The sequence below is a fragment of the Sporosarcina sp. P34 genome (genome assembly GCF_002743375.1).
Lineage (GTDB): Bacteria > Bacillota > Bacilli > Bacillales_A > Planococcaceae > Sporosarcina.
The window spans coordinates 57,672-114,076 of sequence record NZ_PDZC01000007.1 but is presented as its reverse complement, the minus strand read 5'-3'; the positions used below and the strand labels follow the sequence as shown (position 1 = coordinate 114,076).

Annotated in this window: 63 protein-coding genes, 1 pseudogene and 2 riboswitches (2 of these 66 cut by a window edge); of the genes and pseudogenes, 42 read left to right on the top strand and 22 right to left on the bottom strand. The window is 43.7% G+C overall.

From position 1 onward, the window contains the following. Positions 1–304, top strand: the end of a protein-coding gene (locus CSV63_RS11540; RefSeq protein WP_099695935.1) for an MFS transporter. Its footprint begins 890 nt before the window's first position; the window shows 304 of its 1,194 coding nt (coding positions 891–1,194); the start codon falls outside the window, past its left edge; it ends in the stop codon at positions 302–304. A gap of 48 nt (positions 305–352) precedes the next feature. Here the strand turns inward: CSV63_RS11540 and CSV63_RS11535 are convergent, their stop codons facing one another. Next, on the bottom strand, positions 353–2,002 hold the full coding sequence (locus CSV63_RS11535; RefSeq protein WP_099695934.1) for an SLC13 family permease: 1,650 nt from the start codon (positions 2,000–2,002) through the stop codon (positions 353–355). Positions 2,003–2,258: 256 nt separating this feature from the next. Between CSV63_RS11535 and CSV63_RS11530 the strand changes: the two genes are divergently transcribed. Together CSV63_RS11530 and CSV63_RS11525 are read left to right on the top strand one after the other, a co-directional pair. Continuing rightward, positions 2,259–3,338: an AI-2E family transporter gene (locus CSV63_RS11530; protein WP_099695933.1), complete on the top strand. Its 1,080-nt coding sequence runs from the start codon at positions 2,259–2,261 to the stop codon at positions 3,336–3,338. A gap of 99 nt (positions 3,339–3,437) precedes the next feature. Further along, positions 3,438–3,716 carry a hypothetical protein gene (locus CSV63_RS11525; RefSeq protein ID WP_099695932.1) on the top strand — a complete coding sequence of 93 codons (279 nt, stop codon included), beginning with the start codon at positions 3,438–3,440 and terminating at the stop codon, positions 3,714–3,716. A gap of 37 nt (positions 3,717–3,753) precedes the next feature. Here CSV63_RS11525 and CSV63_RS11520 read toward each other — a convergent pair whose 3' ends face one another. After that, positions 3,754–4,461: a hypothetical protein gene (locus CSV63_RS11520; protein WP_099695931.1), complete on the bottom strand. Its 708-nt coding sequence runs from the start codon at positions 4,459–4,461 to the stop codon at positions 3,754–3,756. A gap of 107 nt (positions 4,462–4,568) precedes the next feature. On the opposite strand from CSV63_RS11520, the gene CSV63_RS11515 reads away from it, so the two are divergent. From CSV63_RS11515 to CSV63_RS11500, 4 genes are all read left to right on the top strand, one after another. Continuing rightward, the gene (locus tag CSV63_RS11515) at positions 4,569–5,387 is read left to right on the top strand and encodes an ABC transporter permease (RefSeq protein WP_099695930.1); all 819 of its coding nucleotides are present in this window, start codon (positions 4,569–4,571) and stop codon (positions 5,385–5,387) included. Positions 5,388–5,392: 5 nt separating this feature from the next. Further along, positions 5,393–6,172 carry an ABC transporter ATP-binding protein gene (locus CSV63_RS11510; RefSeq protein ID WP_099695929.1) on the top strand — a complete coding sequence of 260 codons (780 nt, stop codon included), beginning with the start codon at positions 5,393–5,395 and terminating at the stop codon, positions 6,170–6,172. A gap of 74 nt (positions 6,173–6,246) precedes the next feature. Continuing rightward, complete coding sequence (locus CSV63_RS11505) at positions 6,247–7,275, top strand: ABC transporter substrate-binding protein (RefSeq protein WP_369823845.1); 1,029 nt, start codon at positions 6,247–6,249, stop codon at positions 7,273–7,275. A 283-nt stretch (positions 7,276–7,558) separates the two neighbouring features. Continuing rightward, entirely contained in the window at positions 7,559–8,452 is an 894-nt protein-coding gene (locus CSV63_RS11500) for a DMT family transporter (RefSeq protein WP_099695928.1), read from the top strand. A gap of 48 nt (positions 8,453–8,500) precedes the next feature. Here the strand turns inward: CSV63_RS11500 and CSV63_RS11495 are convergent, their stop codons facing one another. From CSV63_RS11495 to hutG, 4 genes are all read right to left on the bottom strand, one after another. Then, complete coding sequence (locus CSV63_RS11495) at positions 8,501–9,454, bottom strand: DMT family transporter (RefSeq protein WP_099695927.1); 954 nt, start codon at positions 9,452–9,454, stop codon at positions 8,501–8,503. Positions 9,455–9,458: 4 nt separating this feature from the next. Next, positions 9,459–10,685 carry a peptidase T gene (gene pepT, locus CSV63_RS11490; RefSeq protein ID WP_099695926.1) on the bottom strand — a complete coding sequence of 409 codons (1,227 nt, stop codon included), beginning with the start codon at positions 10,683–10,685 and terminating at the stop codon, positions 9,459–9,461. A gap of 626 nt (positions 10,686–11,311) precedes the next feature. Continuing rightward, positions 11,312–12,502, bottom strand: a complete 1,191-nt coding sequence (gltS, locus tag CSV63_RS11485) for a sodium/glutamate symporter (protein ID WP_099695925.1) — start codon at positions 12,500–12,502, stop codon at positions 11,312–11,314. Further along, entirely contained in the window at positions 12,499–13,458 is a 960-nt protein-coding gene (hutG, locus tag CSV63_RS11480; protein WP_099695924.1) for a formimidoylglutamase, read from the bottom strand. Before hutG ends, gltS begins: the two co-directional genes overlap by 4 nt. Before the next feature lie 113 nt (positions 13,459–13,571). Between hutG and CSV63_RS11475 the strand changes: the two genes are divergently transcribed. Then, complete coding sequence (locus CSV63_RS11475) at positions 13,572–14,492, top strand: LysR family transcriptional regulator (protein WP_099695923.1); 921 nt, start codon at positions 13,572–13,574, stop codon at positions 14,490–14,492. Next, a complete protein-coding gene (locus CSV63_RS11470; protein WP_099695922.1) occupies positions 14,485–15,366 on the top strand; it encodes a DMT family transporter in 882 nt (293 codons plus the stop codon). Before CSV63_RS11475 ends, CSV63_RS11470 begins: the two co-directional genes overlap by 8 nt. On the opposite strand, the gene CSV63_RS11465 is transcribed toward CSV63_RS11470, so the two are convergent. Together CSV63_RS11465 and CSV63_RS11460 are read right to left on the bottom strand one after the other, a co-directional pair. Then, on the bottom strand, positions 15,355–16,005 hold the full coding sequence (locus CSV63_RS11465; protein ID WP_158233963.1) for a LysR substrate-binding domain-containing protein: 651 nt from the start codon (positions 16,003–16,005) through the stop codon (positions 15,355–15,357). The genes CSV63_RS11470 and CSV63_RS11465 overlap by 12 nt on opposite strands. Positions 16,006–16,129: 124 nt before the next feature. Continuing rightward, on the bottom strand, positions 16,130–16,351 hold the full coding sequence (locus tag CSV63_RS11460) for a DUF2187 family protein (protein WP_029053955.1): 222 nt from the start codon (positions 16,349–16,351) through the stop codon (positions 16,130–16,132). 286 nt (positions 16,352–16,637) lie between these two features. On the opposite strand from CSV63_RS11460, the gene CSV63_RS11455 reads away from it, so the two are divergent. From CSV63_RS11455 to CSV63_RS11425, 7 genes are all read left to right on the top strand, one after another. Next, entirely contained in the window at positions 16,638–16,901 is a 264-nt protein-coding gene (locus CSV63_RS11455; protein ID WP_099695920.1) for a metal-sensitive transcriptional regulator, read from the top strand. A gap of 89 nt (positions 16,902–16,990) precedes the next feature. Beyond that, positions 16,991–17,470 carry a DsrE/DsrF/DrsH-like family protein gene (locus tag CSV63_RS11450; protein WP_099695919.1) on the top strand — a complete coding sequence of 160 codons (480 nt, stop codon included), beginning with the start codon at positions 16,991–16,993 and terminating at the stop codon, positions 17,468–17,470. A gap of 45 nt (positions 17,471–17,515) precedes the next feature. Continuing rightward, the gene (locus CSV63_RS11445; protein WP_099695918.1) at positions 17,516–18,094 is read left to right on the top strand and encodes a sulfurtransferase TusA family protein; all 579 of its coding nucleotides are present in this window, start codon (positions 17,516–17,518) and stop codon (positions 18,092–18,094) included. After that, positions 18,091–19,212 (top strand): MBL fold metallo-hydrolase, encoded by a 1,122-nt coding sequence (locus tag CSV63_RS11440; protein ID WP_099695917.1) that lies wholly within the window; start codon positions 18,091–18,093, stop codon positions 19,210–19,212. Before CSV63_RS11445 ends, CSV63_RS11440 begins: the two co-directional genes overlap by 4 nt. A 45-nt stretch (positions 19,213–19,257) precedes the next feature. Then, positions 19,258–19,485: a sulfurtransferase TusA family protein gene (locus tag CSV63_RS11435; RefSeq protein ID WP_099673456.1), complete on the top strand. Its 228-nt coding sequence runs from the start codon at positions 19,258–19,260 to the stop codon at positions 19,483–19,485. Between the two features lie 57 nt (positions 19,486–19,542). Then, positions 19,543–20,319 (top strand): sulfite exporter TauE/SafE family protein, encoded by a 777-nt coding sequence (locus CSV63_RS11430; protein WP_099695916.1) that lies wholly within the window; start codon positions 19,543–19,545, stop codon positions 20,317–20,319. A gap of 502 nt (positions 20,320–20,821) precedes the next feature. Next, positions 20,822–20,925, top strand: a riboswitch (SAM riboswitch). 155 nt (positions 20,926–21,080) lie between these two features. Then, positions 21,081–22,361 (top strand): O-acetylhomoserine aminocarboxypropyltransferase/cysteine synthase family protein, encoded by a 1,281-nt coding sequence (locus tag CSV63_RS11425; protein WP_099695915.1) that lies wholly within the window; start codon positions 21,081–21,083, stop codon positions 22,359–22,361. Between the two features lie 46 nt (positions 22,362–22,407). Here the strand turns inward: CSV63_RS11425 and CSV63_RS11420 are convergent, their stop codons facing one another. Then, positions 22,408–23,895 carry a glycine betaine uptake BCCT transporter gene (locus CSV63_RS11420; RefSeq protein ID WP_099695914.1) on the bottom strand — a complete coding sequence of 496 codons (1,488 nt, stop codon included), beginning with the start codon at positions 23,893–23,895 and terminating at the stop codon, positions 22,408–22,410. 369 nt (positions 23,896–24,264) lie between these two features. On the opposite strand from CSV63_RS11420, the gene CSV63_RS16645 reads away from it, so the two are divergent. Further along, positions 24,265–24,441 (top strand): hypothetical protein, encoded by a 177-nt coding sequence (locus CSV63_RS16645; RefSeq protein ID WP_099627696.1) that lies wholly within the window; start codon positions 24,265–24,267, stop codon positions 24,439–24,441. A 221-nt stretch (positions 24,442–24,662) separates the two neighbouring features. Here CSV63_RS16645 and CSV63_RS11410 read toward each other — a convergent pair whose 3' ends face one another. After that, positions 24,663–24,845, bottom strand: a complete 183-nt coding sequence (locus tag CSV63_RS11410; RefSeq protein ID WP_099695913.1) for a hypothetical protein — start codon at positions 24,843–24,845, stop codon at positions 24,663–24,665. A gap of 296 nt (positions 24,846–25,141) precedes the next feature. Between CSV63_RS11410 and CSV63_RS11405 the strand changes: the two genes are divergently transcribed. From CSV63_RS11405 to CSV63_RS11355, 11 genes are all read left to right on the top strand, one after another. Further along, complete coding sequence (locus tag CSV63_RS11405) at positions 25,142–25,831, top strand: response regulator transcription factor (protein WP_099695912.1); 690 nt, start codon at positions 25,142–25,144, stop codon at positions 25,829–25,831. Then, the gene (locus CSV63_RS11400) at positions 25,809–25,988 is read left to right on the top strand and encodes a hypothetical protein (RefSeq protein ID WP_099695911.1); all 180 of its coding nucleotides are present in this window, start codon (positions 25,809–25,811) and stop codon (positions 25,986–25,988) included. The genes CSV63_RS11405 and CSV63_RS11400 overlap by 23 nt, the downstream gene beginning before the upstream one ends. Continuing rightward, positions 25,988–28,186, top strand: coding sequence for a sensor histidine kinase (locus tag CSV63_RS11395; protein WP_099695910.1), 2,199 nt, complete (start codon positions 25,988–25,990; stop codon positions 28,184–28,186). The genes CSV63_RS11400 and CSV63_RS11395 overlap by 1 nt, the downstream gene beginning before the upstream one ends. 148 nt (positions 28,187–28,334) lie before the next feature. Beyond that, on the top strand, positions 28,335–28,697 hold the full coding sequence (locus CSV63_RS11390) for a hypothetical protein (RefSeq protein ID WP_099695909.1): 363 nt from the start codon (positions 28,335–28,337) through the stop codon (positions 28,695–28,697). A 55-nt stretch (positions 28,698–28,752) separates the two neighbouring features. Further along, positions 28,753–29,214 (top strand): DinB family protein, encoded by a 462-nt coding sequence (locus CSV63_RS11385; RefSeq protein ID WP_099695908.1) that lies wholly within the window; start codon positions 28,753–28,755, stop codon positions 29,212–29,214. 247 nt (positions 29,215–29,461) lie between these two features. After that, positions 29,462–29,806 carry a lmo0954 family membrane protein gene (locus CSV63_RS11380; RefSeq protein WP_099695907.1) on the top strand — a complete coding sequence of 115 codons (345 nt, stop codon included), beginning with the start codon at positions 29,462–29,464 and terminating at the stop codon, positions 29,804–29,806. A 15-nt stretch (positions 29,807–29,821) separates the two neighbouring features. Continuing rightward, positions 29,822–30,454 carry a PspA/IM30 family protein gene (locus CSV63_RS11375; protein WP_099695906.1) on the top strand — a complete coding sequence of 211 codons (633 nt, stop codon included), beginning with the start codon at positions 29,822–29,824 and terminating at the stop codon, positions 30,452–30,454. Positions 30,455–30,504: 50 nt separating this feature from the next. After that, entirely contained in the window at positions 30,505–31,206 is a 702-nt protein-coding gene (liaF, locus tag CSV63_RS11370; RefSeq protein WP_099636125.1) for a cell wall-active antibiotics response protein LiaF, read from the top strand. Further along, positions 31,203–32,246 carry a sensor histidine kinase gene (locus CSV63_RS11365; protein ID WP_099695905.1) on the top strand — a complete coding sequence of 348 codons (1,044 nt, stop codon included), beginning with the start codon at positions 31,203–31,205 and terminating at the stop codon, positions 32,244–32,246. Before liaF ends, CSV63_RS11365 begins: the two co-directional genes overlap by 4 nt. Beyond that, a complete protein-coding gene (locus CSV63_RS11360; protein ID WP_099636127.1) occupies positions 32,221–32,856 on the top strand; it encodes a response regulator in 636 nt (211 codons plus the stop codon). The genes CSV63_RS11365 and CSV63_RS11360 overlap by 26 nt, the downstream gene beginning before the upstream one ends. 273 nt (positions 32,857–33,129) lie before the next feature. Continuing rightward, positions 33,130–33,960 carry an undecaprenyl-diphosphate phosphatase gene (locus tag CSV63_RS11355; RefSeq protein WP_099695995.1) on the top strand — a complete coding sequence of 277 codons (831 nt, stop codon included), beginning with the start codon at positions 33,130–33,132 and terminating at the stop codon, positions 33,958–33,960. Positions 33,961–34,539: 579 nt separating this feature from the next. Here CSV63_RS11355 and CSV63_RS11350 read toward each other — a convergent pair. Continuing rightward, positions 34,540–35,277: an MBL fold metallo-hydrolase gene (locus CSV63_RS11350; protein WP_099695904.1), complete on the bottom strand. Its 738-nt coding sequence runs from the start codon at positions 35,275–35,277 to the stop codon at positions 34,540–34,542. 396 nt (positions 35,278–35,673) lie between these two features. On the opposite strand from CSV63_RS11350, the gene CSV63_RS11345 reads away from it, so the two are divergent. From CSV63_RS11345 to CSV63_RS11310, 8 genes and pseudogenes are all read left to right on the top strand, one after another. Continuing rightward, positions 35,674–36,870, top strand: a complete 1,197-nt coding sequence (locus CSV63_RS11345; RefSeq protein WP_099695903.1) for a class I SAM-dependent rRNA methyltransferase — start codon at positions 35,674–35,676, stop codon at positions 36,868–36,870. Between the two features lie 82 nt (positions 36,871–36,952). Next, the gene (locus tag CSV63_RS11340; protein ID WP_099695902.1) at positions 36,953–37,339 is read left to right on the top strand and encodes a hypothetical protein; all 387 of its coding nucleotides are present in this window, start codon (positions 36,953–36,955) and stop codon (positions 37,337–37,339) included. Positions 37,340–37,355: 16 nt separating this feature from the next. Then, positions 37,356–37,850: a DUF1648 domain-containing protein gene (locus tag CSV63_RS11335; protein ID WP_099695901.1), complete on the top strand. Its 495-nt coding sequence runs from the start codon at positions 37,356–37,358 to the stop codon at positions 37,848–37,850. A gap of 242 nt (positions 37,851–38,092) precedes the next feature. Then, complete coding sequence (gene tnpB / locus CSV63_RS11330; RefSeq protein WP_099695900.1) at positions 38,093–39,250, top strand: IS200/IS605 family element RNA-guided endonuclease TnpB; 1,158 nt, start codon at positions 38,093–38,095, stop codon at positions 39,248–39,250. 160 nt (positions 39,251–39,410) lie between these two features. Further along, positions 39,411–40,157, top strand: a pseudogene (locus tag CSV63_RS16900) (DUF2207 domain-containing protein). Beyond that, entirely contained in the window at positions 40,127–41,053 is a 927-nt protein-coding gene (locus CSV63_RS16895; protein ID WP_099695898.1) for a DUF2207 family protein, read from the top strand. Before CSV63_RS16900 ends, CSV63_RS16895 begins: the two are co-directional and overlap by 31 nt. Before the next feature lie 23 nt (positions 41,054–41,076). Next, complete coding sequence (locus CSV63_RS11315; protein WP_158233961.1) at positions 41,077–41,835, top strand: deoxyribodipyrimidine photo-lyase; 759 nt, start codon at positions 41,077–41,079, stop codon at positions 41,833–41,835. Beyond that, positions 41,789–42,481 carry a cryptochrome/photolyase family protein gene (locus CSV63_RS11310; protein ID WP_099695896.1) on the top strand — a complete coding sequence of 231 codons (693 nt, stop codon included), beginning with the start codon at positions 41,789–41,791 and terminating at the stop codon, positions 42,479–42,481. The genes CSV63_RS11315 and CSV63_RS11310 overlap by 47 nt, the downstream gene beginning before the upstream one ends. On the opposite strand, the gene CSV63_RS11305 is transcribed toward CSV63_RS11310, so the two are convergent. Beyond that, a complete protein-coding gene (locus tag CSV63_RS11305) occupies positions 42,478–43,359 on the bottom strand; it encodes a MerR family transcriptional regulator (RefSeq protein ID WP_158233960.1) in 882 nt (293 codons plus the stop codon). The genes CSV63_RS11310 and CSV63_RS11305 overlap by 4 nt on opposite strands. A 128-nt stretch (positions 43,360–43,487) precedes the next feature. On the opposite strand from CSV63_RS11305, the gene CSV63_RS11300 reads away from it, so the two are divergent. From CSV63_RS11300 to CSV63_RS11285, 4 genes are all read left to right on the top strand, one after another. Next, the gene (locus tag CSV63_RS11300; RefSeq protein ID WP_099695894.1) at positions 43,488–43,934 is read left to right on the top strand and encodes a hypothetical protein; all 447 of its coding nucleotides are present in this window, start codon (positions 43,488–43,490) and stop codon (positions 43,932–43,934) included. Between the two features lie 137 nt (positions 43,935–44,071). Beyond that, on the top strand, positions 44,072–45,364 hold the full coding sequence (locus tag CSV63_RS11295) for a globin-coupled sensor protein (protein ID WP_099695893.1): 1,293 nt from the start codon (positions 44,072–44,074) through the stop codon (positions 45,362–45,364). Between the two features lie 16 nt (positions 45,365–45,380). Then, positions 45,381–46,451 (top strand): ABC transporter permease, encoded by a 1,071-nt coding sequence (locus CSV63_RS11290; RefSeq protein ID WP_099695892.1) that lies wholly within the window; start codon positions 45,381–45,383, stop codon positions 46,449–46,451. A 3-nt stretch (positions 46,452–46,454) separates the two neighbouring features. Next, on the top strand, positions 46,455–47,153 hold the full coding sequence (locus CSV63_RS11285) for an ABC transporter ATP-binding protein (protein ID WP_099695891.1): 699 nt from the start codon (positions 46,455–46,457) through the stop codon (positions 47,151–47,153). A gap of 551 nt (positions 47,154–47,704) precedes the next feature. Here CSV63_RS11285 and CSV63_RS11280 read toward each other — a convergent pair. From CSV63_RS11280 to CSV63_RS11250, 7 genes are all read right to left on the bottom strand, one after another. Next, entirely contained in the window at positions 47,705–48,721 is a 1,017-nt protein-coding gene (locus tag CSV63_RS11280; RefSeq protein ID WP_099695890.1) for a ThiF family adenylyltransferase, read from the bottom strand. Further along, complete coding sequence (locus CSV63_RS11275) at positions 48,718–49,491, bottom strand: thiazole synthase (RefSeq protein ID WP_099695889.1); 774 nt, start codon at positions 49,489–49,491, stop codon at positions 48,718–48,720. Before CSV63_RS11275 ends, CSV63_RS11280 begins: the two co-directional genes overlap by 4 nt. Then, positions 49,488–49,694 carry a sulfur carrier protein ThiS gene (gene thiS / locus CSV63_RS11270; RefSeq protein ID WP_099695888.1) on the bottom strand — a complete coding sequence of 69 codons (207 nt, stop codon included), beginning with the start codon at positions 49,692–49,694 and terminating at the stop codon, positions 49,488–49,490. Before thiS ends, CSV63_RS11275 begins: the two co-directional genes overlap by 4 nt. Continuing rightward, a complete protein-coding gene (locus tag CSV63_RS11265; RefSeq protein ID WP_099695887.1) occupies positions 49,678–50,277 on the bottom strand; it encodes a thiamine phosphate synthase in 600 nt (199 codons plus the stop codon). Before CSV63_RS11265 ends, thiS begins: the two co-directional genes overlap by 17 nt. Positions 50,278–50,346: 69 nt before the next feature. Continuing rightward, a riboswitch (TPP riboswitch) is annotated at positions 50,347–50,455 on the bottom strand. A gap of 57 nt (positions 50,456–50,512) precedes the next feature. Continuing rightward, positions 50,513–51,202 (bottom strand): Crp/Fnr family transcriptional regulator, encoded by a 690-nt coding sequence (locus tag CSV63_RS11260; protein ID WP_099695886.1) that lies wholly within the window; start codon positions 51,200–51,202, stop codon positions 50,513–50,515. Continuing rightward, positions 51,180–53,081 (bottom strand): heavy metal translocating P-type ATPase, encoded by a 1,902-nt coding sequence (locus CSV63_RS11255; RefSeq protein WP_099695885.1) that lies wholly within the window; start codon positions 53,079–53,081, stop codon positions 51,180–51,182. Before CSV63_RS11255 ends, CSV63_RS11260 begins: the two co-directional genes overlap by 23 nt. Positions 53,082–53,096: 15 nt before the next feature. Next, a complete protein-coding gene (locus tag CSV63_RS11250) occupies positions 53,097–53,318 on the bottom strand; it encodes a heavy-metal-associated domain-containing protein (protein WP_099695884.1) in 222 nt (73 codons plus the stop codon). A 165-nt stretch (positions 53,319–53,483) separates the two neighbouring features. Here CSV63_RS11250 and CSV63_RS11245 point away from each other — a divergent pair, with 165 nt between their 5' ends. Together CSV63_RS11245 and CSV63_RS11240 are read left to right on the top strand one after the other, a co-directional pair. Then, on the top strand, positions 53,484–54,164 hold the full coding sequence (locus CSV63_RS11245; protein WP_099695883.1) for a phosphoribosylaminoimidazolesuccinocarboxamide synthase: 681 nt from the start codon (positions 53,484–53,486) through the stop codon (positions 54,162–54,164). A gap of 315 nt (positions 54,165–54,479) precedes the next feature. Next, a complete protein-coding gene (locus tag CSV63_RS11240; RefSeq protein ID WP_233192057.1) occupies positions 54,480–55,082 on the top strand; it encodes a superoxide dismutase family protein in 603 nt (200 codons plus the stop codon). 201 nt (positions 55,083–55,283) lie between these two features. Here the strand turns inward: CSV63_RS11240 and CSV63_RS11235 are convergent, their stop codons facing one another. The 3 genes from CSV63_RS11235 to CSV63_RS11225 all read right to left on the bottom strand — a co-directional run. Further along, the gene (locus CSV63_RS11235) at positions 55,284–55,574 is read right to left on the bottom strand and encodes a DUF2653 family protein (protein WP_099695881.1); all 291 of its coding nucleotides are present in this window, start codon (positions 55,572–55,574) and stop codon (positions 55,284–55,286) included. Further along, positions 55,559–56,008: a hypothetical protein gene (locus CSV63_RS11230; protein WP_099695880.1), complete on the bottom strand. Its 450-nt coding sequence runs from the start codon at positions 56,006–56,008 to the stop codon at positions 55,559–55,561. The genes CSV63_RS11235 and CSV63_RS11230 overlap by 16 nt, the downstream gene beginning before the upstream one ends. A 98-nt stretch (positions 56,009–56,106) precedes the next feature. After that, positions 56,107–56,405, bottom strand: partial view of a CAP domain-containing protein gene (locus CSV63_RS11225; protein WP_099695879.1) — the final stretch only. The gene runs 829 nt beyond the window's last position; only the last 299 of its 1,128 coding nucleotides appear in the window; its start codon lies off the right edge, out of view; it ends in the stop codon at positions 56,107–56,109.

The following is a 56,405-nucleotide window of genomic DNA, read 5'->3' as shown; positions in this document are numbered from 1 at the left end:
TTGTCTTCTAACGGTTCCAACTACACTACCACTGATTATTATTGGTTATTGCGTGATCTGTCTTGGCTTTTTCTCTGCCCATTCCTTAACTGCTGCATCTGTCAGCAAAGAAGCAACGCATCATAAGGGAAGTGCATCAAGCCTGTATCTCGTTTCTTATTATATTGGTATGGCAGCGGGAAGTACGCTAGTCACACCGCTTTGGCAGTTTGCAGGGTGGACGGGTCTCGCTGTGTTTTCAGCGGTTGTGCCGGTTGTCTATGTACTGTTGATAAGAATACGGCGCAGCGTGTTAAAAGCGTAGTACATAATAAACCAGCTGCCTAGAATGAATCCCGGCAGCTGGTTTGTTTTAGCTTTTAAATATTTCTGGAATAGTCTGTAAGTCGATACCCCATAATAATGGAAGCAAGAAGTAAATACAAAGCGTCACGAGCACAACTCCGACTATATTGAGCACGAATCCGGCTTTGGCCATGTCAGGAATCCGTAGATAACCGGATCCGAAAACGACCGCGTTCGGTGGGGTAGCAACCGGTAGCATAAACGCACAAGACGCTGCTACACCCGCTGCAATCATTAATGCATACGGATGGAAATTTAGTGCCAATGCCAACGAAGCCATGATTGGATACATCATAGAAGCTGTTGCTGTATTCGATGTGATTTCTGTTAAGAAAATGACCAATGTTGTGACAATTAAAATAATGACAATGAGGGGAACACCTTTCAACCCAATCAGTTGAGTACCGATCCATTCAGACAGACCGCTACTGACAAAGCCAGCTGCGATAGCTAGTCCGCCACCAAAGAGAAGTAAGATACCCCAAGGTAATTTCACTGCTGTGTTCCAATCTAGCAAGTGATCGCCTTTTTTATTTACAGACGGGATGATAAACAAAATCATCGCAAAAGCAATCGCAATGACACCGTCACTTATGCCGTCAATGAATTTAGATAGGAAGAACGAGCGTGTAATCCATGAGAAAGCAGCAAGAGCGAAGACGATGAAGACCATAATCTCTTCAATTGAAGGTCGTCCAAGCAACTTCTTTTCTTTATCAATGACTTCACGTCCGCCAGGTAATGTTTTGACTGGTGATTTGTAGACGATCTTCACTAAATACCACCATGTCAATAAGATAAATACCCAAGCAAACGGTACACCGAACAACATCCATTTACCAAATGATAACTCGATGCCGTAAATTTTATTGATAGCGCCGGCAAGCAATGTATTCGGAGGCGTACCGATCAATGTCGCAATCCCGCCTAGTGAAGCAGAGTAAGCAATACCAAGCATCAAGGCTTTACCGAATCCAAAGTTTTCTTTTGATGTATCGATAGACGGATCGTCCTTTAATGCGATCGTTACTTGTGTAATAATCGCCAAACCAATAGGCACCATCATCATGGCTGTGGCAGTGTTGGAAATCCACATAGATAGGAATCCGGTAGCTACCATAAAACCAAGAACGATTTTGTCCATGTTTGTTCCGATGGCGGAAATTATGGTTAGAGCAATTCGTCGATGTAAATTCCACTTCTCGAGCGCGAGTGCGATCATAAATCCACCCATAAATAAGAAAATCGTTTCATCTCCATAGGAAGATGCGGTGTCTTTCATTTCCAATCCGCCTGTCATCGGAAACAATATGAGCGGTAGCAAGGAAGCAACCGGAATGGGAATAGCTTCCGTAATCCACCAAACCGCAATCCATACTGTACTAGCTAAAATAGCGACACCGGCCGCGGATAAATCTGCAGGTTTGAAGAACAGTAAAATAAGGGAAAAGAGTAATGGACCAAGCACCAATCCAATGAGCTGTGTAGCTGAATAACTGCGGGAGTCTCTACCTCCCCCTTCATGATTTACGCCAATCTTCTTTCCACCTTGTCCGCCTCTCACCATTTCAGAGGAGTCGGGCGCAGTGAAAAAACGGAAGACATCTTTCACTTGATCATGTAACGACCAAAGACGGTTCCAAGTCTGTTGTAACATTAAGATCCCTTCATTTCTACGTTGTATTTCTTGAAGAGTAGCAATCTTCCAAGACACCACCATTTTACCTATTAAATACAACTTGAACAAGTGGAATTTAGACTTTTTCGTATAATTAGACAAATATTGTTACAATACAGTGTGTAAATCCAGAGTTATTATATAGCAATCGGCAAAAAGAATTTTTCGACACGAGTGATTGAACCGCGTATAATAAAGCTAACTATGTAAATTGAATTAGAAGGGAAGTGAGCATTTGACGAAAAAGGCGTGGTTCCAGGTAGGTGTGGGTATATTATTAGCATTGTTGATCACGAAATACTTTTTAGAAGTAAATTATATTTTTAGACCGGTTGGTATCATTGTACAAACGATTATCATGCCATTAATTTTTGGTGGCCTGCTTTATTACATAACGGTACCTATCCAACACTATTTGGAAAAGAAAAAAATGCCGAGATGGGGAAGTATCCTAACGATTATGCTCATACTCGTAGCCGTCTTATGGATTTTGGTCGCGATTATTGGACCGATGGTGACGAAACAAGTTAATAATTTGGTAGACAATGGGCCAGCTCTCACACATCAACTCGAGCAACTGAAAGATCAAGCGATTAATCAAAAGGAAAACTTACCAGAAGGTTTGCAGGACTCCTTAAATTCAGCAATCGAATCCGTACAAACTTTTGCGGTAACATTCGGCAAATGGTTCGTACAATTTGTACAATCATTCGTTCAAGCAGTCGCGTTACTGTTACTTGTACCATTCTTCTTCTTATTTATGTTGAAGGATCATGAAAAACTTGCTCCGAGAATATACAATCTATTTTCCGGGAAGCGACGCATATGGGTAAAGAAGACATTGGAAGATATTGATCAAGTTTTGCGTTCTTATATCCAAGGACAATTATTAATTAGTGCTATTTTGGCATTGCTTATTTTGATTGGTTATTCAATCATCGGATTGGAGTATGCCTTGTTACTGGCAATTCTCGCGTTATTCATGAATATCATTCCGTTCATTGGACCTTGGATTGCGGTGGCTCCAGCCTTAATCATTGCGTATTTGCAGGAGCCTAAATTAGTTATTTGGGTCGGAGTTGTGACGTTAGTCGCGCAACAAATCGATAGTAACCTAATTACGCCGAACGTAATGGGGAAATCACTTGATATCCATCCACTGACGATCATTACGGTATTATTAGTAGCGGGAAGTCTTGCAGGATTCCTTGGTATTTTGGTAGCCGTACCTGCTTATGCTGTTGGTAAAGTAATTGTGCAGAACATCTATGAAATGCGACGAGAAATTAGTGAAGCTGCCACGAAGAATGTCTAGTGGTAGTACCAACCTCTTGGTCTTTGAACTGAGAGGTTTTTTGGATGGATAAATAAAGTAAAACCGCACATCCTAACGAAAATGAAAGGGTGTTAACGGATGTTGACGGAGTTTCCAGTTATTCATACCAATGTATGGGATGCAATATGGGGTGTACCAGTTGTTTTGATCGTAGTACTGATCATTAAATGGCTTTTTAAATTGCCGCCTGCCTGGCTTTCAACAGTAGCCACAGTAGTTGCGCTTGCAATGTCAATATTCATTAGCCATCCAAATAACTTGTCTGCCGGAATTTTCATGGGCTTTTTTTATAGTGGTGCGGCAATGGGTATTATTTATTCGACTACACAATCCTTTCATGCATATCGTAAACGGTAAAAGCAGGCCTTCGCGTAGTGAGCGAAAGCCTGCTTTTTTATTGTAATGGACAAAACCCGCAACGCATCAACCCGGGTACATCTTTAGAGAAGCAGCAGGTTTTGCGAACAGTCGTATTCAGTAGAGCGGATGGTTCTGAGCCGTTTAAATAGCTTGCAAAACGTGAGTGATCAGCGATACCTGTCCATAAGCTGTCGCTTTTTAGCATTTCAACATCTTCTCTTGCTTCCATTTCCGATCCCGGATCAGACAATAGTACATGGTATTGCCAGAGCCAGAACCCGAAGACATTCTCCCATAAGGTAAGGGGAGATATTGACACTACGCTGCGCAACGATGTAATGACTGCATGTGCATCATCCAGTACACGTTTAATCTGTGCTTGCCGGTCTTCGTCATCTATCATTTCCCAGTCTGCGGAATTTATAAATAGGCTGACGGTTTTATTGCCGAACTCCTCTCGCACACCGAACTGAAGATCTTCTGCCAATCCATTCCACATTTCGTCGTATGCAGCTAAATTATACAGTTGCATGGCGAAGAACATACCGAGGCGACGTACGAAGAACGACGCGGCTACGACTTCATTTGGACTTTGGCTGATAGTCTGAGTGACTTCGACGATGGTCTGTACTTTTGAAGAATCTAAGACATCTGCAAGCGTAAAGACTGGAATTGCCGGCGGTTCCAAGTAGACACTGTAACTATTCAATTCTCTGATTTGGTCTGCTGTAAGTGTAGTCATGACTTCAGTATAGTCAAACTACTTGGCGGAAACAACCCGAACGTGATACCTGCCCAACCAGTTTACTAGGCCTTTACATACAATAGGCAGTGAAGAGGTGGTGAAGAGTGGAAACTCAAGAATTGGCTCGCAATAAATCATTCGAGGTAGAGCAAAGGGAATGGAAGTTGCGGCAACGCAAAGAACGCGGCAAGCAACTGTTGACGATTGTGTCACCATTATTCCTGCTAGTGCTGTGGGAAGTGATGTCGAGAACAGGGATCTTGGATATTCGCTTTTTCCCGCCGCCCAGTAAGATTGTGCAAACCTTTTATGACATGATTGTGAGCGGCGTGATGGCGAAACATGTTGGCGTCTCATTGTATCGGATTTTCATCGGGTTTTTAGCAGGTGTCATTCCAGGCATTATTGTCGGTTTATTGATGGGATTATATTCTCCAATCCGGCATTTCGTTCAACCAATTGTTATGGCACTTATGCCAATTCCAACGTTGGCATTATTGCCAATCATCATTATTTTATTCGGAATTGGAGATTTGTCGAAGGTTGTGACGATTGCAGGAAGTGTATTTTTCCCAGTTGTCATTAATACGGCGGCGGGTGTATTGAATATCGACAAAATTTATTTGGATGTTGCTAGTAACTATCAAACGAGTCGCTGGAATTTCTTCTTTAAAATCGCTCTTCCCGGAGCACTTCCTGTCATGCTCGAAGGAATTCAGATGGGGCAGGCGATTGCGTTACTGACGATTGTGGCGGCAGAGATGATGGGAGCAACTTCTGGGATCGGTTATTTGATATGGACGTCCTATAAAGCCTTCTTATTGCCTGAAATGTATGTGGGATTAATACTCATCTCCTTTTTCGGTTATTTATTCTCGCTTATACTGCGTGCACTTCAAAATAAATTATTGCCATGGAGGTGAAAGAAATGGAGGGGAAGCCTAAGATTACGGTGGATGGACTAATGAAAGCATTTTATAAGAAACAGGGTAGTGTCATTGCGCTCGAAGATATTTCCCTAACGGTAGCTGAAGGTGAATTTGTTTGTCTCGTTGGGCCGAGCGGATGTGGCAAGACGACACTGTTGCGTATCTTGGCGGGACTTGAACAGCCGAGTGTCGGCAGCTTTACGATTGCGACTGAAACAAATAATCGGCCGTTACAATCGATGGTATTTCAGGAACGTGGTGTCATTCCGTGGCTGACGGTACGTGAAAATGTAGCCTTCGGGTTGAAGATGCGCAACTTGCCGACAGCATTCATAAATGAACGAACGGACTTTTATTTGAAGAAGACCGGGTTGGAACGGTTTGCTTCGCTGTACCCAAAAGAGTTGTCAGGCGGTATGAAGCAACGCGTGAGTATTGCGAGAGCCTTTGCGAATGATCCTGAGATTTTATTGATGGATGAACCGTTCGGTGCACTTGATGAACAGAATCGTTTTATTTTGCAGGAAGAGTTATTGAGTATTTGGGCAGAAACGAAGAAGACTGTATTATTCATTACACATAGTATCGATGAAGCGTTGTTGTTGAGTGATCGAATTTTGTTGATGGGCGCTCAACCGGGGAAAATCATTGAAGAAATCGTTATTGATATGCCAAGACCGAGAAAGATGGAAGATGTTCGGAAAGATCCGGAAATGGCGACAAAATTCATTGAGATATGGCGTCACTTGCAAGAGGAAGTACTGAAATCGAGAGAGTAAGGGATAAAAGGAGAGATGATGTGGGGAAATGGGTGAAGAAGGTAGGTTTGTTCAGCGTATTGTCGATCGTATTGATGATGGGGGCGTGTTCTCCGAAAGAAGTTACGAAGCCTGTATCGAATGACGACAAGCCAGCATCGGGTGATTTGGCTCCGCTTGATAAACAAGCGAAAGTATTTATAGCGGAAGACGGTGCTGCATCTGGCGCAGGTTTTTACATTGCGAAAGAAAAGGGATATTTTGAAGACTATAATATACGTGTAGAGTTTGCGGATTTTGCAAACAGCGATGATATGTTGCCCGCACTAGCCGCTGGGGAAGTGGATATCGCGGGTGGTGTTTCTACTGCATCATTCTTTAATGCGATCGCTCAAGGCATTGATGTACGGATCATCGCGGATAAAGGTCATAATATGCCCGGCAAATCGTACTTCAGTTTTGTCATCGGTAATCATATGGTCGATGAAATCAAAGAGTACAGCGACTTTAAAGGAAAGAAAATCGCGGTATCGTCTCGCAATTCCATTGATGGCTATATCTATGAAGAGATGTTAAAGCATGCAGGTTTAACGGAAGACGATGTAGAGTATGTACACATCGCAGACTTTGGTGCAATGCTTGGAGCGATTGATTCAGGAACAATTGATGCAGCATTGAATATCGAACCGCTTATCGCGCAAGGAATCAGTAAAGGTTTTCACGTTCGCTTTGGAGATGCTACCGATTATGCGCCTGAATCACAAATCGCCATGGTATTGGCTTCACCGAAGTTCATGGCCAATGAAGATTTGTCGCTACGCTTCATGGCAGCCTATTTAAAAGGAGTGCGTGACTATAACGACGCATTCTTTAAAGATCAAGGAAAAGAAGAGATCATAGACATTATGGTGAAACATACGGCATTGAAAGATCCTGAGTTATGGGAGAGGGTATTCGTAACGGGGCTCGATCCGAACGGCAAGATGTTTGTAGACGACATTAAGAAGCAGTATGAGATGTATAAGGCGAATGGGGCGATACGTGGTGAGATCGACTTCGATAAGTCTGTTGATCCGTCACTTGTTGAGCGTGCTATTAAGGAAATAGGGGTGTACGAAGATTGATAGTTAGTGGAGTTGTCCTAGAAGTCATGGTGTTGGTGACTTCTAGTGATGGCTCTTTTTTTGTTATGAAGAGGACGTTAGGGTAGGGAGTTGCGTTCCGGAAAGCATCCCTAGTTGGAGCTTCAATCCATCGTGGATGCCACTTCATTTACAGGGCCAACCTGTATGGCTAGCGCTTTTCTTCTAATGGAAAAAGGAGGTATATGTTATAAATTCAGCTATAATCAAACCCGAAATCATGCTAGAATAATAGGACTGACTATTCGGAAGTTTGGTGAAGAACATGAGAAAATACATAGGTGAAATCGGGTTGACGATCACTGCCATTATCTGGGGAAGCGGCTTTGTGATGAGTGCGCTCGCTTTGGAATATTATACACCGTATCAAATTTTGGCCGTACGTTTTGTCATAGGAGCGCTGCTACTTAGTATCGTCTTCCATAAACGTCTGCTTCGGATGGGTAAGTCAGTTTTATGGAAAGGTGCATTGCTTGGTGTTTTGCTGTATGGGGCATTTGCTTTGCAGACGGTAGGTTTACAGTTTACAACGCCTTCAAAGAATGCATTTTTAACCGGTGTAAATGTCGTGATGGTCCCGTTGATTGCATTCATTTTGTATAAGCGGAAGCTCGATACATTTGAATGGTTTGGTGCAGTACTGGCACTAATCGGAGTGGCGGTTTTATCGTTGCAGTGGTCTACTGCTATTAATATTGGCGATGTGCTGACACTCGGTTGTGCTGTGATGTTCGCATTTCATATTTTATACACGGCACGGTTTGTTCGCACAGAAGACGCCATTTTGCTCACGCTATTACAAATGGTTGTCGCCGCAGTGATCAGCTCCGTGACCGTTATCGCAATGGGCGAAACGTCATTCTCCATGGAACCAAAGGGTGTAAGTTCGGTGCTGTACTTAGCTGTGTTCTCTACGACTTTGGCATTCTTGATGCAAACAATTGGACAGAAACACGTATCAGAAACGAAAGCGGCTATTATATTATCGACAGAATCAGTTTGGGGCATGATTTTTTCGGTGGCCCTCGCCTATGAATTGTTGACGTTCCGCATGTTCCTAGGTGCACTCATTATCTTCATTGCGATTTTATTGTCAGAAGTTAGACCGCAACTATTGAAAAAACGAATCCCGACGCAAGTAGAAGAGCGTAACATTTGAAAAAGGGTTGTCCAGCAAGTCATCAACTGACTCTGGGACAACCCTTTACTATATTTTCTTTGCTGCCAATGAAGTTTGATAACTATGCAACGACATGCCCCCGATAATCACGAGCACGCCGACCAATGAAAGTGCCCCCGGTAATGGCATGCCTAGTAATAGCATCTCGCCAAGCATGGCAAAAATTAATCCGACAGACTGTGTGGCTTCGACAGCAGCCAGTTTCCCTTGATCATGTTGTACCATATCCGTCGCCATGAAGAATAGTGAAGTAGCGATCACACCTGAACTGACTGCAACAATTAATGACTGCACGACTTGGCCCATAGAAGGCAAGCCGACAGTTGCTGTTGCATAAACCGCTAGCAGTAACCAAATCGGTATTGTCATCCATGTCATCGCCAGTACACGCTGGAACGTATCAAGCCTTCCACCTACTAGATTCATCATTTTTCGGTTGCCAAGTGGGTAAGAGACCGCAGCAATGACAAGTGGCAATGTACCAAGCAGAATCGTTTTCGTCGATACGCTCGCTGCATGTGGAATCTGGATTAGCACAACACCTACTAAGATGATCAATGAAATTACCAATGAGACCGCTGGAATTCGGTGACGGATCATGCGTATTTCACCAGTTTCCGTCTTGGATTGAAACGTAAAGAAAGGGGCTAGCAACACGCCGGCGACGATTGTCATCTGCCATGTTCCAGCAACGAGCCATCCCGGACTATAGCCGGCTGAAAATGTCAGTGGACCATAAAACAGAACGAAAGCTACGAAACTCCAGATGAAAAAAGGCCAAGGTGCCGCAGTCATCTCCCGTTTTACACCGGGTAGACCACCGCGCATAGCTACGATGATCACTAGGAAGGGCACCATGAAGAAATAACGCAAAGATGCACTCCACATCCAACTGCCGCCATCTAGTTCCATTGATCGGTTCAACACAAAAGTCACTGCAAAAAACAGGGCGGATAGTATACCAATTCCAATTGCCCTCATATACTTACCCCCGCTGTTCTAGAAGTTGTAGCGCTTCAATAATGACTTGTGTAGCTTTCACCATATTATCTGCTGAGATGTATTCATATTTACCGTGGTAATTTTCACCGCCTGTGAAGATGTTTGGCGTTGGCATGCCCATATAAGATAGTTGTGACCCATCCGTACCACCACGAATGGGTGCGATGTTGGGTTCGATATCGAGACTACGATAGACGTCCGCCATTACGTCGACAATTTCCATGACAGGTGCAATTTTCTCCCCCATATTGAAGTACTGATCGGTTACTGTCAGCTCTATCGCATGTTCACCGTGCTTCTCTTGAAGACGTGTAGCGGTATCTTGCAAGAGCTGTTTGCGAGCTTCAAAAGAATTTCTGTCAAAGTCACGAATAATATATTGATAGGTTGTTTTTTCTACAGAACCATCTACGTGCATTAGGTGAATGAAGCCTTTATAGTTTTCTGTTTCTTGCGGGATTTCATGTTCCGGCATGGCTTGATGGAACTCTGCCGCGATCAATAGGGAGTTGACCATTTTACCTTTTGCAGTTCCCGGATGGACATTCGTTCCGTGAAACGTTACGTCCGCGCCTGCAGCATTGAAGCTCTCATACTGAAGTTCTCCAAGTGGTCCGCCATCCATTGTATAAGAGAAATCTGCACCGAATCGTTCTACGTCAAACTTAAGCGGACCACGCCCGATTTCTTCGTCAGGTGTGAAGCCAACGCGAACTTTGCCATGTTTGATTTCCGGATGTTCCACTAAATATTGCATAGCTGTCATAATTTCTGCGATACCGGCTTTATCGTCAGCGCCTAGTAAAGTCGTGCCATCCGTCGTGATCAGTGTATGACCGACATAGTTGTGGAGTTCGGGAAATGCTTGTACGGACATGACTGTTGTTTCATTCAATGAAATGTCTTTGCCATCATAGTTGTCGATGCGCTGAGGGTTGACGTTTGTCCCCGTGTAGTCCGTTGCTGTATCGACATGTGCTAGAAAGCCGACTGTAGGCAGTTGTTTGTCGGTGTTAGCCGGTAGTGTGCCGAAGAGATAGCCGTTTTCGTCCACCGAGATTTCGTCGAGACCGATGTCGGCCATTTCTTTTTCGAGCATACGTAGCAGATCCCATTGTTTTGCGGTAGACGGTGTCGTGTCCGAGGTAGCATCGGATTGAGTGTCGATTTTAGCATAGCGGATGAGTCGTTCAATCAGTTCTTCTTTCATGTAGCAAGCTCCTCTCCAAGATACGAATTAATGTTTTCATTCTAACAGAGGTGTGTGAATATTACGCTTAAAATGAAAAAAGAACCGAGAGTTTCGGTTCTTGGGAAATCATAAAGGTTTAGTTAGTGTTGGGGGAGGGATTTACGCTCTAGGCGGACGCGTTCTGGAGGGGCCGCGGTGAGCCAACCAGTCGCAGGCTCCCTTGGTTGTCTCACCTGTCGACCTGATCCTCCCAGAGTCGCCGCCTGCCGCTTCAATCCCTTACATAGTAAGTGGTTGACACCTACTGTTGTTCAGTAAAACTAGGTTTGTAATTGGTTTTGACTCGGAACTTCATCTGCACTTGAACTTAGATAAGTTGAAACTCAACAATAGTTAACACACTACCTACTTAGTGGAGCGACATAAGTCCCTCCACTAAGTAGGTAGGATTGAAGCGTAAGCTGGGGGCGACTACGGGAGGATCAGCAAAAGCGAAGCGTTAGGAGCATGTATGTTCCTAGACTTCAACAGAAAAGCCACGCCCTCCGGAAAGCGTCCCCAGCTAGAGCTTCAATCCCCTCGTACACACAGATTAGCCCCCAATTTTTCAAAATGTTCGATTTAGATTTTGCTTTTATTTATAATCAAGCAAATATATTAATCGTTGTAATGATGATCGGCATCGAGACGACGTCTATGAGGAAGGCGCCTACGATAGGGACGATCAAGAAGGCTTTACGTGACGGGCCGTAGCGTCCCGTAACGGCTGCCATGTTTGCCATTGCGTTTGGTGTCGCACCTAGACTATGACCCGCGAAACCAGCGATCATAACCGCTGCGTCGTAATCCTTACCAAGCAAGCGGAACAAGATGAAGATTGCAAACAATATGACGAAGATCACTTGTACAAAGACAATCAGTAACAATGGAAGCGCCAAGTCTGCGATTTCCCACAGCTTGATGCTCATTAACGCCATCGATAGGAAAATACCAAGTGATACGTCGCCGATCAAATTGATGCTCGTCATATGAACGGCGTCTTCTTTCACGCGATCTACAATGTTTCGTACGATAACCGCGACGAACATCGCGCCTACGTAGCCAGGCATTACGAAGCCAGTAGCGTTTGAGAAAAGATCTCCTATCAGCGTACCGCCAGCAATACAAAGTGTAATCAATAGAGTCTGTGTTAGGAAGTTGTCGGTATTGATTGGCTTTTCCAATGACTCCACGGAGTATGCTTCTCCATGCTCAACTTCTGTAGATTTCAAATCATATTTATTGATTAAGTATTTAACGATCGGACCACCGACTAGACCACCTGCTACAAGACCAAAAGTAGCCGCTGCGATACCAATGGATAGTGCTGAATCAATGCCCAGACTTTCTAATGTTTCACCGTAAGCCGTAGCGCCACCGTGTCCGCCTTCCATGGAGACAGCGCCAGCCATCATACCAATCAACGGATGTAGACCAAATATATAGGACATGGAGACACCTATGACGTTTTGAGCTAGGGCTAAGAAGCCACAAGCTGCCCAGTAGATCAGCAATAATTTTCCGCCAAGACGGATTAGACGAAAACTAGCACCGAGACCGACTGTTGTGAAAAATGTCAGCATGAATAAACTTTGTAGTGATGTATCCAACGAAAAACTTAGTAAATCGAAGTACTTCAAAATAGTCGCTACAAACGCGAATAGTAAACCACCGACAACAGGGGCAGGGATACAGAACTTCTGTAGAAAGCCGATTTTACGGACTAACACCGTACCCAGTGTGAGGAGGGCTAACGCTAAAAATAGCGTAGTGATTTGATTTAGCTCAATTGTCATGTGATTCGACCTCCCAGCAATGCAAAGATTGCTTCATTTGTTAGATAAGCTCCCAGCTTAACCGTTTGATTAGTATGATCAAGTGACGGATTTATTTCGGAAATGTCGAATGAAAGGGTTTTCTCATGCGATGCAACAGTTTGAATGAAAGAGCGTACGATCAACGGGTCCAATCCGAAGGGGGACGGCGCACTTACACCTGGAGCATATGCAGAATTCAGGACATCCGAGCATAATGTTAACAAAATAGCGTCCTGTTTTTCAATGAATAACTGTATTTTTTTAAAAGTATCGTCTAAAGGACTTGTCGTAATTTGTTGTTCTGTGACATATGTCACGCTTTTTGCATCGGCTTCTGCGAATAATGCTTCCGTGTTGCCGAACTCCTGTATACCTAGCACGAGATAGTCGACGTTCAGATCAGCGTCAAGTATTTGCTTGAACATCGTGCCTGAAGAAGGTTGATCATCGTAGCTACGAAGATCAAAGTGTGCATCAATATTTATGACACCAATTCTTGCGTCAGGACCAAGGAAGTTGCGAACTCCTGTATAATGACCGAAAGCGGTTTCATGTCCACCGCCTAAAATGACAGGAGTTCCATGATTTTGAAGGCTATTTTGAACGACTGCTCCTAATTCAGCTTGCGCTTGTTCTAACTTGTCATCTTTACATACTATGGTACCTAAATCGACTAGCTGACAGTCCGCCGGTAAGCGCCAAGGCAGTTTTGCTAGTTCGCTTCGTAGTGCATTCGGTCCTTCTGCAGCACCCAGTCTGCCATTATTTCGACGTACACCTTCTTCGCAAGAAAATCCAATCAGGGTACAAGTCTTATCGGTATAGATTTCCTTTAATTCGGAAAATTGGATGATTTGGTGCATTCGAAATGCAGCTCTGTCAGTCTCGCTATCGGTGCGACCTGACCAGTATTTTTCATTTGATGGAATTAACAATATACTTCATCCTTTTCAACGTGATATTCTTACTATAATGGTCTGTACTTATTAATTCTAATACATGTTGTTCATATATTCATGCATAAAGGCTATAAGTGGAGGTGAAAAGTATGGAATTGAAGCAATTGCAGTATTTTGTGATAGTGGTGCAACAGTCTAGTTTTTCAGAAGCTGCCAAAAAACTTCATCTTTCACAACCTTCGCTCAGTAAAGCGATCAAGAACTTAGAAGTCGAAGTAGGATTTCAGTTACTTGAACGTACGACCAAACGTGTCCAACTGACAGAATCAGGTAATGTGGTTTATGAGCGTGCAATGAAGATTCTCCATGAGATAGATATTCTACAGCAAGAAATTAAAGAAGTGAAGTGCACAGGCAGTGGAAGTGTACAGATCGGTGTGATTGAATCAGTGAAAAACTGGCTTCCTTCTATATTACATGCATATCGTCAGGAGTTTCCATCGATGCATGTGAAGTTAATTGAGGTATTAGACCGTGGAGATGTTGAGCGAGCGCTCCGTCAGTACACGGTTCATGTTTGCTTGACAAATCAATTTATAGAGGCATCGGATATTGCAACAATTCCTTTGTATCAAGAGCAATTAGCAGTTGTCATGCATCCTGAACATCGTCTGGCAAGCCAGGAATCCATTACGCTAGCTGATCTAGAAGATGAAGCACTCATCGTTACGAGTGTTGGATTGCAAACTAGACAAGATATTTTTGCTGCATTTGCTGAAGAAGGAGTGCAAATGAATATAGGTTATGAAGTAGAGCGTTTTGAAACGATTGTGGAGTTGATACGAAAGAATATTGGCATTTCAATTATCCCACAAGAATATTTTGCACATGAACCTGATTCAACCATTGTCATTAAAACAACCAATTCGAAGACGCTGACACGTACAGTCTATCTCACGTATTTTAAAAAACGGTATATGCCGCCAGCTATTGAGAAGTTGGTGAGTAGTATGCAAATGCAGCATGACTCCTATGTGAAGTGGATAGAAGGAGGAGAGCTGGATGAATAAGTTATTATTCGGTATGTTAGTTGTCATTACGACTGCTTTAATGGGATCCTCGTTTGCTATTGGAAAAATCGGATTGGCATACTCTTCACCGTTGTTGCTAGTAGCATTACGTTTTACCATTGCAGGAGTGATCATGGCGGTAATTGTGAAAATAATGAAAAAACCCCATCCTAAAACAATTGGGGAGTGGAAGTGGCTTGCACTGATCGGTTCATTGCAGACCGCTGCAGTCATGGGGTGTATTTTTATAGCACTTCGCACCATAACATCAGGTGAAACATCTATTTTAACGTTTACGAACCCATTGCTTGTCGTGGTCATTGGGACATTAGTATTGAAGATTCATTACCGCTTGCAACAGTGGATTGGAGTCATTTGCGGATTGTTTGGGGTATTTATTACAATGGGTGGTCATTTGAATTTGAAGATTGGTACGGTATTAGGGTTTTTATCTGCAGTAGCATGGGCTTGCGCAACATTGCTCGTCAAAGTACATGGTCACCGTTTTGATACGTGGGTGATGACAGCCTATCAAATGTTATTTGGCGGATTAATCCTATTCGTGGCGAGTTATCTACTTGAAGAACCATTTTTCCTAGCGAATCCCTTATCATTGGCAATTTTAGGATGGCTTGCGATTGCCGCATCTATTGTACAATTTTCTATTTGGTTTTATTTATTGCAGACAGGAAATCCCGAAAGAACGAGTGCGTTTCTGTTCTTGGCCCCGTTCTTTGGGACGTTGTCGGGATGGGTTCTGTTGGATGAGAAGTTGTCTATGTCATTGGTTTTAGGTGGAATGCTCATTAGTTTGGGAATATTCCTCGTCAACTGGCGCAGCAAACGAGAGTTGAGTAGTGACCTATTGCCATAGACGGCAATAGGCCTGGAGTTCGCTGAGGAATGCTTGTACTTCCTTCGTGTTGGAATGGGTTCCTGTATAAAGAGTACGTTTGATTGGCGCTACTTTATAATCGAGTACAGTTAGTTCACCTTTTGCAAGTTCGTGTTTGCAACTATGACGCGACAAAATAGCGATGCCTAGTCCACTTAGAACAGCTTGTTTGATGCTTTCTGGCGAGCCCATGATAGTGGGCTGTACTTGTACTCCATATTGTTGAAGCGACTGATCAATTAATGGACGGCTAGGATCTTTCGTGTCAGGTAGGATCCAATGTGTATTTTGTAAATCTAGGATGGATGGGCTTTTTTTATGTGCAAGCGGATGATGAATGGAAGCAAAGAGTAATAATTCGTCTTGCATAAATGCTTTAGACGATGGTAAATGGTCTAGTTCACTACAACCAATGTCGGCTTTCTTGCTTTTTAGTAATCGCTTAATTTCAGATGAAGGTGCGGTCATCAGTTCCAGATGCATGTCGGGATACTTCGCGTGTAGCCGGGTAAGGACATCCGGTAAAATGGCTTGCGAAATAACCGGTGAAGCGGCAATACGTAAGGTTCCTTTTAGTACCGTGGATTGCGTTACGTCTACCTTCGTACGATCAGTCAAATCAATCATCTCCCATGTGCGTTGATATAGTAATCATCCAGCGAGTTTCACGATATCCAATAAACGGGCGAATTTTGTATGAAAAAATAGCCTTGCATTATTCTGCAAGGCATCAAGCATACAATTATAGAACTGTGTAATTTTTGTGTGCGACGACAGTCATATTGGAAGCTGCTCCAATGTTTTCCGCGTCTTCTTCAGAAATTTTCACAATGACGGAGTTTTCGAGAATCTTGTGTATAGTTCCGGAAACTTCATGTTCATTACGGTTGAAAGATATGACTTCGTCTACATACCGTGATGCTACAAAATCAGAAACTGGACGATCTTTTCGTGGGAATGCCAATCGAATCAACTCCTTCAGTAGTATGGATTCTAGTTTGTCGTAATTTGTCGTGAAAATCAGACGAAAAGTACGTACAATAGCTTACTAGAACTAGTATAACACATTTTGAGAAATAATTCATCATACTAGAATTGTGTCGAATGAGCAAGTTTTGCGAAGAATCATTTCTAGGAGTTGACTGGTTACACTGCCAAAGATAGAGAGTATAGATTCCGTGTAAATCAATCCGTTGACATTATACCTGGAGGGGTATAATATAAAACTAACAGTAAGGAGGTTGAACGATATGGAATACGATGATAAAGTCAAAAATCGGTTAAAGCGTCTAGAGGGTCAAATCAAAGGTGTCTTGCGTATGATGGAAGAAGGCAAGGACTGTAAAGAAGTGATTACGCAATTATCAGCCAGTCGTTCTGCTATTGATCGTACAATTGGCGTAATTGTGAGTTCGAATTTAATTGCCTGTATAGAGAATCTAGATGAAGTAGATGAACGTACGCATGAATCCATCATTAAGGAAGCGGTGGATCTTCTAGTAAAGAGTCGCTAAGCAATATCGCTTGACTCTTTTTTTACAACATATAATATACCCCTATAGGTATTTAGTAAAGTAATTTTCAAATAGAAGGGATCGAGAATATGACGGAGCAAAAGAAAACGACGATCGTATTATTTAGTGGAGATTATGATAAGGCGATGGCGGCTTACATTATCGCAAACGGCGCAGCGGCGTATGATCATGAGGTAACCATTTTCCATACATTCTGGGGATTGAACGCATTGCGAAAAGATGAACCTATTAAAAATAATAAGAATTTTATTGAAAAACTTTTTGGAAACATGATGCCGCGTGGAGCGGATAAACTGGGATTATCTCAAATGAACTTTGCAGGAATGGGTCCGAAGATGATTAAGCACGTGATGAAAAAGCATAATGCGATGACATTACCACAACTAATCGATATGGCAGTGGAGCAAGATGTGAAGTTGATCGCTTGTACGATGACCATGGATTTACTAGGCCTAGGTGAAATAGAACTTTTGAAAGAAGTTGAGTATGGCGGTGTAGCGGCTTACTTAGGAGAAGCACAAGACGGTCAAGTGAACTTATTTATTTAATTTTTTTGCAAAAACAAATACCCTAGGGTGTATAGGAGGAATACCATGATTCAGTCAGATAACGTGTTGGATGCAAAAGGTCTTGCCTGTCCGATGCCCATTGTGAAGACGAGAAAGATGATGAAAGATATGGAAGATGGTCAAGTGCTCGAAGTTCAATCTACAGATTCAGGTACAACAGCAGATTTGCAGGCATGGACGGAAAGTGTGGGACATCAATACGTTGGTCATGTGAAGGAGGCGGATGTCTGGCGCCACTTCGTACGAAAATCGGGCCAGGAAGATCAGTCACAAAAAGAATATCCGGTTACGGTTGACAACAGTCAGTTGATGGACCAACTGCAACAACCTGACGCAGTGTTACTAGATGTCCGGGAAGAAGTCGAATATGCATTTGCGCATATTCCTGGCGCCCAATCTATACCACTTGGTCAGTTGGATGAACGTATGGAGTATTTGGACCAGAACAAGAAATTTTACGTTGTATGCCGAACAGGTAACCGCAGTGATATGGCGTGTCAAAAACTAGTCGCACATGGATTTGAACGTGTCTCGAATGTCATTCCTGGCATGTCGAAGTGGAACGGCGAGACGGAAAATACAGCAGGGGGTATGAATTCATGAGAATCATTCAATCAAGTGAAGTAGCAAAGAGTGTAATTGCGAAAGAATCATTATTCATTTTAGATGTGCGAAATACAGATGCATTCGAGGATTGGAAAATCGAAGGAGAGCGAGTACGCCATTTAAACGTGCCATACTTTGATTTATTGGATGGCATTGAAGAAATTGAAGATCAATTGCCAAAAGATGAAGAAATCTTAGTTGTCTGTGCAAAAGAAGGTTCGTCCATCCTAATGGCAGAAATTCTTGAAGAAGCAGGTTTCTCAGTAGGTTATCTTTTAGGTGGAATGAAAGCATGGAGTGAGTATCTTGAGCCTGTGAAAATTGCCGATTTAAAATCGGGTGGGGAGCTATATCAATTCGTTCGTCTTGGTAAAGGATGTCTTTCCTACATGGTCATGTCGGGTGGAGAAGCAGCAATCATTGATGCTACACGTATGACAAATGTGTTCACGGACTTTGCCAAGCAGCGCGGTGTGAAGATTACAAACGTATTCGATACTCACTTGCATGCGGATCATATTTCAGGTGGTCGGCAGATCGCAAAAACAATGGGTGCAACGTATTGGCTGCCACCGAAAGATGCCGAAGAGGTAGTATTTGAATATGCTGCATTAGAAGGCGATATGTCTATTCAGATAGGTGACACACGAATTGATATTCAAGCGCTTTATTCGCCAGGACACACCATTGGTTCGACCTCACTTATCGTGGACGACAGCTATTTGATGACAGGTGATATTCTGTTCATTGATTCGATTGGACGCCCTGATTTAGCAGGTTTAGCAGAAGATTGGGTAGGTGACTTGCGTGAGTCTTTGTATAGCCGTTATAAAAAATTATCGAAGGATTTAACTGTCTTACCAGCTCACTTCATGATTATAGATGAGTTGAATGAAGACGGTAGCGTGTCGGAGAAGCTCGGCGTATTGTATGAGCAAAATCACGGTTTGAACATTGAGGATGAAAAAGAGTTCAGAGAGTTAGTCACAGGGAACTTGCCTCCACAGCCTAACGCATACGAGGAAATTCGTCTGACGAACATGGGCAAGATCCAGCCTGACGAGGAAACGCAACGCGAGATGGAGATTGGCCCGAATCGCTGTGCGGTCCGGTAAATAGTAAATTTTATTTATATGAAAAATTTAAAGGAGAAGATATATATGAATACAACAACGTTTTTAGATGCAAAAGGCCTGGCATGTCCAATGCCAATTGTACGGGCAAAGAAAGCAATGAAAGATATGCAAACAGGAGAAGTTCTTGAGATTCATACGACAGACAAAGGATCAGTATCCGACCTGACAGCATGGGCCGCTTCTGGCAATCATGAAATAAAAGATCAGCAACAAGAGTCTGATGTCTTTAAATTCTGGATCCAAAAAGGATAAACTAAGGATAGAGGGAATGGCTGTCTCCCTCTTTCGTTGGGAAGAAGGGAGGACATCATGACAATTCCATTTATCATCACGATCTTCCTCATTGGCTTCGTCGGCTCGTTCCTTTCGGGTATGATGGGAATCGGTGGCGCAATAATCAAATATCCAATGTTACTATTTATTCCTGCATTACTTGGTTTTGCTGCATTTACACCACATGAAGTAGCCGGAATTACTGCAGTGGAAGTTTTCTTTGCATCACTTTCAGGCGTTTTAGCGTATAGAAAGAGTAATCTGATCTTGAAGCCACTTGTTCTCTATATGGGAATCAGTGTATTAGTCGGCAGTGTACTTGGCGGTGCTGGGTCTAGTATGCTTTCAGAAGCTACGGTCAACGTAATCTACGGTATTCTAGCTGTCGTGGCGGCAATTATGATGGTTATACCAAAAAAAGACCTCGACAATCAGCCGATCGATGAAATTACTTTCAATCGCTTCATTGCTTCGAGTGCCGCCTTTATCGTCGGCTTGGCGGCTGGAATCGTCGGAGCTGGCGGCGCATTCATCATGGTACCGATTATGCTCGTGATATTAAAAATACCCACACGCGTCACGATTGCTACATCACTAGCGATTACGTTGTTGTCATCGGTGGGCTCGGCATCAGGCAAGCTCTTAACAGGCCAAGTACCCTATGGACCAGCTGTCGTTATGATTATCGCTAGCATCATTGCCGCTCCAATCGGTGTAAAAGTGAGCGGGAAAGTAAACACCAAAGTACTACAAAGCATTCTAGCTGTACTCATCATGGCTTCCGCTGTGAAAATATGGTGGGACATATTCTAACCAATCACAATCGCCAGCACATTGTTCAATGAACATGTGCTGGCGATTTTTTTGGTGAAGTCATAAGTGGAACATCATTAAATGCACTTCGGCTCTTGTAGGTAGCTCTCGCAATGAGAAGCAGACAGGAAATGCGCCTTCGTTTAGTAAATGTGTAAAACATAATACGTAAAATAATCAATGACGTAAACTAGTTGATCGTAAGTGGAAGGCGGCGACTCCCAGAGGATCATCGTGAGTTCGAGACCCTGGACAGGTGCCTTAATTTCTGCAGAGTACACAGAAATACGGCAAAGCGAACCCTTCGCTGTTCGCTTGGCTCAAGCCACGCCCTCGGGAAAGCGTCCGCCTGGAACGTCGATCAACGGTGCCTTCACTTATCCTACGTTCATTGCAAAGTATTGAAAGTACTACGGATTTCAAAACATTCGATTAAATTACCTTGCAATAGACTAGGAATAGCCGTATACTATTTTTCAACGATGGAAAACGAATAGACATACTCTTATCAAGAGAGGCGGAGGGATTAGGCCCTGTGATGCCCGGCAACCGGCGAAAGCAAAGGTGCTACTTCCTACAAACTTTCAATAGTTTGGAAGATAAGGGAGGAATGAGCGAAAGCAGAGCCCTCTTCTTATTATGGAAGATGGCTTTTTCTGTACTTAGCGAATCGTCCTCTTGTGTTTTTCTTGTCTAGTTCTAGGAGGAAGTTGTCCGAGGAGTTTCGGTGTTCCATCAATACATAAAAAAGGGGAATGGTTATGACGAATTTACAGCCAGAAACGATATTATTACACGGAGGGCAAAAGCCGGATCCCGAAACAGGCTCACGTGCCTTGCCGATTCATCGTACGACTTCTTATGTATTCAGAGACACGGAGCACGCACAAAACTTATTTGCCTTGAAAGAAGCCGGCAATATCTATACAAGAATTACGAACCCGACAGTAGCTGTCTTTGAAGAGCGTGTCGCACAGTTAGAAGGTGGATCCGCTGCAGTGGCGTTGTCTTCTGGAATGGCGGCGATTGCTTTCTCTATTATGAACATCGCTGAAGCTGGCGATGAAATCGTGGCAGCCAGCAATCTTTACGGTGGCACATACAACTTATTCGCCGTGACATTACCACGCTATGGCATCAACGTGAAGTTTGTTGACGCGTCTGATCCAAAGAACTTTGAGGCAGCTATTACGGATAAAACGAAAGCGTTGTTTGCAGAAACCATCGGTAACCCGAGTTTGCAAGTTCTTGACGTCGAAGCCGTTGCGAACATCGCACATGATAATGGCATTCCATTACTAGTAGATAATACATTCCCGTCACCTTATGGATCAAATCCTATCGAGTACGGTGCGGATGTAGTGATCCACTCAGCGACGAAATGGATTGGCGGACACGGTACGACCATCGGTGGTGTAGCAGTGGATGCTGGGAAATTCGATTGGACGCAAGGTAGATTCCCAGGTTTTACAGAGCCGGATGAATCCTATCATGGCTTACGTTACGGAATCGATACAGCTGCTGCGGCATTCGCAACGAAACTGCGCGTACAATTGCTAAGAGACTTCGGACCATGTCTGTCACCAGATAGTGCATTCAACTTGTTGCAAGGTTTGGAAACCCTTCACTTACGCGTACCTCGCCACAATGAGAACGCACAAAAAGTCGCGGCATTCTTGCAAGAACACCCGGCAGTAGAATGGGTGACATATACGGGTCTAGAAGATCATCCAACAGCGGAACTAGCAAATAAACATTTGAAAAACGGCTATGGTTCCATTATCGTATTTGGTATCAAAGGCGGGCGCGATGCTGGAAGACAAGTAATCGACAATGTAGAAATTTGGTCTCATGTAGCGAATGTGGGAGATGCAAAGTCATTAATCATTCATCCAGCATCCACAACTCATCAGCAGTTGTCTGTGGAAGATTTGAAAGACTCAGGTGTTAGCGAAGAGCTAATCCGCTTATCTGTAGGGCTGGAGTCGGCAGAGGATATTATTGCAGATTTGAAGCAAGCTATCGAAAAAGCAGCAAACTAATATAGAAAAGAACACCGTCGCAAATGCGACGGTGTTCTTTACTTTACTATCGTTGTATTCGACTTTTTTCATCTTTGAGTGACTTGAACAGCGAAACGACCATCATAATGAGTATGATGGAGAATGGCAAGGCGGCAATAATGATGACGTTTTGCAGTGCGCCCAATCCTCCGACATACAAAAGAATGACTGCGATGGCAGATTGAATGATGCCCCATACAACTTTCAAGTTATTCGGTGGAGTCAATGAACCGTATGACGACTGCATGCCGAGTACAAATGTAGCGGAATCCGCTGATGTGATAAAGAATGATGTAATCAACAGGATGGCAATGAGCGATATGATGAATGATAAAGGCAACTCGCTGAACATTTCAAAGATCGTCAATTCAGTTGCACTCGAAGCTAAGTCGATGATGCCAGCTTTTTGCGTTTCGATTGCTGTCGTCCCAAATGCTGTGAACCAGATCATACTGAGCACAGTAGGAACAACTAGTACGCCTATCATGAACTCGCGAATCGTCCTTCCTCTTGATACGCGGGCTATGAACATCCCGACAAATGGTGCCCAAGCTATCCACCAAGACCAGTAGAATAGAGTCCAACCATTGAGCCAAGCACGATTTTCCGGTGTGAGTGGTGCGGTTCGGAAACTCATACGAATGAGATTTTCTAAGTAGCCACCGATGGAATCAGTGAACATGTTGAAAATCAATAATGTGGGTCCGAGTGCGATAATGAAAACTAATAATGCCAATGCCAAAATCATGTTAGCATTTGATAAAATTTTAATTCCTTTTCCAAGTCCACTCCACGCAGATGCAAGGAATAATACCGTTACCACTGCAATGATAAAGAACTGGGACCAGAATCCTATAGATACACCGAATAAGTAGTTGAGTCCGGCGTTGATTTGGACAGCTCCAAATCCAAGTGATGTCGCCACACCGAAAACAGTGGCAAAAATGGCGAAGACGTCAATGACTGTCCCGAGCTTTCCGTCTACTCGATCACCAAAAATTGGACGAAGTGTAACAGAGATTAATCCGGGTTGTCTTTTGCGGAACTGGAAATATGCCAATACTAAAGCGGTCATGCCATATACAGACCAAGCGTGGAAACCCCAGTGGAAAAATGTCGACTGCATTGCTTCTTTATAAGCGGCTTTTGTTTCAGGATCTTGTGTCGCGGGACTTACTGCGTAATGCGAAAGAGGTTCGGCCGCACCGTAGAACACGAGTCCAATTCCCATACCAGCAGAAAATAGCATCGCTAGCCATGAAAACATGGAAAACTGTGGTCTGTCATTATCCTTTCCTAATCGGATTTTACCGGTCGGACTGAATATCAAGTATACCGAAATGAAGAATAAGATGGAGACGGTCAGTAAGTAATACCAGCCGAATGTATCCGAAATAAAGTCCTGGATAGTAGACGTGATTTCTTCAAAGTGTGTGGGGGCAATGACGCCGTATCCTACTGCCAATATGACAGTCACTAATGTAATGTAAAATGTTGTAGATATTTTTTTCATAGGTCCTCCTATTTAGAATGTAGTCTAAGAAATGAGCTAAGTACATAATCGAAACCGTAGAGTAAAATTGCATATATACAGTCGATAGTACCCGTTTGACCGCACATATAAACGTTAAATAAACGACGGTCTATTGCCGGATGCATCACAAATACAAATAGAATTGACGAAAAAATTTGCATCTCGTCGCATATGTAAGTTGTTTCTGTAGTGCCATTCATATATTTGCCCAAAAACGTCGCCTTGTGCATGTGACAGTATACATGAAACACATGGATGATTTCTACCTTAACAAACAATCTCCTTTCACACAACAGGAACAGTGGCCATGTTATACTATTGAAACAAAGGTAATGAGGAGGAGATTTCATGCAATATTCACAGCCTAAGATGCTTCAGCTCGTAAAGCATAGCCCAGAGCTAAACAGAAAATTAAAAGCCATTATGAAAGAGCATGAGCTAGAGAAAAGCTTTGCATTGAAAGCACTTTATCATGCAGAAGTGAAAGACGGCGGAGTCTATCAGCGGGATTATCAGGAATTGTAAGTAGACGTACACGTATAGTGTGCGTTGTACTAGACATTATTCACAAAAAGACCGATGAGAAATTCCTGTCATCGGTCCTTAACACTATGGGTTGCTGTATGAGTAGCCGCGTTAACGGATGTACATACTACAAAAAAGAGTAGCCAGAATGGGCTGCTCTTTTTTGTGATGAATGAAAAGCGAATGATTATATTCGATCACGATGCTTTCTTCTTTAAAAGTTATGAGGGATTAAACGGTTGATTACCTTCCGACTGCTTGTTTTTCTTCGAGTTCGCATTTTTATTTTTAGCCGCATCGTTCTGTCCAATGACATCAAAATCGTCAGGACTCAAATCATATCCAAAACCATATTCCTCACGCATGTTCTCATTTTTCTTCTTATTATTCTTTTTGTTCGGCATGTTCGTCACCTCCATTATAGAAGTGTGGCATTCTTATTGGAGATTATACACCTGCTATGAGCGGTTGTGACGTTGCATAGAGCGGTTGGAAGTGTCCTATGAGCGCTTCTGTGGCGTGATAGAGCGGTTGTCCATGTTCTATGAGCACCCGTGGATTTTTAAGAGCGGTTGAAGCAATTTATTGAGCACAAAAGAATTCATTCGAAACCATCTTAAGATTTTCTTCATATTTATCCTCAGTCTTTGTTAAGAGTAGGGTGGTAGAATGAAGGTATTAGTGAGACGAGGTGACGTACATGACAGAGTTTACAGTGCTTGTAGCAGATGACGATAAGGAAATTCGTGAGGGAATTGAGATTTATTTGAGAAACGAAGGATATCGTGTATTGAAAGCGAAAGATGGTCAAGAAGCGTTAGAGTTGCTGGCGTTGAATGAAATTCATTTATTGATTTTAGATATTATGATGCCGAATATGGATGGAATTACGGCAACATTCAAGATACGAGAAGCGCAAAATATCCCGATTATTATGTTGAGTGCCAAAGTGGAAGACTCGGATAAAATCCATGGGTTATCGGTTGGTGCAGATGATTATGTCACAAAGCCATTCCATCCGCTTGAATTGATGGCTCGTGTGAAATCGCAACTTCGCCGGTATGTACAGTTAGGGACGTATGAAGGACAAAAAGTCATTGAAGTAAACGGACTGGTCCTGAACGAAGAGGAAAAGGAGCTGACCGTAGACGGGTCACCTGTTCGGCTGACTCCAATTGAATTCAAAATTACGGAACTGCTGATGAAACATCCAGGACGCGTATTTTCAATTAATGAAATATATGAACGAGTGTGGAATGAGCAGGCGTATAACGCAGAAAATATCGTGGCGGTGCATATTCGGAAAATCCGAGAGAAAATCGAAGCGGATCCGAAAAATCCGCGTTATGTGAAGGTGGTGTGGGGCGTTGGCTATAAAATCGAAAAATAGAAACGGCTTGGTTGGGTCACTCATTGCAATTACGCTAGCACTTGGAAGCCTAATGTACTGCGCTTCATTTACGGTTGATCTTTTCCTCGACGGCTGGGAACGATTAAACCTGGCAACCCATTACTTTGGACGAATTATTAAAGGAGGAACCGTGTGATGAACAAAAGTATAAAATTGGCCATCTGGTCTGCACTCGTGACACTAGTATTGATCGCATTGCCGTCCATCATTCATTATGCGCCGCAACTTGTTGGTAAATCGTTTACCGATCAAGAAGACTTTACCTATAGAATGGAACAGGTATACGATAATCTGTCGGCTACTGTACTGAATCCAATTGACTTGAAAAAAGCAGAAAAAGAAATAACGGTTTCACAAGAGGAAATTGACGAATACCGACAGCGGTACGGTACACATTCTGAACAGCTTGATACGATCCAGCAACAATACGCAGAACGAATTGCGGAAGCGAAAAGCGAGAAAAATGAGACGTTACTATTGGCTCTAGTTAAAGAGCGAAATACGAAACTAGAAGAGATTCAAAAGAATTTTGATAGTGATAGGTATGTAGAAGACAAAATCCGTTCGGAAAAGGTAAAAGCTTTAGCTAGTCAAATTAGGGAGACAGAAAATAATCGAGATATGAATATTCCCATTTCTTATGATCTAGTGAATGTTGAAACGGGTGAGCGATTTACGCGTGGAGATGTCAAGGACACGTCAATCTTCCAAAGACAATTTACTGAAGCGACAGGATATTTCAGGGCGAACTCAGCTGTGTATGACAATGGCTATTCTGATGATTCAATGGAACAAGGGTCGACGTTCATAGATAATCATGCGATGGAAATTAGTAATCCTGCGCAATATTTCAAAGGAACAGTTAGTATTCCATCAGATGCTACAGTGTCGGGGCAATTGGCTAAGGAAAACGATCAATTCATCCGTGGAAAATATATGATATATGCCTTGTGGGTTCTCGGTGCGCTTGCTCTCGTAGCATTATGTACAGTGATGAAGTTCCAGAAAGAATGGGTGCTGCAGTCAAGATTGGCTGCAACGTATTCACGCTGGAAAATAGATGTGAAAGTAGCTCTTTTGCTACTGAACACATTTATTCTGACAGTTTATTTCAAATCTGCAATCTACAATATCTTCAATCAGTTTATGTACTTACGCTTGGGAACGATCAGTGATCTAGTCATCAGTTTCTTATTGATTGGCGTACCGTTTACCGCATTATTGGCGTTTCAAGCTGTTCATGTATTTAGGCTATACAGCGAGCCAGGGCGGCTGATGAAAGATTGGCATGAAAGCTACATGATGCAATTTGCGAAAGATAGTAGAGACATATTCAATAATCGTACGATGGGTGTACAGTTCTCGTTGTTACTGATGATCTTTTTCCTTGCAGGCGTAGGCTTGGTTGGGGGAGTTATGCACCCATCGCTTTTGATCATTTATGTTTTCTGTGTCCTGTTCGTTTTACTACCGGCATTATTCATTTTCGTGAAAAAAGCAGCCTATATGAATCGTATACTGGCCGCAACGAATGATATGGCAGCGGGTCATTTGATGCAGGCAATACCGGTCAAAGGTACATCACAGCTTGCGAAACATGCAGCGAATTTGAATAACCTCCGCGAAGGTGTTCGCGTATCGATCAATGAACAAGCGAAAAGTGAGCGGTTAAAAACGGAGTTAATCACAAATGTCAGCCATGACTTGCGGACGCCGCTTACTTCAATTATCACGTATACGGATTTACTGAAAGATGAGACGTTAACTGCGGAAGAACGTGCAAAATACATTGGCATTCTAGATCAGAAGTCACAGCGCTTAAAAACACTTATAGAAGATTTATTCGAAGTATCCAAAATGGCAAGTGGTAATGTAGAAATGGTGAAGCAACGTGTAGATTTAAATCAGCTGATCCAACAAGCTTTGGCAGAGCATGCGGAAGAATTCGTTGAGCGAGATTTGCATATTCGAACTACTTTACCTGAAGAAACCGTCTTTGCGATGGTAGACGGACAAAAGTGGTGGAGAGTACTTGATAATCTGTTCATCAATATATGGAAGTACTCGTTGCCAGGTACGAGGGTGTATGTCAATCTACAACAAGTGGGATCGAATGCACGTATCGTATTGAAAAACGTTGCACAATATGAACTTGGTGACACGACAGATGAATTATTCGAACGCTTTAAGCGGGGAGACACGTCTAGGCAAACGGAAGGTTCGGGTTTAGGATTGGCTATTGCTCAATCTATTGTTGAACTACATGGCGGCCGAATGGAAGTGGAGGTCGATGGGGATTTATTTAAAGTGACGATTGATGTCATCGGGGGATAAATTGGTGCGGAGTGAGGTGGGAGAAAACTCCTATCTTACTCCTTTTTTGAAATGTTAAGAGGAATCAGTTTAGTTTATGGCGAATAAGGGTATGTATAGAGAGTGCGGTCTATTGATTAGGGGCAGCATGAAAGGGAGGAATGGTTATATGACAATCGTTGACGGAAAGTATCCAAACAAAAAAGATCTTACGCCGAGAGTGGAAAAGATCGATGAGGAGAAGTGTGCGGTAGAAGGCGTAGTGGTACCAGATGAACTACCTCTTGCCGATCCAGCAGATTCTGATTCAAGTGTAACATTTAGAGAAAATGCACAGGATGAAACGGGAGAACATAAACCTTCCGCTTATAGTCAAAATAAATCCCCAAGCCAAAACTATCATGATCTGACACCCGGTGAAAAATTCCCGTATGGAGATCAGGAAGAATATAATCGTAAATACAACCATGAAGCGCATGACCAGTGGAATGAGCATAAGAATATTAAAAAGCAAGAAGAGAATCCATCGTAATGTCAGCCTGCCTAAGTGCAAGGCTGTTTTTAGATTATAAGAGAGGGTGGAATGAATGGGTGCTTTACAACAATTCTCCATGGCGAGAGGTTATACATTAAGTCTTTGTAAACGGACGGACGAGGCCGCGTGGGACGTTCAACCTAAAGGTTTTTCAAATACAGTACGGTGGAATGTAGGACATATCTATTCATTGACTGAAGACTTTCTTCACCGCGCAATGAATGACTATCCAGTCGATAAATTAGAATGGGCAGAATTCTTCGCAACGGGAACGAGTCCATCTACTTGGCCGAGTAGCGCTCCAACTGAAGAGGAATTGATCGCAGCGATGAAAGACCAAGGTAAGCGTATTTCGAAACTAACTGAACAACAGCTGTCGCATCGATTGAGTACACCGCTTTCTATCGGTACGTTTATTACGATGGAAACTGTCGATGAAGTTCTGCAGTTTCTTACTTGGCACGAAGGTTTGCATGCCGGTGTGATTGATGGGCTACTTAGAGCAAATAAATAATATCTGATATTGCCGTTTGAGAGATCATAAATGATTTCTCGAACGGCTTTTTTTGTGATTGGCTTCCGTTGGTAAGGGAGTAAGCCTTTTAGATTTTTATACTGAAGAACACAGATCAACGGCACCCCCTAAGTCGAGATTTACTCACACTCAGCCTTAAGTCTGAGTCAGAAATCCGCTATGGGACCGTCGGAGAAATCAAGGATTCATTATAAACTAAGGATACAAATGAAGGGAGGACATCAACATGAAGACACTTGGATTATTTTTACTAGGCATTGTGGCGGGTTTGGCATTTGTGCTAAACGTAGGTCCAATCATTGCTTTAGCCATTACAGGAGCAATCGCGCTTGTCAGTTATCACTACTGGAGAAAGAGCCAGTCGATGTTCGCGAAAGTATTCTGGATGTCGATTTTGATCATCAGTGTAATTGGTTCAATTTCTAATATTGGTGCATTCATCGGGATCATCGCATTGATTGGAGTCTATTACGTTTACCGCAAATGGAAAGATCGCAAGGCAAACCCGAACGTTCTATCCAATGACCCGTTCACAAACTTTGAACGTCAATGGAATGAAATGACAAAATAAAAGGAGAGATGTAATATGAACGCATTTTGGCATAAACTGAAATATACGCTACAAGAAGATTTGAATAGTTTAATGGATAAGTCGCAAAAGAAGGAAAATCCGCTAGAATTACTAAATCAGTATTTCGTAGAAGCACAAAAGCAAACGGCGGAAATTGGGAAGTTGCTTGAACGCCAAGGAAGACTGAAGGAAGAATTGGAAGCCGAACGTCAAGACGCGAATTCGATGGCGATAAAACGTCGTCGTCAACTGGAGCTTGCTGAAATGACAGGAGATGCAGAGTTGATTGCGTTCGCACAACAAGAAGTAGAAGCGTATGAAGGACGAGTTGCCCGTCTGTCTGCGAGCATCCAAGACGCTACGCAAGAATTGCTGTCATTGGAACGGAAATTTGAAGAAATGAAGCATCGTGTGAAAGATATGCGTGTTCGCCAGTTGCAATTGATGGGCAAAGAGAACGTGACGCGCGCGCAGGAAAAGATGAATCGATTCGTCAAGCCAGATAGTTCATTTTCAACACTAGATGACTTGCATTCGTACATCGAAAATCTTGGCGGTGAAACAAGAACGACACAATCACATTCGTCAATGGAGCAACGTTTGGATTCATTAGAGAAATCTAACGCAAAATCTCAAGATATTGTGTAAACTATAAGAGGAAGCATTACGCTTCCTCTATCGAGAAGGGAGAGAATGAAATGGCTAAGAGGGATTCTACTAAAGTTTCAGTATATGTACTTGCGCTTTTGACGATTGCTTTCGTCGAATCCATGGTGTTTTCAAATGGTAATTTCATCTTCCTCCTTCTCGGTTGGGGATTCCTCGATTATGGCTATCGAAAACGTGGAAAATGGACAGCGATCACAGGTATTGTCTTTATAGTGATTGCGCTTCTGACATTATGGAGTGTACGTCTGCTGATTTTAGCCATTGTTTTGTATATTATCATGAAATTATGGAAAGGCACGCCGGCCAGTGAAGTCTTTGGCGATTTGCAAAAGCCTCGTGTTAGACGATCGCAAGGTATGTGGAGGAACCGCTTGTTTTCGGTCCAATCCACTCCATTCTCGACGTATGAGTGGGAAGATATTCATATGCAAGGGTTTTTCGGTGATGTGCATGTCGATGTGACGGATACGGTATTGCCTAAAGGGGCTTCCTTTATTTCGGTTCGGCAAATCTTCGGTAAAGTGCGTATTGAACTGCCGTACGATATTCCGGTACGCATTCATTATGCCACGTTATATGGTGAAGCGAATTTGTTAGGCAACGTTCCACAGCAACTATTTAATGAAACTATACAAGAACATGACGGCTATGAAACGAAACGGCCGAATGATCCCGAGTTGATTATTTCAGTATTTACGTGGATCGGTGACGTGGAGGTGCGTAGAAAATGAAGGCAATCATTGGTCGCACCATTCTCTTGACGCTGATGTTTAGTACGATCGTCGCGGTCTTCTTCTATTTGTTCATTGATGTATCTATCGCTGACTATCAGAGGTTGCTACTCGATACAGAAGCTGCGGATATGCCGTTGTTGGCCTGGTTGTTCACGACGATTTTCGTCATAAGTTTAGGAATCGCAAGCTGGATCAGCCTAAACAGTAGGATGAAAGAGAATATCATTATTGGAAAACTACAGGATTTGTATGCTAAACAAGAGTTTACGAGCTCGAATAAAATGAAAAAACAAACGAATCGTTCTATTGAACAGTTATATGAAGTACTTGAAGCACAGCGAAACAGTTTGCGTAAAATTACGGATGAGCGTGTCGAGACACAAGATCAAATCATTCAAGAACGTATTATAGAAGAACGTCAAAGATTAGCAAGGGAGCTGCATGATTCTGTCTCCCAACAATTGTTCGCAGCCTCAATGCTGTTATCAGCGCTAGCGGAACAAGCGGAAGAAGGACCAATCCGCAAGCCGTTACTGCAAGTGGAACGAATGGTTCAGCAGGCACAATTAGAAATGCGGGCATTGCTTCTCCATTTACGTCCTGCTGCACTGCATAATCAGACGCTTGCCGAAGGTCTCGAAGAATTATTGAGTGAATTACAGGAAAAAGTGACGTTCGATATTACACATCGTTTAGAAGATATCGTGCTATCCAAAGGTGCGGAAGATCATTTATTCCGGATTGCACAAGAAACGTTATCGAATACACTTCGCCATGCAAAGGCAACGGAAGTAGAAATATTATTAATCGAACGGGATGGATTGGCGATTTTACGTGTGCAAGACAATGGCGTTGGATTTAAGCAGGACGCAGGGAAAGGCGGATCGTATGGTCTGCAGAATGTGAAAGAACGGGCGATTGAGATTGGCGGTAGTTGTAAGATTGTCTCGGTACCGTCTCAAGGAACGATCGTAGAAGTGAAATTACCGATTTTGAAAGGGGAGCTGGTGGATGATTCGAGTGCTGTTGGTAGATGATCATGAAATGGTGCGCATTGGCGTATCGACGTATTTGCAGATGCAACCGGATATTGAAGTAATTGCGGAAGCAGAAAATGGTCAGGTAGGTGTCGTAAAAGCACTGGATTTACGTCCGGATATTATTCTGATGGACATGGTCATGCCTGTGATGAATGGCGCCGAGGCAACTGCTGAGATTATCGCCAAGTGGCCGGAAGCGAAGGTAATTATCGTCACGAGCTTCCTCGATGATGATAAATTATACCCTGCACTCGAAGCGGGAGCTGTCAGTTATATTTTGAAAACATCCAATGCGAAGCGCGTGGCGGATGCGATTAGAGACACCATGCAGGGACAAACCGTGCTTGAGCCTGAAGTGACATCTAAAATGATGACGAAAATGCGCAGTGGCAAGACGCATGCCTTGCATGAAGACTTAACCGATCGCGAACTCGAAGTCTTATTATTATTGGCTAAAGGTAAATCTAATCAGGAAATTGCGGATGAACTATTCATTGCGTTAAAAACGGTGAAAACTCACGTCAGTAATCTATTATCCAAATTAGAAGTCCAAGACCGCACTCAAGCGGTTATTTATGCGTTTCAAAATAAATTAACGGATTACTAGTCTACAAGTATGAGCCGCGGCATATCAATAGATAGACGATAAAACTGTGGATAAGCAACGAATTTAGTTAGAATAGTCTGAAGTTATGAACTTTTCCACAATCTATCCACGTACTATGTGCATAAGTATTCCTTTGTATGTGAAAACGTCATGTATGCACATGTGGATAAAAAATATTCTGCCGGAAACTTATCCACTGTTCGTTACGTCATGATAGACTGGATAAAAGAAAATAGAATAGCAGAAGGGGAGCCTTCGCGGAAAGAGAGTCATATGGAATTATTTGATTTAATTAAAGCGCTAATTTTAGGATTCGTAGAAGGAATGACGGAATTCGCGCCCGTTTCCTCGACAGGTCATTTGATTATTGTCGATGATATGTGGTTAAAGACGGAAGAATTCCTTGGGAAATATCCTGCTATTACATTTAAGATCGTGATTCAACTCGGTTCAATTTTAGCTGTTGTCGTAGTATTTTGGAAACGGTTATTTAGTTTGGTCGGTTTGTATAATGTAGATAGCGGAGTCAAGATGAGCGAGCGTTTCAATTTACTACACGTGATCGTTGGAATGTTACCCGCTGTCATTTTCGGTTTTGCATTTAAAGATTTGATTGATGATTATTTATTCGGCGTGGAAACCGTTATTTTTGCGTTAGTTGCAGGGGCGGTGCTGATGATTGCTGCGGATAAGTTTGGGCCAAAAAATCCACGTGTACAGACGCTAGATCAAATTACATATAAACAGGCGTTTACAGTTGGACTGGTTCAGTGTTTGTCGTTGTGGCCTGGATTTTCACGATCGGGTGCGACGATTTCCGGTGGTGTATTGTTCGGGATGAATCACCGGACGGCTGCTGATTTTACGTTCATCATGGCGGTCCCGATTATGATGGGTGCGAGTCTGGTGTCGGTGTTGAAGAACTGGGAGTATATGTCGATGGATGACTTAGGATTCTACGTAGTAGGTTTCTTGAGTGCGTTTGTATTTGCGCTGATTTCTATTCGTTTCTTCTTGACGTTGATTTCGAAAGTCAAGTTGATGCCATTTGCGATTTATCGTCTCGTGTTGGCAGCAATCTTGGCCGTGATTGTGTTTTTATAAAAAGTGAGACGACCTTTGCGGGATGTGCAGAGGTCGTTTTTTGTGGAATGAAATAAGATAGGTTGACGGGGGATAGGGGAGGGGATTTGCGCTCTAGGCGGACGCGTTCTGGAGGGTGGGCGGTGAACCACACCCCTTCGCTTCGCTCGCTGGGTGTTTCACCTGTCCCACTGATCCTCCTAGAGTCGCCGCCTGCCGCTCCAATCCCTGCAAAATGAGTGGGAGATACATATCAAAGTTCAATAAAGTTAGTGTTGTAATCATTTCTGTTTTTGACCATAGATAAATGTAAGAAAAACAATAATTCGCATTTTACTGCCAGTGAGTGTTCTAAATCCTTTTACTATCAAAATTAGGATGGAAGAGGAAGTTGGTGGCAAGTGCAAAGATGTGCTCCTAACGCTTCGCTTTTACTCGCAAAAGCCGTTCTTCGTTACGGCTCTTCCCGATGGATCAGCTCGACAGGAGAGACAACCAAAAGGGAGCTTGCGACCTGGTTGGCTCACCGAGAGCCCGTGGGAAAGCGTCCCCTATCTGGAGTTGCTATCCCTTCATACTCACCAGTTTACTGTTCCGGCTTTAAATTACTGTATACCTTTTTCCTACTTCTGCAATTTCCACCAAACCACTGAACGTTTTCCCCGCTTCATTCAATATCTCATGAATATCACCATGATGTGGAAGATGGGTAAGGACGAGTTGACCCACTTTTGCTTGCTGCGCAAGTGTTCCTGCTTGGCTGCCTGCTAGATGACCCGGTGATTTGCCGAGGTGTTCTTCGTATAGATTGGCCTCGCAGAAAATAATATCTGCTTGTTGTGCGAATGCCACGAGCTTGTCGGACCATTCCGTATCGGCAGTGAAAACCACGGACTTGCCTTCCACCGTAAACTTCATTGCAAGGCAGTAGACGGGATGGATCGTTGGACAAAATGTCACGGTAAATGGACCGATTTGTACGGACTGGTCTTCCTGAATTTCGATACCTTGTGTTTGATTTTTATACGACAGTTTCTCAAATTGTTCTTTGTCTTGTGCGTGGCTGTAAATCGGCAAGACAGGTGACGGTTGACCGAGGTAATACTGAATCAAGCGGCTGTATTGCAGACTGCCGATGTCCGCTATGTGATCCGCGTGATAGTGGCTGATGACGACTGCATCGAGTTGGTCGAGTGTGATGTAGTTTTGCAAGGAAGATAGAACGCCACTGCCACAGTCGAACAGGCAGTGGAATCCTTCGTGTTCAATGAGAAATGAAGAGGTGGCGCTGTTCGCTTTCGGGTAGCCGCCCCAGATGCCTAAAGGGATGATGTTCATGTGAATTCCTCCTTTTTGGATATTTTAGTCCTTTCATTGTAAGTGAAAGGGAAGTAAAAGTCGTAAAAAAAGGGTTTTTGGGTTGCCGACGAGCTGCTTCCACTTTTGGTTCATCCAGTTGCAGCGGCTAGGATCTCGGGTCATAAGTCGTGCTGGTCGTGAGGCAAAGAGCGCCTCAAGTCCAGCCCGTCTTATGCCTGTCGATCCTGACGAGCCGCTTCCACTTTTGGTTCATCTAGTTGCAGGTGGCAGAGTCTCGGGTCATAAGTCAAAGCTGCTGTGCGGCAAAAAGCGCCGCTTCGCATCTTCGCCTTATGCCTGCCAACTCTAAACGCCACCTTCCACTTTTGGTTCATCCATGCGATAATAGAGAAAATACGCTTTGAGGATGACGATATGAGTAAATTAGTTGAAATACAGTTGAATGCACAGGGCGCGGTGGCTTTGAAGAAGGGATATCCTTTGATTTTGAAGGATGCGGTGATGACTAGCGAGATTCAGGCGAAGGAAGGTAGTTTGATTCGATTGACGGATCGCTACCATAAATATTTGGCTACGGGGTATTATGGAATACAAAATAAAGGAATCGGCTGGGTGCTGACTTCGAATGAAAAAGAAGAGATTGACTTTGATTTCTTCGATCAAAAAATGGCGACTGCCTTTGAGCGTCGTGCGTCGTATGCGAATGATCCAGATACAACGGCTTACCGTTTATTTAATGGGGAAGGCGATGGAATCGGTGGTTTGACGATCGATTATTTCGACGGCTATTATATGGTCAGCTGGTACAGTGAAGGCATTTATGCGTTCCGCCACCACGTTTATAATGTTCTGGATAAGCGTGGGGACTATAAAGCGGTATACGAGAAGAAACGTTTTGATTCGAAGGGGCAGTATGTCGAGCAGGATGATTTTGTCAAAGGAACGCCTGGAGATTTTCCGATTATTGTTAAGGAGAACGGTATGAACTTTGCGATTGATTTGAATGATGGCGCGATGACTGGAGTTTTCCTTGATCAGCGCGATGTACGTGAGGCGATTCGTGACAAGTATTCAGAAGGTCGCGAAGTGTTGAATACGTTTTCGTATACGGGAGCGTTTTCGGTTGCAGCTGTTTTAGGTGGAGCGAAGAAAACGACGAATGTGGATTTGGCGAAGCGTAGTGTCGCGAAGACAATCGAGCAATTCAGTGTCAACGGTATCGATTATGAGCAGCAGGATATTAAAGTGATGGATGTCTTTGACTATTTCCGTTACGCGAAGCGTCATGACATGAAATTCGGACTAGTCGTGCTCGATCCACCGAGCTTTGCGCGTTCGAAGAAGTATACATTTAGTACAGCGAAAGATTATCCTATGTTGATGAAAGAAGCGATTGCGGTCACGGAGAAAAACGGTATTATCGTCGCTTCTACAAATAACGCGAGCTTCAGTATGAAGAAGTTTAAAGGCTTCATAGAGCAAGCTTTCAAAGAGACAGGTATGCGTTATAAAGTACTGGAAGAATCCACATTACCGAGGGACTTCCGTACGCCACGGGACTATCCTGAATTTAACTATTTAAAAGTAGTGATTGTGCAGAAGTTACGTTAATTCGTCACAAAAAGTAAGGTGACAATGTCAATATTTCCTAGTACGATGGATTCAATGAAGTCGTGAAACGGGAGGTAAACATATGAAGCAAATACTTGCGCTGATGGCCATGGTGTCTGTTTTGGTGCTAATGGGCTGTTCCAATGCATATAGTCAAGAAGACGGCTACCGCATGGCCATCATCAATCAAGGATTTCCTGTTCCGAAAGAAGCGTATGAAGTGAAAGCAGAAGATTGCATAGGGAAGATTTCTAAATCAGCGAAATATAAGTTGAAGGGAATCGGTGACTCGGAAGGCAATCCGCCAGATCATTATTTGCGTACTATTGAAGAATGGGGCTGGACGGAAATGGTGGAAGACCGCAGAGGATCTATCCATTTCTATGAGAAGCAAGGCAAGATTATGTCGCTTAATATTCAAGAGAACGTTTTTGACGTATTCGAAATGACGAGTGCAACGGAATCCTAAATAAGGTGGCGAGGGTATGGAGACGAAAAAACCGAAGCTAGACATAGAGAAGCCTGCTATTGCAAAAGCGTTCGATGTGTTGGTGATCGCTTTATTCGCTGCTGCTCTCGTCTATTTACTATTGCAGTGGAATCAATTGCCTGATCGTATTCCTGCGCATTTTGGAGCGAATGGGGAAGTAGATCGTTATGGTTCGAAAATAGAATTACTGCTGTTGTCAGTCATTGGCATCGTTATGTGGGTAGGTTTATGGATAGTGGAGAAGTATCCGTATATGTTTAACTATATGAATTTGCGTCCTGACAACGTAGAAATCCAGTACCGCTATGGCGTGCTATTCATGAATGTCATCAAAAACCTTTCTACACTAGTAGTTGTCTTTCTACTATGGCAGTCTGTCGATATCGCTTTGGCTCGAATCGATTCATTGAACGCGCCTATCCTCATCACGCTACTTGTACTACTATTTGGTGCGATAGGTGTTTATTTTTATAAAGTACTGAAATTATAGTCATGCCTGAATTATATTCCCAAAGTTCTGCCAATAAATGAATCTATTGATCACCTCCTATCGTATACTCATGATAAGAGGTGATTTTTTTACTTTTTTCCGACAGAAGACTTCCGCCTCAAGGAATGAATCGGGCACGGTCCAATGAGTAAGCGGGAAATGCATGTCGGTTGGCGCTAGCCAAAAAGCGCATCAGTCTGCTATAATAGAAACATACGTTCTATGCGGTGGAGGTGCACTTCATGCTGATTCACAAAGCGTTTCGGTTCCGAATCTATCCAACGAAAGAACAGCAGGTGTTGATCGCCAAGACCATTGGCTGCAGCCGGTTTGTCTTTAATCACTTTTTGTCCAAGTGGGAACACACCTTTAAGGAAACTGGCAAAGGGCTTTCCTATGGCATCTGTTCTGCTGAATTAACACGATTAAAAAAGCAAGAAGATACGATTTGGCTGAAAGAAGTCGATAGTATTGCTCTTCAGTCTTCCTTGAAAAATCTAGCGGACGCTTTTGAAAGATTTTTCAAGAAACAAAATGCTATTCCACGCTTTAAATTGAAAAGTCATCACATTCAATCGTATACAACCAAACAAACGAACGGTAATATCGCCATTGTAGACCATGCCATTAAACTCCCAAAGCTCGGTTGGGTAAAGCTAGTCAAAAGTCGAGAAGTAGATGGACGAATCATGAATGCGACCATCCGACGTACTGCCACTGGTAAGTATTTTGTATCCGTCCTGGTAGAAACGACAGTGTCCGAACTGCCTAAGACCAACTCTTCCGTAGGGATGGATGTCGGGCTGAAGGATTTCGCTATCTTGTCAGACGGAACGGTATACGAAAACCTAAAGTTCTTTCGATCGATGGAGAAAAAATTAGCGAAAGCAGAGCGGATTCTTTCGAGGCGGAAGGAATCGGCTCGTAAAAGATCGTGTCTATTGAGCGACGCGAAAAATTATCAGAAACAACGGATCGTAGTCGCACGCATCCAAGAAACGATCGCCAATAAAAGAAAAGATTACTTGCATAAACGATCAACCGAAATCATCAAAAATCACGATGTCATCGGAATCGAGGATTTGCAAGTAGCCAAACTGCTTAAAAACCCAAAATTGGCGAAAGCAATCAGCGACGTGAGCTGGTCACAGTTTCGTTCCATGCTGGAATATAAGGCGAAATGGTATGGCAAACACGTGGTAGTCGTTGGAAAAATATTTCCTTCCAGCCAGCTTTGTTCGGGATGTGGGGCTAGAAACCAAGAAGTGAAGCATCTTGCCTTACGTGAATGGGACTGTCCGAATTGCGGATGCCATCATGACCGGGATCTGAACGCAAGTATCAACCTTAAAAACGAAGCCATCAGACTTCGAACCGCAGGGACTGCGGGGATCGCCTAATCCATAACTAGTAGTTAAGCTGGTGTTCTTAGGAATCTCCCTCTTCTAAACACAGTGAAAGTGGGAGTAGTTCAAGAAATGGAAACTGTTACTTGTCACATTACTAGCTTTCCTTGTTCTGCCGACGACAGTAGGGGCTGTAGATTTCAGCATTTCGGATGTGAAAATCAACGCACAGTTGGAACCGGATGGCACCGTCCAGGTAACGGAGCAGCATACCTATAATTTTGACAGCGAATTTAACGGGATCATTTGAGAAATTCAACCAAAACGAGGAGCTTCAATTGAGGGCTTTAAAGCCTCTGAAAAGGGTAAAGAGTTAAGGATTGAGAAACATAACACGGAATATCGGGTACATCGCAAAGGAGACAGCGAAGTCATTGTCTTCGATTTGCAGTACACCATTAGAAATGGAATGGAAAAGTATGCAGATGGCGCGCAGTTTTACTGGCCATTTTTCGACCGTCGTAATGAAACCGATTATGGCAATATGACGATTACGATCGTGCCTCTTAGTCCAGCGTCTGACGTGATGTTCATCGGCTATGACAGTGCGGAAGAGACAGGAAAAGTGCAACCCGATGGAACGGTCATATTTTCATTAGGGGAAGTCCGTGCGGGAGACAATGGGGATATTCGCGTGGTTTACGAGCCGTCTTTATTTCCCGCAATGACCGCAGTAGATGGCGACATCCGTTCGGCAGTGAAGAAGGATCAAGAAATAGCTGCTATGCTACGGCAGGAGTTCATTGAAAACCAAAAGGTTATGGGCACTGTGGGTGGTGTGAGTGTAGCGGCAGGTATTCTTGGCGTCGGTTTGATCGGATTTTTTGCGAATGTGAGAAGAAAAAATATGTCAAGGAAGCGCACTATCAAATGGAATCGAATGGTTTCTACGTTCCAGTGAATGATATGAGCTTACCGGCAGTACTTCTTTTCAAAAATGGTGTAGCCTCGGTTGAGCTGATGTCTGCAGCACTCCTTGATCTCGTTCGAAAAGGACATGTGAAACAAGTGTCCGACGAGAAATTTGAGCTGGTCGATGCGAACGTCAAATTAGAACATGAGAAGGCATTGATTCAGCTATTATTTTTCCAAATCGGCCACGATAAAAAGTTTACATTGAATGAGTTGAAAAGTTACACAAAAGAAAAGAAGAATTATCAAGCATTTGATAAGAAGTTTAGCTTGTGGAAGGATCTTTTACAAGCAGAATTGAATCAATTTGAAGTGAAGGTCAAGACTACGAAAGAACGCATAATCCTAAGCTTGATCGGCGTGCTCGGAATCGGGTTCGCTATCACCTTTGTCTATTATGAATTGTATATGCAACTAGTCATTGTGGCGATGTTGACATTGGTTGCATTCGGATTCGCATTGTTTTACAGTCCGTACAATTATGAAGGGACGCTGCGGAAGCAGGAGTGGGAGCGAGTGGATCAATGGATGCGAGAACTAAGTACGAATAAATGGGAAGGCTTATCGCTTGATGATCGATTCCGTGTATTGATTTACGGAGTAGGCGTGAAGCATCCTGAACTAGACGCGTATTATAAGGACTTCGTCAGTGCCCAGAAGCAACTTGATCAAAATCGCACTCGTTATGATGAAAGATATCGACAGGGTACGGGAGACGCTCAGCACGAAAACTTCTATTACGGAGGCGTTGTCTATAATCCTATGTTCCTCGCCGGTTCTTTCAATCAAGCATCGACCAATGTATCGCACAACGCTCCAAGCAGTGATAGTAGTAGCAGCGGAGGCGGAACGGGTGGCGGAGGTGGTGGATCAGGTGCGTTTTAAGGTAAGTAAAAGGAGTGAATAGAGTGGGTAAAACAATAGTTTGGTTCCGAAAAGATTTGCGTTTGCATGATCATCCGGCATTGGTGGAGGCGGCAGCACATGGTGAAGTGTTGCCCGTCTTCATTTTGCCGGAAACACGCTACGCGGCATCTGATTGGTGGTTGCATCACAGTTTGCTGGAATTAATCGAGCGCTTTGCGGAGCAACAAATTCAGTTTGTGATCAGACAAGGGCATCCTGTTGAACAGCTGATGAAGTTGCTAGATGAAAGCGAAGCCGACCAACTTGTGTTCAATGAATTATATGATCCGGAGAGTCGTGAAGTGGAACGTAGAGTAGCAGAGGCTTGTGAGAAAAGGCGCGTTCAAATGCGTTCATTCCAAGGGTCACTACTCGTTGCACCGGATGCGATTTTCAATAAAACCAATCAGCCATATAAAGTATTTACGCCGTTTTGGAAGCGGCTAAGACAAGAACGAATTGCGACACCGCTCGCGACTCCTGAACTCGTACCGGCTACTGGTAAACTACAGTCATTGTCTTCAGAAGAATGGGGACTAGTATCGGAAGAACCTTGGTATAACAAGTTTGCAACTTATTGGCAACCTGGGGAAAAAGCCGCGATGGACTGTTGGGAAATGTTTCGAGACGGTGGTTTGCGCAATTATTTAGTGGGACGAGACCTCCCTGCGCAATGTAGTGTTTCGCGCATGTCGCCTTACTTGGCTTGGGGGAATGTTAGCGTACGTTCGGCTATGGCATGGTGCATTAGCTGCGACTGAGGACGTCAGTGATCAGCAAGTAGAAGCTTTTATTCGGCAATTGGCATGGCGGGATTTCGATAATTACCAGCTACTGTACTTTCCAGAAATGTTGACGAAACCCGTGCGACCAGAGTTTGAAAAGTTTCCGTGGCAACCTGCTGATGCTCAGCTGGAAGCTTGGAGAACTGGGCGTACCGGTTATCCGTTAGTCGATGCTGGAATGCGAGAATTGTGGGAAACAGGCTATATGCATAACCGTTTGCGAATGGTCGTAGCTTCTTTTTTGATCAAACATTTATTGATCGACTGGCGAGAGGGCATGGCGTGGTTTGAAGAGACGTTGCTCGATTTGGATCAAGCGAACAATGCGATGGGATGGCAATGGGTGGCGGGTAGTGGTTTTGATGCGTCGCCGTACTTTAGAGTGTTTAATCCCATTCTTCAGGCAAAAAAATTCGATGAAGATGCGCGGTATATAAAAAAATGGCTGCCCGAGTTGGCGGACATACCAGTACACTATGTATTTCAACCAGCAGACGCACCGGTTGATGTGTTGGAAGCGGCAGGCGTTACGATTGGTACATCCTATCCGGCTCCGATTGTGGACCATCAAGCTGCCCGTGCACGCGCATTGGCAGCGTATGATACATGCAAAAATTCTTAAATGTCCTCAATAGATTCAAGTAGATGGATATGTTGTAGCTGTAGCCGATCCGCCCAAATGAACGATCCGTATCCACCTAGATAAAATTCGGTATGAGGGTGTCGGCCTGCAAACTCGTCCAATTCTTGTATCGTCTGAGGACTCTCTTCAAATGGAAATGTAGTCGACGCCGACAACAATACTTTGATCGGCTTGATTTTTTCTATAAGAGACTGAATAGCGCCGGGAGCAGGCAAAGATCCAATCATCGCTGTACGCCAGCCTTTTAGCATCAGTTGCAGTAAAAAAATATGCACCGGAATTTCATGCGATTCATTTGGGAGACATGCGCCGAGCAATAGGGGCGAGTCTTCCCTGTATTGGAAGTTGCGCCGTAGTTGGACGAGTTGATCTCGTACGACCAGACTCGACAAGGCTTCCTGATATTCGTCCCACTCACCACTTGCCCAGTGATCACCTATTTCCTTCAAAAATGGAATGACGATTTGCTGGAGATAGTGTTCAAGTCCTAACCGATGATAGGCGGCTTGCAAGGAAAAGTTTAATTCTAATTCATCACAATTTTTACCGTGGCGCAATAACTCGCTCAATATATCTTCTATATAAGTCTTTTCGGGATTTGATGGGATAATGGAATTTATCTGGGATTTCGCCATCTCGGCTGCTTGTGAGAGCGCAAAACCCTCTTCTGCATAACGTTTCATCAGCAAAAATAACCGAATATCTTCATCGTGATATACTCGATAGCCATTATCTAGTCGCTGCGGAATCACGATATCATAGCGTTCTTCCCACTTCCTCAAGACTTGCCTCGACAAACCTGTTTGCTCCGCAACTTGTTTAATTGTATACGTAGGGGTTTCAGATGACGGCTTCAAAATAATCAACCTTTCATTTCACTATAATAAGCGATCATACATCGCCCAGTTCTATATGTTTAACATTATACATAGATTTGACAATGCAAGTCAAACCTGCTATTTTTACACAGTAGGAAGGTGTCTAAATGAAAACGACGTATATAGTACAAGGTACATGGATTGGTATCATAACGGGTGTTTTTCTCGCTATTTTCTTAAAAATCATGCAGTCGATTACAGGTCACAAGGTCTATACGTTGTTATTGAATGTGGATTACATACCGATCGTAAAAGAATATGTATTTCCAGAAGTGATTGAAGTGTTTTTCCATCTGATTGTTTCAGTTGTCCTTTGTATCATACTGGTGATTCTGTATGACAAGAGTAGTGGTTTCATTCGTCATCATGCGGTATTGTTCCCTATTCTAGTGAATGTTGCTATCGGGTTATTACTGTATCCGACGACTTCATTTTCCGATCGTACGCCAAGTGTCACCAATATCATTTCTTTGTTCTGGTGGATGGTCGGACATGCTGTATATGGTTTCTTCGTAGGGGCTTTGATTAATAGGAAATCAAAAAATATGAAATAGTTCTATTCGGGTCAATTATTCTAGTATATATAGATAGACTGTTGTATAATCAACTAAAAATAACATTGTACAAAGCGTGGACACTGGAGAAAGCGTCAGTTTGTTCGTGTCAGTTAAAGATAAAGGAGAATTTCACTATGTGGATCACTAAAAAACACAAGGCCCAATCATTAGTCCGCCCAATTTCCACAACCCCTGTCAAATTGCAAGTTCCTACCAAAGAAATTCAATTGCAGTTAGATGCTATTCAATTAAGAGAGCGGGATTTACAACTTTTACGTGCGTTAAAAGATCCAATGAATGACCGGATTGATGAAATTGTAGAAGCTTTTTATTCTAGTGTGACGGCAGTTCCCAAATTGTCTCAGATGATTGAAACGTATACTACAACCGAGTATTTACGTAAGACGCTAGCTGTACATCTTGCGGGATTATTCGACGGTGTGGTTGATGAAGCTTTTTTACTCAATCGCAGTAAAGTAGCGGGTGCTCATGTACGCATAGGCTTGGAACCTAAATGGTATATCGCGGCTTTTCAAAACTTGCATGCAACGATGCTCAATATATTATTTGATTTAGAATTGGGCCGTGCAGAAGAACGTGAAATGATCGTAGCGTTAAGTAAGATTTTGAATTTCGAAAAGCAATTGGTTCTTGAGGCGTTCGAGAAGAGTACGAATGATGCAATTCATGCAAATCAGCAAGAAGTAAAAGATAGCGTCAAGCAACAAATTGGAAGTATTGCGCTTGAGATTGAAGAGAAGTCTGAGTCTACATATGCAGTAGTCAATGATTTAATCGAGCAATCTACTACACTCGAAGGAAAAATTCAGGAGAGTATTGTCCGTTCCGAAACATCAGTCCACCAAGCACAGTCTGGAATTGAACAGATGGCTCAGATGGTGATCACTTCGGAGACGATTGTCAAGGAAACGAAAGGCATGGCAGCATTAATTGAAGAATTAAACCGCGCATCCATTCAAATTGAAGAAGTCGTTCAACTGGTGAAAAATATTGCGGATCAGACCAATCTTTTGGCACTGAACTCTGCAATTGAGGCTGCACGTGCGGGTGTTCACGGAAAAGGTTTCGCGGTTGTTGCGGATGAAGTTCGAAACTTAGCTGATCAGACGAAACGGTCGACAGATAATATTGCACAACTCGTCGCGCAATCGAAGGCGAAGACGCGAGCTGTTCATGATGCGATAGATACTGTCACGAAATATGCGGATATGGGCATGAATGAAACAGAAACAACTAGAGAGACATTCCAGAACATCACCGAGACGGTTCATTTAACCATAGATGATATACAGCATTTTTCAGACCACATGAAAAATTTACAAAGCGTCATTACATCAATTGGCGGCGTATCGAAGGAAGTCGTTTCCACTTCTTATGAGCTGGAAGAAGCGATAAATATTCTGTAAAAGGAAGTGATAATGAATGTTTTTAGCATGGAGCGAAATCAAAAAGAATAAATTACGATTTTTACTTATTACGTCGATTTTACTATTGGTGTCATTCCTCGTGTTCTTCTTGTCCGGACTAGCAAATGGATTAGCCAGTATGAACAGGGAAGCGATCGACTCATGGAAAGTTGATGCAGTTCTTCTGACAGAGGAATCCGATAAGAGTTTGTATGAGTCGGCACTTGACAAGAAAATAGCTGATGAACTGGATGCGAAAGAAACGGCTGTTGTTAGCCAAATGGGCGCCATCGCAAACAATGGTGAAACGAAGCAAAATGTCATGCTCTTCGGTATTGATAGAGAAGAGTTCATCAAGCCGGAAGTTAGTGAAGGGGACCCGACATTTTACGTTCAAAACGGTGTCGTGGCATCTGATGTGCTAAAAGATGAAGGCTTTAAAATAGGGGATACGCTTGAGTTATCCTCAACAGACACGAAACTGACGATTGTCGGCTTCACGGAAAAGGCTCGTTTTAATGCATCGCCTATTCTCTATATGAAGTTAAATGATATGCAGAAAATTAAATATGGTGATGCCTATACAATGAATAAAGACTTGGTTAACGCAATTGTCATCAAAGACAAAGACTGGGCTACACTTTCCTTGCCAGACAATACGGAAATCATTGAAACGGAAAAATTTATCGAGAATCTGCCGGGTTATACGGAGCAGAATTTGACGTTAGTGTATATGATTTACTTCCTGTTTGTCATTTCAGCGGCAATCGTTGCCATTTTCCTGTACGTATTGACTGTACAGAAAATTAGCATGTTCGGCCTGATGAAAGCGCAGGGAATTTCTAGCGCCTATTTGGCAAGATCCGTTGTCGCACAGACATTCATTCTTGCGTTGATCGGAGTTGTTCTGGCATTTGGACTGACGTTGCTCGCGGGAAGCTTCCTGCCAAATGCAGTTCCTATCATGTTTGATATACCTACCATGATAATTTATGGGTTGGTCTTAATAGTAGTGGCAATTCTCGGGGCTGTCATTTCGGTTTGGACGATTATCCGAATTGATCCGCTCGAAGCGATAGGAGGGTAAACGATGGTACTGGAACTACGAAATGCGAAAAAGACGTTCGGTGAAGGCAATACGCTCGTTGAAGCGATGAAGGAAACCAATTTCTTAGTCGAACGTGGCGAATTGGTCGCGGTTATCGGTCCGTCGGGTTCAGGTAAAAGTACGTTCCTGACGGTGGCTGGCGCTCTGCAAACACCAAGCGAAGGCGAAGTCATCATTAACGGTAAAGAATTATCGCAGCTAAATGAAAAGCAACGTTCAAAAATCCGTTTGCAGGAAATCGGGTTTATATTGCAGGCTTCCAACCTTGTGCCGTTCCTAACTGTTGACCAGCAGCTTGAATTGCTAAATAAAGTGAAGAAAGACAATATGACCAAAGACGAGCAACGTAAGTTATACGAGGATTTAGGTATTACCAAGTTGCATAAAAATTATCCATCTGATTTATCTGGCGGTGAGCGACAACGTGTGGCGATTGCCAAAGCATTGTTCAGCAAGCCAGCGATTCTTTTGGCGGATGAGCCTACCGCTTCGCTCGATTCGGATCGGGCGTTCGAGGTGATGGAGTTGTTACGTAATGAAACGAAGTCCAACCAAACGGCGACCATCGTCGTGACACATGATATACGGTTGATTCAATACGTGGATAAGGTGTACAAGATGACGGATGGTGTGTTGCAGTTGGAGAGTTCGGCTGGGATGTCTTTGGATTCGACGGAATGAGCGAAGGCTGAATAAATAATGAAATAAACGCTTCGGCAAGCTGTGTTAGGGCTTTCTGAAGCGTTTTTTTATTGGGGGATTTATTGGGTATGGTTATGGTTATGAAATTGGGCGGTGCGCTCTATATAGGGGGATAAGCGCTCAATCGAACGTGTTTCCCGCTCATAGTTCAGGGCGAGCGCTCTATATCGTGCGTGCCGCGCTCTATCCAACATGTTATCCGCTCATAGACCGGGCGTGAGCGCTCTATCCCATGCGTTAAGCGCTCTATCAAACGAGTTCTCCGCTCATAGTTCAGGGGCGAGCGCTCTATCCCACGCGTGACACGCTCAATCCAACATGTTATCCGCTCATAGCCCAGGCGTGAGCGCTCAATCGAACGTGTTGGCCGCTCATCCCGGGGCGAGCGCTCTATCCCATGCGTTAAGCGCTCTATCAAACGAGTTCTCCGCTCATAGTCCCGAGGCGAGCGCTCTATACCACGCGTGACGCGCTCAATCCAACATGTTCTCCGCTCATAGCCCACGCGCGAGCGCTCTAAGCAACAAGCATCATCCCATTAAACCGGCGACGATTTTCCGAGCTACCATGATATCCTTCGTTCCATGTACCAACATCCGCCCATCACGGAATAACACGAGTCGATGAGCGTTATATTCACAGGAAACCAAATAGGGGTTTTGTTTTAAATTAGAAACAATACCGCGAATGGAGTCGGCAAATGGTAGTAGTTCCACTTGTCGGTTCTTTGGCCATGTCAGTTGCACGGTGTCACGTCCGCACAGCACAGCAGTCCGCATGATTTCATTGGCAGATAGGTAAGGATAGGTTGGACTGTCTGAGCAACTTGGACAACTGGATTTCTTCATACTGTGCACGTCCATTGCCGCGCGTTCGCCTGTCCATAGGTCGACGGATTCCAGGCGCGGTTCCATCTGCGCGCCCGTTATACACTTCAGCAATTCGGCGGTTTGACGGGCAGCCGTTGTAACGACGATTGGTGAGATGACGCCGACGGTATCGCATGTTAAAGACTGTGGCGGCAACGCTTCAAGTAGACAATGTAGACAGGGCGAGCCTTCTTTTACGCCAATAGGAAATGTCAGCCCGTAGCTACCGACGCATGCACCCATGAAGAAGGGGATGCCCAGTTGTAACGCGGCGTCGTTTGCTAGTAATCGTGTTTCGATATTATCTGTGCCGTCGAGAATGAACTGATGTCCCTCGAATAGGTCGAGAACATTTTCAGGTGTCACATCCGCCACAATTCCACGAATTTTCACATCGCTATTGATCGCGCGCAATCGGCTTTCGGCGGCGATCGCTTTCGGCAATTGATCGATGACATCTTGCTCTGTATATAATTGCTGTCTATGAAGATTGGTCCACTCCAAAATATCACGATCGACAATCGTTAGTTCGCCGACCCCTGCACGGACAAGCATTTCCGCTCCGGAAGAACCGAGTGCACCCGCTCCTAAGACGAAAACTTTTGCTTCGCGGATAAGCTGTTGTCCAACTGGTCCGATAGGTGCAAATAGCTCTTGCCGAGAATATTTTCCGGTCAATTCGTCACAAGCCCTTCAGTTGGACTGCTTGCTACGCCGTAATCGCGGACTGGCATGCGTCCTGCCTTATAACCGAGACGTCCTGCTTCAATCGCGAGTTTCATTGCTTCTGCCATCATGACGGGATTAGCTGCTTCTGACACAGCTGTATTCAGCAATACACCATCTGCTCCGAGTTCCATCGCGAATGCCGCGTCTTTTGGAGAGCCGACACCGGCGTCAATAATGACGGGGACATTAGACTGCTCAATGATCAACGACAGATTCAGCGGGTTCAGAATGCCTCTGCCTGAACCGATTGGCGCAGCGCCTGGCATGATGGCATGCACGCCTAATTCGCATAGTCTTCTTGCGAGCACTACATCGTCTGACGTATAAGGCAATACAATAAAGCCTTCCTCTAGCAACATTTCAGTAGCGCGTAATGTCTCTACAGGATCTGGAAGCAATGAACGGCTACATCCGATAATTTCCACTTTCACCATGTCGCAAAGTCCCGATGCCTTTGCAAGACGTGCGATATGTACGGCTTCTTCTGCTGTACTTGCACCTGCAGTATTTGGAAGTAATGTATAGCGAGTTAAATCCAATTGCTCTAGAAAATTGGGCTGCGACGCTTCGAAAATATCCATGCGGCGTACTGCGAACGTGAGGATTTCTGCTTCTGATACTGCAACTGCCTGCTTTTGTATGTCAAATGAAGGATATTTCCCTGTACCTAGTAATAACCGCGAAGAGAATTCTTTATCTGCAATTTTTAACATCTTCATCCGCCTCCTACAAAATGTATGATTTCAATTTGGTCCCGATCCATAATTGGTGCATCATAGTGATCTTTTTGTAAAATCTCTTTATTTTTCTCCACAATCAAAATACGATCACTCAGTCCCAAATGCTCAAGTAGCTGTTGAATCGTCGCTACTTCTGGAACAACCGAATAGGATTTTCCGTTCAGATCAATCGTTTTCTTCATTAGACACGCCTCCTACTCTATAACTTTGTAAGACTTTTAGTGAACGCATAGGGGATAATACAGCCACGCCTGCTACGCCGTTTCGTTGTAAATCAGGCAAGTGTTGCGGCTGAATTCCACCAATTGCATACACGGGGATCGAACTACACGTTGCAATAGAAAACAATTCTTCCGTACCGCGCGCTGATAGGCCGGGCTTTGATTTCGTCTCGAAAACATGCCCGTACAAGAGCCAATCGGCGCCTTCCGTCGTAGCTTCCTTTGCTTCTTCCATTGAATGAATCGAGCAACCGAATTGTAGCTCTGGGAATTTCCGATGTGCATCCCGTAAAGACATGCCATAGCTAGTCAGCTGTACTTTCGTGAGGTTCAACCTGCTAGCCACATAAGGTCTGGCATGTATAATGAGCTTGTCGAGTGGAAATCCACTATTCGCAAGACGCGTAATCAAGTCTGTCAGTTGTTCGTCTGTCTTGGACTTTTCACGCAAAATAATAGCATCTAGAAACGGTGCAGTCTGCTGTAAGTGTAAAGTCAGTTCGTCAACCGAAAGACAGTCATCGGTCACACCAAGTAACTTCATTCATTCCCCTCCAATAAAAAAACCACTTCCCGAATCGGAAAGTGGTGGATGTGTCGACAGAAATATATACGGAACGACTCGCCACTTCCCTCCGCAGATGCTAATCTGTTCAGGTAATAAGGGTTTCAGAGCCACACTCTTTTCTCAGTCCTTGTGAAGGATTCCCCCAATGGTCAAAATATTTAGTTTTCAGAACTAGCGTATCACGTACGTAGTAGAAAGAAAAGAGTTTCTTTCATAATAGTAATAAAGCATCCAAATCGAGAATATCCAACGTTTTCATGCTGGACTGGCGAATCCAGCCCGATTCCTCGAATGCACTAAGTTTTCGACTAATCGTTTCAGGTGTCGTCCCGAGGTGGGAGGCGAGATCTTTGCGACTCATCGGTAATTCGACTGTCAATTGTTGTTGTTCTTCAGATAAGTCGGCTAGATATAGTGCGATACGTGTTTCTGCCGCTTCCATACCGATCCGCGCTGCCCGTTGTTCTGTCCGAGCGAGGCGAGAGGAGAATTCCTCTAACATCTTTAATGAAATCGCAGGATGTTTTTGTAAAAGTTGTTGCATTTGATCACGTTGAATAATACATAATTCCACGGGTTCAAGTGTTTCTGCATAGGCATCATGAGGTTTGGCATTGAATAACGACAGTTCACCTGTGAAATCTCCCGGTTCTAAAATTCGTACGAGTTGCTCCTTGCCGTTTTCTGACAGGCGGTATACTTTGATTCGTCCTTTATGCAAAATATATAAACCTTCGGAGCAGTCGCCTTCATTGTAAATGATTTTTCCACGTGGATGGGAAGTGTTTCGCGCGAGTCCTACCACGTGTTTCATCTGTTCAGTTTCCAAATGATTGAATAACGGAACGAGCGATACACACATATTTTGATCCGTCGTATTATTGTGGGGCTGTTGACTCATTCACTTTCACCTCGCTTATAGTTCGATTGGCTGGTTTGTCACTAGTATAGCGTATTAATCGAATGGCGTTCAATATAACCAAAAGTACACTGGCTTCGTGAATGAGCATGCCGGATGCTAAGAACACTTTGCCTAACAGTACACCGACCAACAGAAGGAAGACTGTGCCTACCGCAAAGAATGTATTTTGTTTCATGTTATTGACAGTCGCTTTCGATAAGGCGTAGGCATGGGCGAATTGATCAAGACGGTCTGCCATCAAGACGATATCCGCTGTTTCCATGGAAATGTCTGTTCCGCCTTTGCCCATAGCGAGTCCAATGTCCGCCGTGGCGATCGCAGGGGCATCGTTGATTCCGTCACCTGCCATGGCTACACGATGTCCAAGACTTTTCAACTTTTGAACGGCGGCTACTTTATCTTCAGGTAAAAGCTCCGCGTGGACACTGTCGAGACCAAGTTGTTGACCGACGAGACGGGCAGTGTGGACATTGTCGCCAGTTAGCATAATCATTTGTTTGATACCGCTTCTTCGTAATTTGGCCAAAGCAGCCTGTGCTTCCGGACGGATTTGATCCGCTATGGAAATAATACCTGCGATCTTTCCGTGAATGCTGATGAACACGGCCGTATTACCTGCTTTCTCCCGCTTGGATGCATAAGCTTCCACGTCACTAGAAATAGATATACCTTGCGAGGCCATCAGTTTTCGGTTGCCGGCTGCGAGTTGCTTGCCGTCTACTTCAGCAAGAATGCCGTTGCCTTTCATAACGTTTGCGTTACGTGCTTGATGTGTCAAGCCAATCAAGCGCTTCTTTGCTTCGCGGACAATCGTTTGACCGAGATGGTGTTCGGACAATAGTTCAACTTCTGCAGTGAGGCGCAGTAGCTCTTCTTTTTCGATACCAAAGCTATGGATATCAGTTACCTCTGGACGTCCTTTAGTCAATGTGCCTGTTTTATCAAAGACAACCGTGTCGATTTTCGCCAACTGTTCCATCACGTCGCCACCTTTAATGAGCACACCGTGTCTGGCTCCATTACCGATTCCCGCTACGATAGAAACGGGAGCGGAAATGACAAGAGCGCCAGGGCAAGCAATGACGAGGAAGGTTAATGTCATTTCAATGTTGCGTGTGAACAGATAGACGATCATCGATAAGACGACGATGGAAGGTGTATAGATGTTGGCGAATCGTTCAAGGAATTTTTGCGTTTTCGATTTGGCTTCCTGTGCTTCTTCGACTAGCTCGATAATACGAGCAAATGCTGTATCGTCACCTACGCGTTCTGCTATTATTTCGATATATCCATTGTCTACTAATGTACCACTGAACACTTGGTCGTCTAGCGATTTGGCTGCGGGTACAGATTCCCCTGTGATGGCTGCTTCATTTATAGAAGCATTGCCTGTAACAATCGGTCCGTCAACTGGCACTTGTTCTCCTGAGCGAACGATTACCCGGTCACCGACCACTACCTCATCAACAGCGATTGTCATGATTTTACCATCCCGAAAGACACTTGCTTCTAGTGGTGCCAGATCAATAAGGGCCTTAAGGGATGAGCGAGTTTTCTCCATTGTACGAATTTCAAGTAGCGCTCCGAATAAAAATAAGAACGTAACTGCAGCGGATTCTACATACTCACCAATAAATAGTGCACCGATTACCGCGATGGTCACGAGAAGTTCAATACTAAAAGCTTTCATGCGGATAGCTTTCCACGCCTTGATTGCAATCGGAGTACCCGCGATTAAAGTGGCCGCAATTAATGTAATTTGACGCGCGTCATGAAAGCTTGCGAAATGCAAGATGATCGCTGCTCCTAGCAAAATCGCGGATAGGGAAGTGATGCGTACGGTTTGCTTTGCGTTCATTTGAATGCCTCCTCTCTATGAGACTTTTTGATTGAGAACTGGATAGCCGAGTTTACTAATCAATTCCTGTAATTCATTGGCTTCTACGATAGATTCATCAAACTCGACTCGAACTTTACTTGAATGGAATAACACTTTTACTTGCTGTACGCCTTTGGCTCGGGAAAGTGCCCCTTCGATTTTCTTAACACAAGACGGGCAACTGAATGGTTCCATTAAAAATACAACTTTTTTCATTGATCTCATCCTCTTCTCTTATATTTGTTAACTAAAGTATAAGAGTATTTTGTCAAAACGACCTTGACGCACATCAACTTTTGTCAAACAATACTTTTTCTTCTCGTCAAAGTGCTTTATACTGAATAAGTAGTACACATTTATGAATAGAGGAGAATCGTACGGATGAAATTAACCTATTCTGGTAAAACGAAAGACGTCTACCGCTTGGAAGATGGCCACGTGCTATTGAAATTCAAGGATGATGTAACAGGGGAAGATGGTGTATTTGATCCAGGTGCCAACACAGTAGGCCTGACGATTGATGGTGCCGGGAAGTCTGGACTTCGCATGACGAAATACTTTTTCGAGAAATTGGAGGAGCAAAACGTACCGACGCATTACATCGATGCCGATCTGGATGAAGTGACGATGACGGTGAAGCCTGCTACGGTCTTTGGTAAAGGATTAGAAGTGATTTGTCGATACCGTGCGGTCGGAAGTTTCTTACGCAGATTCGGTGCGTATGCTGAAGAAGGACAAGTATTGGATGCATTCGTGGAAGTGACGCTAAAAGATGATGAACGTCAAGATCCACCCATTTCAGAAGATGCTTTGGCACAACTTCACATTTTGACGCATGAAGAATATGCAACTCTTAAAGATTTAACCAAGCAAATTTCTGAGGTAGTGCGAGCAGAGATGGCGGAAAAAGGCTTGGAGCTATATGATATCAAATTGGAATTCGGTCGCGATCCTGAGCGAAATATCATGTTGATCGATGAAATTTCAGGAGGCAATATGCGCGTTTATCGAGGCGATACATATATTGAACCAATGGAATTAGAGAAGATATTATTTTCATAAAATCCAACCGGAAACGAAAAATGTTTCCGGTTTTTTATTGTGGAAAGTGGGAAAGGGGGAGTGGACGCTCATTCAGGCGGCCGGAGCGCTCTATCGTGCTGCATTTTCGCTCTTAAATCACTGACAAGCGCTCTATAAGTCCTTGCAACCGCTCAATTTCACGAGTTAACCGCTCTATTTGGCCTACTATCCGCTCTTAGAACCCTAGCAGCATGTTAGAAAACTGTAGAATTGGGTACACTACACACTATGAGTTCATTATCCAAGCGGTAATGGACATCAATGTACATAACTTACACGGGGAGGTATTCAATTATGTGGAAATTACCTAGTATTGTATTGGGATCCGCGTTAATGATGGCGGCTTGCGGTGGCGCAGCAGATGAGGAAAAAGAAAAAGAACCGGTGAACGGCAGCGGTGATCCCGTCGTGGAAGAAGAGACGACAGCGGAGCCTGAAGTGATGGCGCCGGTGATAAATGTGGATGGAGAAGAAATCGGTTCCATAACGTTAACGCAAGGACCGTCTGGCGTAGCAATGGATGTGGACGTATCGGGCCTTGAGCCAGGGGAACACGGCATGCACTTCCATGAAACCGGAGTCTGTACAGCACCGGACTTTAAAGCATCTGCTGGCGGTCATTTCAACCCAACAGATAAAAAGCACGGATTGAATAATCCAGAAGGACATCACGCAGGTGACTTGGAGAATCTTGTGGCGGATGAAGATGGAAACGCAAAAGTTACGGTGACGACAGATGAAGTAACACTGGAGTCTGGAAAAGACAATTCATTACTCGATGAAGACGGAACAGCGTTGGTGATTCACGAGGGTCCGGATGATAACATCACAGATCCAGCAGGTAATTCAGGCGCGCCATTTGCTTGTGCAGAGATTACATCTGAGAGTATGAAGTAATAAGTAGAGCAGGATGTCCCGAGGCGTGGGGCATCCTTTTTTATGCGCATGTAAATATTGGTCAAGGTATAGGGGAAGTGGATAGGTAGTATTTACGGGGGCTCCCATCCTAATGAGAAGGCGCAAATCCCCATCTCTATCAGCCTCTCCATTCCCATAGACGAAAAAAAGAACGCCCTCCCGGAAAGGGCGTCCTGTTGATTATCGAATGATCGCGATAATCCCTTCTTCATCATCCAGCTTTAGCTGAATGCCTGCTGCCATCGGATCTTGATCGAGATACTGCTCAATCCAAAGGCGAAGCGCTTCGACAAGACGGGAGGTATTCAAATGATGCATCTTGCCATTAAGCTCGGCATCTGCTGAAAACCCAGTGTCTTCATCGTAAGCAAGTTCGACTTCCACGTCGTCTGGCATAGCACGTGACTCTTTTGCAATCAATACACAAACTGCATTTACTACGTCCTGTTCGTAGATTATCTGTTGTTCCATTGATTCATATCCTCGTTGCGTTTACGCTCTTTCTCTTTGAAGATCGCGAAAATCTTCCGAACCATGTAAATGATGAAGACAATCGCTAACACGTTAATCAACAAGCCCATAATGGACCCAAGCATCCCCATATTCGCAAACAAGCTGCCGAATAATAGACCCGCAAGTCCACCCACTAATAGACCTTTCATCAAGCCGCCACCCATACCGCCTGGCTTCTTCGCTGTGTTACCTGCTGTTGCTTTATCATTACTTTGATTGGTATCTTGTTTCTTTTCGGCTTTATTCGGTTGCACACGATTAGGTGTACTGAAACTCTTCTTACCAGACTTATAGCCACGTGCTTCAGCAGTAATTTCATCTTGGAAGATGATGTTCCCGATTGGCGACAAAATCAATGTCGCGGCGAGGAAAAATGCAGCAAGTTTTTTCAATTGATAATCTCCTTTAATGCTGTAATGAAGGTCTTGGATTTACCAAAGCCCTTGTCTTTATTTTACTGGATATCTTACCGTAATGAAAGGAAATTCCCTTACTTAGCGAAGAAGTTTTCTGTATAAAATGGCTGTTCTTTGTCATTAAAGTCTACACCGATCCCAAGGAACTGGTAGTCACGGATTAATATGTTTTCTCTATGGCCTTTTGAATTCATTAGACCTTCATGTGCAAAAATACTGCTTGACTGACCGTAAGCTAGGTTTTCACCCGCACTGACGAACGCCACTCCTTGCTTTTTCATCCGGTCGAAAGGGGACTCACCTTGCAAGTTTTCATGACTGAAGTAATCTTGTACTGCCATATCCGTACTGTGCAAACGTGCCGTTTCAGCCG

Bases quoted from the DNA above. Each gene is read 5' to 3' on its own strand.
- CSV63_RS11255 (WP_099695885.1), bottom strand. From the start codon at position 53,081: ATGAACGCAAAGCAAACCGTACGCATCACTTCCCTATCCGCGATTTTG.
- CSV63_RS11495 (WP_099695927.1), bottom strand. From the start codon at position 9,454: ATGAGGGCAATTGGAATTGGTATACTATCCGCCCTGTTTTTTGCAGTG.
- CSV63_RS11355 (WP_099695995.1), top strand. From the start codon at position 33,130: ATGGAATTATTTGATTTAATTAAAGCGCTAATTTTAGGATTCGTAGAA.
- CSV63_RS11525 (WP_099695932.1), top strand. From the start codon at position 3,438: ATGTTGACGGAGTTTCCAGTTATTCATACCAATGTATGGGATGCAATA.
- CSV63_RS11445 (WP_099695918.1), top strand. From the start codon at position 17,516: ATGATTCAGTCAGATAACGTGTTGGATGCAAAAGGTCTTGCCTGTCCG.
- CSV63_RS11505 (WP_369823845.1), top strand. From the start codon at position 6,247: ATGATGGGGGCGTGTTCTCCGAAAGAAGTTACGAAGCCTGTATCGAAT.
- thiS (WP_099695888.1), bottom strand. From the start codon at position 49,694: ATGAAGAAAACGATTGATCTGAACGGAAAATCCTATTCGGTTGTTCCA.
- CSV63_RS16645 (WP_099627696.1), top strand. From the start codon at position 24,265: ATGCAATATTCACAGCCTAAGATGCTTCAGCTCGTAAAGCATAGCCCA.
- CSV63_RS11245 (WP_099695883.1), top strand. From the start codon at position 53,484: ATGAAATTAACCTATTCTGGTAAAACGAAAGACGTCTACCGCTTGGAA.
- CSV63_RS11500 (WP_099695928.1), top strand. From the start codon at position 7,559: ATGAGAAAATACATAGGTGAAATCGGGTTGACGATCACTGCCATTATC.
- CSV63_RS11430 (WP_099695916.1), top strand. From the start codon at position 19,543: ATGACAATTCCATTTATCATCACGATCTTCCTCATTGGCTTCGTCGGC.
- CSV63_RS11435 (WP_099673456.1), top strand. From the start codon at position 19,258: ATGAATACAACAACGTTTTTAGATGCAAAAGGCCTGGCATGTCCAATG.
- CSV63_RS11300 (WP_099695894.1), top strand. From the start codon at position 43,488: ATGAAAACGACGTATATAGTACAAGGTACATGGATTGGTATCATAACG.
- CSV63_RS11360 (WP_099636127.1), top strand. From the start codon at position 32,221: ATGATTCGAGTGCTGTTGGTAGATGATCATGAAATGGTGCGCATTGGC.
- gltS (WP_099695925.1), bottom strand. From the start codon at position 12,502: ATGACAATTGAGCTAAATCAAATCACTACGCTATTTTTAGCGTTAGCC.
- CSV63_RS11410 (WP_099695913.1), bottom strand. From the start codon at position 24,845: ATGCCGAACAAAAAGAATAATAAGAAGAAAAATGAGAACATGCGTGAG.
- CSV63_RS11475 (WP_099695923.1), top strand. From the start codon at position 13,572: ATGGAATTGAAGCAATTGCAGTATTTTGTGATAGTGGTGCAACAGTCT.
- CSV63_RS11250 (WP_099695884.1), bottom strand. From the start codon at position 53,318: ATGAAAAAAGTTGTATTTTTAATGGAACCATTCAGTTGCCCGTCTTGT.
- CSV63_RS11350 (WP_099695904.1), bottom strand. From the start codon at position 35,277: ATGAACATCATCCCTTTAGGCATCTGGGGCGGCTACCCGAAAGCGAAC.
- CSV63_RS11285 (WP_099695891.1), top strand. From the start codon at position 46,455: ATGGTACTGGAACTACGAAATGCGAAAAAGACGTTCGGTGAAGGCAAT.
- CSV63_RS11365 (WP_099695905.1), top strand. From the start codon at position 31,203: ATGAAGGCAATCATTGGTCGCACCATTCTCTTGACGCTGATGTTTAGT.
- CSV63_RS11420 (WP_099695914.1), bottom strand. From the start codon at position 23,895: ATGAAAAAAATATCTACAACATTTTACATTACATTAGTGACTGTCATA.
- CSV63_RS11390 (WP_099695909.1), top strand. From the start codon at position 28,335: ATGACAATCGTTGACGGAAAGTATCCAAACAAAAAAGATCTTACGCCG.
- CSV63_RS11235 (WP_099695881.1), bottom strand. From the start codon at position 55,574: ATGGAACAACAGATAATCTACGAACAGGACGTAGTAAATGCAGTTTGT.
- CSV63_RS16895 (WP_099695898.1), top strand. From the start codon at position 40,127: ATGGAATCGAATGGTTTCTACGTTCCAGTGAATGATATGAGCTTACCG.
- CSV63_RS11450 (WP_099695919.1), top strand. From the start codon at position 16,991: ATGACGGAGCAAAAGAAAACGACGATCGTATTATTTAGTGGAGATTAT.
- CSV63_RS11265 (WP_099695887.1), bottom strand. From the start codon at position 50,277: ATGAAGTTACTTGGTGTGACCGATGACTGTCTTTCGGTTGACGAACTG.
- CSV63_RS11520 (WP_099695931.1), bottom strand. From the start codon at position 4,461: ATGACTACACTTACAGCAGACCAAATCAGAGAATTGAATAGTTACAGT.
- CSV63_RS11335 (WP_099695901.1), top strand. From the start codon at position 37,356: ATGGAGACGAAAAAACCGAAGCTAGACATAGAGAAGCCTGCTATTGCA.
- CSV63_RS11470 (WP_099695922.1), top strand. From the start codon at position 14,485: ATGAATAAGTTATTATTCGGTATGTTAGTTGTCATTACGACTGCTTTA.
- CSV63_RS11405 (WP_099695912.1), top strand. From the start codon at position 25,142: ATGACAGAGTTTACAGTGCTTGTAGCAGATGACGATAAGGAAATTCGT.
- CSV63_RS11290 (WP_099695892.1), top strand. From the start codon at position 45,381: ATGTTTTTAGCATGGAGCGAAATCAAAAAGAATAAATTACGATTTTTA.
- CSV63_RS11425 (WP_099695915.1), top strand. From the start codon at position 21,081: ATGACGAATTTACAGCCAGAAACGATATTATTACACGGAGGGCAAAAG.
- CSV63_RS11455 (WP_099695920.1), top strand. From the start codon at position 16,638: ATGGAATACGATGATAAAGTCAAAAATCGGTTAAAGCGTCTAGAGGGT.
- CSV63_RS11295 (WP_099695893.1), top strand. From the start codon at position 44,072: ATGTGGATCACTAAAAAACACAAGGCCCAATCATTAGTCCGCCCAATT.
- CSV63_RS11345 (WP_099695903.1), top strand. From the start codon at position 35,674: ATGAGTAAATTAGTTGAAATACAGTTGAATGCACAGGGCGCGGTGGCT.
- CSV63_RS11240 (WP_233192057.1), top strand. From the start codon at position 54,480: ATGTGGAAATTACCTAGTATTGTATTGGGATCCGCGTTAATGATGGCG.
- CSV63_RS11510 (WP_099695929.1), top strand. From the start codon at position 5,393: ATGGAGGGGAAGCCTAAGATTACGGTGGATGGACTAATGAAAGCATTT.
- CSV63_RS11440 (WP_099695917.1), top strand. From the start codon at position 18,091: ATGAGAATCATTCAATCAAGTGAAGTAGCAAAGAGTGTAATTGCGAAA.
- CSV63_RS11310 (WP_099695896.1), top strand. From the start codon at position 41,789: ATGTTAGCGTACGTTCGGCTATGGCATGGTGCATTAGCTGCGACTGAG.
- CSV63_RS11260 (WP_099695886.1), bottom strand. From the start codon at position 51,202: ATGAGTCAACAGCCCCACAATAATACGACGGATCAAAATATGTGTGTA.
- tnpB (WP_099695900.1), top strand. From the start codon at position 38,093: ATGCTGATTCACAAAGCGTTTCGGTTCCGAATCTATCCAACGAAAGAA.
- pepT (WP_099695926.1), bottom strand. From the start codon at position 10,685: ATGAAAGAAGAACTGATTGAACGACTCATCCGCTATGCTAAAATCGAC.
- CSV63_RS11380 (WP_099695907.1), top strand. From the start codon at position 29,462: ATGAAGACACTTGGATTATTTTTACTAGGCATTGTGGCGGGTTTGGCA.
- CSV63_RS11275 (WP_099695889.1), bottom strand. From the start codon at position 49,491: ATGAAGATGTTAAAAATTGCAGATAAAGAATTCTCTTCGCGGTTATTA.
- CSV63_RS11340 (WP_099695902.1), top strand. From the start codon at position 36,953: ATGAAGCAAATACTTGCGCTGATGGCCATGGTGTCTGTTTTGGTGCTA.
- CSV63_RS11535 (WP_099695934.1), bottom strand. From the start codon at position 2,002: ATGTTACAACAGACTTGGAACCGTCTTTGGTCGTTACATGATCAAGTG.
- CSV63_RS11395 (WP_099695910.1), top strand. From the start codon at position 25,988: ATGAACAAAAGTATAAAATTGGCCATCTGGTCTGCACTCGTGACACTA.
- CSV63_RS11385 (WP_099695908.1), top strand. From the start codon at position 28,753: ATGGGTGCTTTACAACAATTCTCCATGGCGAGAGGTTATACATTAAGT.
- CSV63_RS11375 (WP_099695906.1), top strand. From the start codon at position 29,822: ATGAACGCATTTTGGCATAAACTGAAATATACGCTACAAGAAGATTTG.
- liaF (WP_099636125.1), top strand. From the start codon at position 30,505: ATGGCTAAGAGGGATTCTACTAAAGTTTCAGTATATGTACTTGCGCTT.